Origin of the sequence: Sporosarcina sp. GW1-11 (assembly GCF_033088395.1) — a bacterium.
In the GTDB taxonomy this organism is placed as follows: Bacteria; Bacillota; Bacilli; order Bacillales_A; family Planococcaceae; genus Sporosarcina.
This window is the reverse complement of the sequence record NZ_JAPMIW010000016.1, coordinates 1-57,671: the sequence shown is the minus strand read 5'-3', so window position 1 is coordinate 57,671 and position 57,671 is coordinate 1. Positions and strand designations below refer to the sequence as shown.

Genomic DNA, 57,671 nt, shown 5'->3' with positions numbered 1-57,671 from the left:
TTGACCCGTTGGAAAAATCAGTTTTCCTTTTTACAGACAGGCATCGAATTTATGATGAACTTCGAAATGGAAGGAACTCTGCAAAAAGACTATCCTTTTTGGGCATTGGCCGTCATTACAACAGAAAAAGAAACCCCTCTCTTAATGAAAAAACTGCAAGATAGTCAAAAAGAATTGCAGTTTCCTGTACATATTTTAACGTTAGACGAAGCAACTAGTATTGTGCAGGGGGAACGAAGTTATGTTGACGATTGGATTGCACCAGCGCACTGGACAACCGCGTTGGATAGCAAAGCATTCGGGGAATGGAAAAAAGTAATTCAGAAGAAAGCAGAAGCGTCCTCGGAAAACCGGAAAATATCCAATGCAGAACTGGAACAACGAAAAGGATTATATGAGGCATTCCATCACTTTATTGAACGCTATCCACTTATCTATAAGCAAGAACTACATCGTAAAGTGAATGAATTGCAACGGAAAGAATTCGAGTTGGATCAGTGGATGACTAAAAACCGTAAGCAGATTATTGATTACCAACGAGAAATGGAAAATAACAGAAATCTTATTGAGAAACTAAATAATGAACTGCAAGGTTTTACGATTTATTTAGAAAAAGCTAAAGACTACTTGAAGAAAAAAAGAAAAAAGCTCGAACACGAAAAAACAAAAGTGTATTACGAAGAAGAAATCAGTAGATTCACGGAACGAAAAATTAAAGCTGATCGGTATCTTGAGGAACGTGAAGAAGATTTGAAAGAAATGGAGAACACAATTCGCCAAACAGAAGCACAATTGGTGAAGGAAGTCATCGATCACCCGCTCTTTGCAAAAGTAAAGCATGAACATGCCAGATATTCAGAACAACCAATAAGGATCATAATTGAAGAATATGAAGAATGGGAACGAAAAGTGGCAGGCTTATTGACTGAACGGAATGTAGTTGAACGTGAATTACAAGGTGCAAGAGAACTATTGGAAGGTGTAGTGCTACAAATTGAAAGTATCACGTTAGACTATCCAATGATTTTAAAGGATGTTGAAGATTTTCCTTCAAACGGTAAAGAAAGAATTGGAATACTTATTTCGCAACTACCTGAACTTGAAGTAACAAAAAAAGAAATAGAGAAAACTGAACGGACAAAGCAAAGTGAAGTTGATCGGCAATATGGGGTTTTGCAAGCGAAACAATCAGAAGTAACGAACCCATTAGAATTCCATAGAGCGTTAGCCGTAGAAAACCAGGAATTGCAACTTGCATGGCAAACATGGCGACAGACTCTTGAATCATTAGAACGGGACAGACTACATACCTTACAGCAAGTAGGACACTGGCTGAAGGTGAAGGAAAAGTTGCAGGCCGATGCGGTCATTCATCAGTTTTTACTAGAAGAAATTAACGTAGCAGTGTTGTCTGGAAGGGAAATATTAGACTTTAGTTATAATGCGAATAAAAGGATTACAGAAGTTTTAAATGATTTGAAAGAATCAGGGCGAGTGCATGAAGAGGAACTATCTAGGGTTGATAAAGAACGCATGAATTATATTGCCTTTTGTCGCTCAACGATTACTGATAGTCGTCTCCAACAGACTGCAGTTCAAGGTATTGAATCAAGAAGTTCCTATGAAGAAGTATTGCATTATAAACAACTATTAGAAAAACGATTGCATACAGCCGAACAATACGCAGAACAACATATTCACTCCCATGACAAGGAGCTGGAATTATTTCTTCGTCATATGAGCGCGCATATTCGTGCATTGCGAAATGAATTACTAACGATTCCAAAGAAAACGGCTGTCAAAATAGAAGATAACTGGCGTCAAATCTTTCATCTTACCATTCCCGAATGGCAAGACAATGAAGGTAAGCAACTATTACGTTCGCATATCAATTGGATCTTAGCGCAATTGGAATTAGATGAATATCGTTCAGATGAAGGGGAAATAGATCATGTAAAAGTGAGAAATCGTCTGGAAAAATGGTTGAATTCACGTCAGTTGCTTCAAGTTGTTCTTCAAAGTAAACCGATTCGTATTTCTTGCCATAAAGTGACGAATGATAATAAGATTTCGCGCGCTGCGTATACGTGGGAAGAATCGAATAGTTGGTCGGGGGGAGAAAAATGGAGTAAAAACATGTCACTCTTTTTAGGGCTCCTCAATTATGTAGCTGAGAAAAAACAACATATTCAACCTCATATGAAGCGGCACCGTTCGGTTATTTTAGATAATCCATTCGGTAAAGCATCTAGTAGTCATGTACTAACACCGGTATTTTTTATCGCGGAGCAACTAGGCTTCCAAATCATCACTCTAACAGCACACGCGGAAGGAAAGTTTCTCCGGGACTTCTTTCCGGTTGTCTATAGTTGCCGCTTACGCCAAGCGGTAGGAAGCGATCGCCAAGTCATGACAACAAAAAAGACCATTCAATCTGCCCATTTACGGGATTTGGAACCCGATAGATTGAAGCGACTGAACCAAGTAGAACAAATAGAGTTATTTGAATAAAGGGGTACCTGTGTAAAAAACTATCGTGAATATTTGTTTTTTGCATAGGTACTCCTTTCAATTCGCAGACATATAAAATTTGATTTATATGAAAGAGAAATTCACGTTATATTTAGAATGACCTACAGTTAATTTGCTGAAAATGTTTTGGTTTGACCGCAAAGGTTTTTGAGTCGAGAAGTGGCTTATTATTTGATAGTTTCAAAAAATAAATGATTGACACAGATGAAGTCGTCAGTTACAATTTTCGTATTAGTAAGTAAATTCCGCAAACGAAAAAAGAGGTGAATGTATTGAATTCAAAAGTATTATCTTTAGTTTTATTATTGGCGACAGGTTTGATAGGCGTCATCTACTATCTTTCAACTAACAGTTTAAAAAACTTGTCAAGTTCAAATGCCGGTGAAATGGGTTCAGGTTACTTTCCAAGATTATTGGCAATAATTCTTATTGTTTTAACTATTATAAGTATAATTCAAACACTTTTAGAAAAAGAAAGTGAAAAAATAGATTTAGGAAATTGGAAAATGGTTGTAGCTACGTTGATTCTTACTCCAATTTATATCTTTTTATGGGTATACGTCGGTTACTTCTATATTTTAACATTCATATTTTTATTTGGCTTAATTTATATTTATCAAGTAGATAGGAAGTCAAAAAAAATGTTGATTATTAATGCTATAACTACTTCTGTTGTTCTAGTCGCTATCTATGTGTTTTTTGGTATACTTTTAGAAATAACTTTTTAAGGGGGGGATATTTTGAGTTTCTTAGACTTTGATTTCACAACTTTGTTTACGCTTTCAAATCTAATAGCAATCTTTTTAGGAACTATCGTAGGGTTGATTATTGGTGCGTTACCAGGATTAGGTGCAACGATGGCAGTAATATTTTTACTGCCATTTACTTATACAATGGATCCAGTTTCTGCGGTTTTGTTATTGCTAGCGGCTTACCAAGCGGCTGAATATGGTGGGTCTATATCTGCAATTACTTTGGGCATACCAGGGACTCCTGCAGCTGTGGCTACTGCTCAAGACGGCATACCTTTAGCTAGAAAAGAATCTCCAGGTAAAGCTTTAGGGATCTCCCTAAACGCGAGTGTAATTGGTGGAGTTGTAGGAGCACTGTGTTTAATCTTTTTTACAGAACCATTTGCAAATTTTGCGCTGAGATTATCAGATCCAGAATTTTTCTTGTTAGGTGTAATGGGGTTGATTGCAGTAGCGTCAATCAGTACTAAAGGTGAAATGACTAAAAGTTTAATTTCTGTTGTTCTCGGGTTAATGGTCGGTACGATTGGTATGGATATGTTTACTGGTCAACCACGTTTTATTATGGGGCAATTGGAGTTAATGGAAGGCCTGGGGATTGTAGCTCTGCTAATCGGGATATTTGCAATTCCAGAAATTTTAAGAGTAGTCAAAGATGATTTACATACTCAGTTTGCATCCCAAGCGAGTAATCTTTCTACAAAGTTAACAGGAAAAGATATGAAAAGGATTGCTAAACCTACAGGGGTAGGTTCGATAATCGGTACGATTTCAGGATTGTTACCAGGATTAGGAACTGTAGCGGCTGCATGGTTCTCATATATTGCTGCGAAAAAAATATCCAAAAGCCCAGAAACATTTGGAAAAGGAAACCCAGAAGGCATCGCCGCACCAGAATCAGCAAACAACGCTTCAGTTGGTGGGGCACTTATACCACTATTTGCATTAGGGATTCCAGGTTCAGTAGGAATAGCAGTAGTTATGAGTGCGTTTATCGTCCATGGTATTCAGCCTGGACCACGAATCTTTACAAAAGATCCTACATTAACATATGGCATACTATATGGTTTCTTACTAACTACGGTTGCACTATATATAGTAGGAAGACTTCTTACTCCGCTATTTGCCAGAGTGTTAGTAGTACCTAACTCTTTTCTAATGCCAATCGTGTATGTTATTGCTATAGTTGGAGGGTTCTCAGCAACTAGTAGATATTTTGATATATGGCTATCGCTTATTCTAGGGCTCATTTCGCTTCTATTCGTTCTTTCCCGCTTTTCAATCGCGGCTTTTGTTATGGCATTCGTATTAAGTCCAGTCATTGAAGTGGGTTTAAGAAGATCATTATTAATATCCGGAGGAAGTTATTCTATCTTCCTTACAAGACCATTTTCATTACTATTTTTAATTATCATTATTCTTATGTTAATGACACCAGTGTTTAGAAAACTTGGTGAGCGTAGAAAAAGAAATAAATTAATAAGTAATTAAAGGTAAGATCAAAAACTTACTTTGATTTAAAAAATATATTAAATAATAAGGGAGAGACAGCAATGAAAAAGATTACAGGAGTACTAATGTTAGCAATACTAGTATTAATAATTAGTGCATGCTCAGGTAAAACTGAGAACAATTCAAAAGATACAGGATCCGGAGAGGCAGATTTCCCCAAAAAACCAATAACAGTGCTAGTTCCTTATGCGCCAGGGTCGTTTCCTGATAATAGTGCCCGTTCACTAACACAGCTAGCTGAAAAGAATCTACCGAACAATCAGTCGTTTAAGATTGAAAATGTTGAAGGTGGAGGTGGAATTATCGCTATGACTCAATTAATGAATGCTAAGCCAGATGGTTATACGATAGCTTATGGTTCGGTATCTCATGTGAGTGTGTTACCACATATGGGTGACGCAACATTTACCCATGATAGTTTTCAACCGATCATGAAAGACTTTGCACCAATCCCTTTACTTATGGTTCGGACGGATGCTCCATATAATAATTTCGATGAATGGATAGAATATGTAAAAGCTAATCCGGGTAAATTTTCATATGCAACGACTGGTCCGGGAAGTATTTCCAATTTAAACATGGTTGCAGTTGCAAAAGAACTTGAACTTGACGTTAAAAACATCTCATATGAAGGTGGCTCACAAGGTATTACGGCTTTATTAGGTAAAAATATTGACGGTGCGGTTGTTATGCCAAGCGATGCACTAGAACATATTGAAGCTGGAACATTAAAACCTATCTTTGAATTTGGTCAGGAAACAGAATATGAAGATGCAAAATCACTTGGAGATTTAAGTCTACCTGATGGCGTTCAGGCTTTCAGTATGTTATTTGCACCTAAAGGAATTCCAGAAGCAGAGCTAGGGATTTTGCATGATGCCTTTAAGAAAGCACACGAAAGCGATGAATACAAAAAGTACACTGAAAGTATAAACGCAAAACAATTTTACTTAAATCCTGAAGATGCGCAAAAGAATGTTACTGAAACATATGATTTAGTAGGAGAACTTTTAAAGGATCTAGGGCTCATAGACTAAACAACTTATATGGTTACTATTATTATTCAAGTAGGTATTGGAAGAATTTTATTCTTACTAATATCTACTTGAATTTTATATGTCAGCAAAAATTGTACAAAGAACAGATGCTAAGTATGTAGGTATCGAAGAAAGAGTTTATACATTGCTCTTAAATAAAGATTATTCTCATTAATCAACTAAGGAGGAGTCTAATCATGGCAAAATATATGAAGTTCGATGAAGACGCACGAAAACTTATGTTACAAGGCGTCGAAAAGGCGGCTAGTGTAGTGAAAGTAACGCTTGGTCCCAAAGGTAGAAATGTCGTTCTTCAACAAGAAGAAGGTCCGCCTTTAATTGTAAATGATGGAGCATCGATTGCTAAGGAGCTCAAGTTTGAAAATCCTTTTGAAGATATAGGCGCGCAGTTACTGATCCAAGTAGCCTCAAAGACGAATATGGTTGCAGGTGATGGGACAACCACGGCAACTGTATTGGCCGAAGCGATGATCAAAGAAGGATTGAAAAATGTTACTGCAGGAGCAAACCCCGTATTTATTCGTAAAGGAATTGAAAAAGCCTTAACAGCAGCAACTGCAGAGTTACAAAAACTATCTAAAGAAGTAGTAGGTAAAGCGTCAATAGCGCAGATTGCCACTGTTTCATCTGGCGACAGTAAAATTGGCGATATTATTGCTGAAGCGATGGAGTACGTAGGAAAAGACGGAGTTATTACACTCGAAAACTCACGCGGATTTTCTACTAAACTGAAATTGACCGAAGGAACACAGCTTAATCAAGGTTATAGCTCTACGCGCATGGTAACTGATGAGAGGAAAATGGAAGCGGTCTTAAAAAATCCATATATCCTAATAACTGATTACAGTATTGACAAGATTCAAGATGTGATTTCAGTAATTGAATATGCTATTGAAAAAAATAAGCCGCTCTTAATTATTGCAGGAAGTATTTCAGACGAAGCTATTGGAAGTATTATTTTTAATAGGATCAAAGGTAACTTCGACGTTACCACAATTAAAGCTCCGGGCTTTGGTCAGAGGCAAAAGGCTATGCTAGAAGATTTAGCTGTCTTAACTGGCGGTCTAGTCATTACTAAAGATTTAGGGCTAGATTTAAAGTCAATGACTATGGATAGTCTTGGATATGCAGAGAAAATTATAGTTTCTAAAGACAATACAACAATTATAGGTAGTGGTGGCAAACGAAGTGACATTGAGGCGCATGTGAATTCTATTCAAGAACTGCATAATAATTCATCTATGAATCCTGAAGATCAAAAATACTTAAGAGAGCGTTTAAGTAAATTAGCTAACGGTATAGCAACTATTCAAGTTGGAGCTTATACAGACGCAGCAATACAGGATCAAATGCTTCGTATTAGAGACGCATTAAGTTCTACTCATGCTGCGGTAGAAGAAGGGATTATACCGGGTGGAGGGGTTGCGTATTTACATGTTTATAAAAAGCTAATTAAACTCTTGGATACAACAGACGGTGATGAGCATGTCGGAATAAAGCTATTTTTACATGCGCTCGAAGAACCAGTCCGCCAAATTGCTTTAAATGCAGGGTATCTAAATTCATCAGTAATTGTCGAACGCTTGAAAACAGAAGCTGATGGAGTTGGATTTGATGCACTAAGTGGTGAGTGGGTAGATATGTGGAAACAAGGAATTATTGATCCGACGAAGGTGGCACGTACTGCACTGCAAAATGCTGCATCTGTAGCGGCGATGTTCATAACAACTGAAGCTAGTATTGTAATTAAACCAGGCGATGAAGATATGTATTCTGATGACATGAGTGATATGGTTCATCATCATCATTAAAATTTATGTTTTCTTACTTTCAAGAAGGGAGTTAGTAGTTGTTAAATAGCTACTGATAACTAAAGGTAATGGAAGATAGAGATCGGCTAGTTCGCTATTTGAATCACTTTATCAGACTATTTAGGATTTTTTATTGACTAAATAATAGAGTTAGCTTACAATTAAAATAACGTAAAAGATAATTATTTCCGCATAGGGAATTATCGTGAAAGCGTAAACATTAAGATGACGCCATTGAATTAAGCTGTTTATTAAGAATAACTTCAATATAGAAAGGTAGATAATTATGATTAAAGTTGAAAATGAAGTTAAATTAACAATTGCGGAAGATGAAACAAATCCATTTTTACTGGGTCATTTTGAATCCGTAAGTAAAGAGTATACAGCGACAACTGAAAGCTTAGAAGTTATTGGAGAAATTCCGAAAGACTTAAATGGTGTGTACGTTCGTAACGGACATAACCAAGTCCACGCTCCGATGGGTGTTTATCATCCATTTGATGGTGATGGAATGCTTCACGCGGTTCATTTTGAAGACGGCAAAGCTACTTATCGTAACCGCTTTGTTCGTACAACTGGATTTTTAGCAGAGGAAGCTGCTGGGAAGTCGCTTTGGTCAGGAATTTTAGAACCCCATTTAACTACTCGTCAAGGGTGGGGAAGCATGGGGACAATGAAAGACAACGCGGGTACAGATGTTATTGCGCATGGCGGTAAATTATTAGCATCGATGTCACAGTGTAGTGAAATAAATCGTATGGACCCAGTTACGCTAGAGATGCTTGAGCCAGATTCGTGGAATACTACTCTTGCGCCGCAAGGTATTTGTTCACACTTTAAAGTAGACAATGATACTGGAGAATTAATGTTCTTTAACTTCAGTGAAACATACCCATATATGAATTATGGTGTTGTAGGTCCTGACAGCGAATTGAAACATTATGTTCCAATTGATTTACCAGGTGTACGTTGGCCACATGATTTAGGTGTAACGAAAAACTATTCGATCCTCCATGACTTACCATTTATATTTGACCCGAAGTTATTAGAAAAAGGACAACGTAAAGTAACATTTTTTGATGACATGCCTGCTAGATTTGGTATCATCCCACGTCATGGAACGAATGAGGATGTTAAATGGTTTGAAGCAAAATCTTGTTTCATTTTACATTTATCAAACTGTTATGAAGACGGAGATAACGTGATAATGGAAGGTTGCGTAACGTTTAACCCAGGAAAGCCTGAAGTAGGAAAACAAGCCAGTAATGCAACTGATAAAATTAAGGAAGCAATGAATAAGACAGCAACACAATACAGAATGTACCGTTGGACATTTAACTTAAAGACAGGTAAAACGAAAGAAGAGTTCCTGGATGAAGAGGCAACGGAATTCCCGGTTGTAAGTAATGATTATGTAGGTAAAAAATACCGTTACAGCTATAACTCTACACTGAACTCAGATATAGATAAACCTTGGTACCTTACTGGGCTTATAAAATATGATTTACAAGAGGGTACAAGCCAAAAGTATGAATACGGTGAAGGTCGTTTAGGAAGTGAACCACATATCGCAAGACGTAAAAATGCAGTAGCAGAAGACGACGGCTACTTAATCACACTAGTAACAGATCTGAATGAAAACCGCTCTGAGTGTCTAATTCTTGATGCGAGTGATTTCTCAAAAGGACCAGTTGCGAGAATTATGTTACCACACAGAATTCCGACTGGTGCACACGGAGCTTGGGTTGAAGAGGCACGAATTAAAGGTGAATTAGTTAAATAAAACACGTCATCCCTCACTTTTTTAAAAGTGGGGGATCAATATAAATGAGCATCGTATTATTTGTTTTTCATAGAAAAGGGGAAAATACATGTCTAAATATGCGGAAAACCTAGTTTTAATACCGGGTTTAAATAATACAAAACAAACGTGGGATGGAGTAGTAGAGGCGCTACCGAAATCAATTAATACTTTTCCAGTAGATGTTCCTGCAATCGCTAACATTGATGAAATAGCCAAAGAGTTATTAAAAGATTTACCGGAAAAATTCCACTTAGTTGGTCACTCATTTGGTGGTTTTGTTGCATTAGCCATTCTTGCTAACGCTCCAGAAAGAGTATCTGCGCTTTCCTTAGTAGGTACAAATGCAGAAGCAGATAGTGAAGCTGGAAAAGAGTTTCGCAAAAAAGCGATAGCAAGAGTAGAAGCGGGTGAATATGAAGAAATGGTGAATGCTGCAGCTCATCGTACGTTCCACCCAGACAATCTAGATAATCCTAAGCTACAAGAAATTCGCGAACAAATGCTAAAAGATTACGGTCCAGAACGCTATATAGCACATGCAAAAGCGATCATGGATAAACCAGACCGAAACTCTTTATTAGCTAATACAGATATTCCTTATTTATTCATAGCTAGTACAGATGATTTAGTTATTCCGTTAGAAAGTACAAAGGCAATGTTGGAGTCAGCACCTAAAGCTGAATTTAAAACAATCGAAAAAACAGGTCACTTGGCGCCGCTTGAACAACCAGAAGCACTTGCAGAGCTCTTGTTACCTTGGTTAGAGAAATAAACAGTTCCTATACTCAAAATTAATTATATGCATTTGAGCATTTTTTAAAACATACTTACGGTTGAAAGTAACAATATATTTATTATAGAAGTAGTTAAGGGACTTCGTTATTTCAAAGTAGTACTTTAATTATCGAAGTTTTATAAGTAAATCAATATAATTATTTAGGAGTTGTATATAATGGAGAAATTAATTATTACCGTTGCACCTACAGGAACTGGAACAACTAGAGAGGATACACCTTATCTTCCACTTCAACCAGAAGAAATTGCAGATGAGGTATATTTAGCTTATAAAGCAGGCGCAGCAATTGCACATATGCACGTGCGTGATAAAGATGGTAAACCTTCTATGGATAAGGAGATTTATCGTGATTTAGTGCAACGTGTGAAAGAAAAATGCGGTGATGAACTTATTATTAGTTTAACTTCTGCAGGTAAGCACGGGCTTACTGATGAAGAACGTTTAGCTTTCTGTGAACTATCACCTGACTTTGGATCGTTAGATGCAGGTTCACTTAACTTGAAAAACTTTGTATTTATGAATTCACCTCAATTTTTAGAAAAACTAGCTAAAAAAATGCAGGAAAACAACGTTAAACCAGAAATTGAAGTGTTTCATCCAGGGATGATTTCTAATGCTCAAAAGTTAATCGATGCTGGTTTAATTACTGGATCATTACATTATTCAATCGTTTTAGGTGCTGATGGCGGAATGCCTGCAACACCGAAAAGCTTACTGTACTTTTTAGATTCACTACCTGAAGGTGCAAGCTGGGGCGTTGTAGCTTTTGAAAATCAATTAGCTATGAATACATTAGCGATAAGCCTTGGAGGGCATGTTCGTGTAGGTATGGAAGACTATGCATATATTAGACCTGGCGTTTTAGCGAAAACAAATGCTGAATTTGTTGAGCAAATTAAAAAGATTGCCCATGAATTTGGACGAGAAATTGCTACACCTGCAGAAGCAAGAGAAATGTTACTTGGAGATAATAACTAAAGAGTCGCATTATAAGTAAGTTCTTATTATAAGAAATACAGTAACCGCCAAAATGAGGATTTAATATTTTGTGAAATATTAACTCCTCATTTTAATTACTTCTTATTTAGTTCAATATAACTTTATTATGGTACGTTATTCCTTTTATATTGTTGTAAATAAGAAATAATGATTAGCTTATTATCACTACTGTCGATAAGAGATGTTTATTGAATAAAGGTTCAGAATAAAGATGACGTGTGATACACTAACTAATAAATAATAAGAGTGGAGGACAGCAATTTGAAGACTTTAAAAAAAGAGAGTAAGCCAAGTCAAGTACCCGCACTAGATTCTTCAATAAAAATCCTTGAATTATTGGCGACACAAGGCTATCAGCATGCAAAATTAACGAAGATTTCAGAGGCAACTGATATAAATGTTAGTACATGCCTAAGAATTTTAAGAACTCTCGAAGAAAAGAGTTATGTTACATTTTCAAGTAGTTCAAAAGAATATTCACTAGGTACACCATTAATTGCGTTAGGTAATCGTGCGCGAGAAGTCAATGATTATATCGAAGTAGCTAGTAGCTACTTGAAAGACTTAACTAAAACAGGTTCATCTTTTGTTTTAGTAAAAAGAGTTCGTAACTCACGTCTTATGTACGTAGCAAAGGAGGAGCCTGATCTAAAAGTACGCTTAACAGTGTCGGCAGGCGATTCGTTCCCAATTACTGCTGGGGCACTAGGTAAATGTTTTTATGCGTATTTAGACGAAGAGGATGCCAAAAGTGTATTAGATGAGGTTATGTCAGATGATCTATTAGAAAAGTATACTGAAAAATCAGTTACTACGAAACAAGATTTAGACAAACAAGTGCCGAAAATTCGTGAAGAAGGAATAGCTGAAAGTCATGAAGAATACTCATTGGGTATTTCAGCGTATGCTTGTCCAATATTTGACAGTAAAGGTCAAATCATATTAGGTTTAGGTACGTATATTCCAACTTCATTAATTAATCAAATTAAGACAGAAGATATTAAAGAAATGATGAAAACAGCCGCAGCGGAAATTACAGAAGCGATCAATACGTTAGTTTAGAAGATATTCATATAGAGAATAGTAAAGAACACCCTAGAGTTTACATTCTAGGGTGTATTTGTATTAACGTTTACTACTTTAGTTATCCTAGTCTACTAATGACAGTATACTTCATAATCCGAGGCGCTTGTGTAGTTAGCTTTCTAGCATGATACTTAACTAAACATAACAATTATGAAATTGACTTATGAATCAAGTTATATATTTACTTCATTAGAACTTGAAGATTTATCCAAAGCTTATAAATGTTCTTTAAACCATTCGATTGCTTCGTTACTATAAACCTCAAAATGTTCTAGATAAGGTGTGAAGTGATGTCCATCCATTACTTTCATTTTTTTAGGTTCTTTTGCATCTTTGAAAGCCTCCACTTGTAAATCCGTTGGAGTAACAGTGTCATCTCCTGCAACTAGTAACAAAAGAGGTGTAGGAGCAATCAAAGAAATATAATTACCAGGGTTATAGGAACGGGAAAGTTCTATAGAACGAATAGTTACTTCATTTTTCCAGTTAGGTGAAAGTGCACCACCTGATAAATACCAGTCAACAGCATCTTTATCGGAATATATTCCTTCATCGCCCTCAAATTCGGGAACGATCTTACAACGTATTGGTTCTCCGCCTTGCATACGTGTTTTTCGGTCTTCATAAAAACTATTTAATAATGCGGGTACATCATTAGATGACACCCTTCTAGCAGAGGATTCAGAACCACTTATAGTAGGTACTTGGGATACGACACAACGCACTCGTTTATCCATTGCCCCAACCATTAAAACATGTCCACCACTATAACTAGACCCCCAAACCCCAATTCTTGAACTATCCACTTCTTCTAATGTACTCATGAAAGTAATAGCGTGTTGGTAATCAAGCACTTGCTCATAAGGATTGATTTCTTGACGTGGCTGACCATCGCTATCACCAAAGTTTCGGTGATCATATAAAAGAACAGCAAATCCATTGCTTGCAAACACTTCAGCAAATTTATCTACGTACATTTCCTTTAATGAACCATATCCATGTGTCATTACAATACCCGGAAGACTTGATTCAGTAGTGTCAGGTAAGTAAAGCCAACCTCTTAACGTAATTCCTTCTGCATTAAATTCTACACTTTTTTTATTATATGAATGAACACACTTGCTCAAATTATTTTCCCCCAATACCGAATAATGTAAAGTTCTCTCTACTTATATTTATACACTAAATTTCCGTGTTTGTAAATCGTTTTCGTATGTAAACTAACTGAAGGAGTTCGAATACTTGAGTAATTTAGGTAAAGGATATAATGTTAACTTTTTTGAAGAGTATTATTTTTTATATGATGGTATTTTTGCGGCCGTGTCCAACACTAATAGGTAACATTTTAAGTAAGGTAGTATAGGTTTTTTTAGTTGCTACTATCATCGATATGTTTTCATCATTCACTTTCATTGTCACTTACCGACAAATAGAACGGTTTTTTATTGTCGACTGCGGCCATTGTCTTCAATCTTTTACTCAGTGTACAATTAATTTAGGAAAGCGGTTACATAGTGATGGTTTGTCAATTTACTTACTAACCATAGTTAAACGAAAGATAACATAATGGGTAATTCAAATAAAATACGAAGGAGCAAAACAATGCCACTAGTAAAAGATATATTCATTGGTCTATCAAAAAACCAACTGCTGAATCGAGCAGCTAAGAACTACGGATTGAAATTAGGAGCACAAAATGTCGTGGCGGGTACTACTATTGAAGAGACAATCCAAAGTATTAAAAAACTAAACGCAGAGGGTATTTCTTGCACAGTCGATAATTTAGGTGAGTTTGTTTTTGAAAGAGAGGAAGCGACGAAGGCAAAAGAACAGATTCTATTAATGATAGAAGCTATCCATACAGAAAATGTAGATGCACATATTTCACTAAAGCCAACACAGCTTGGTCTCGATATAGATTACAATTTTTGCTTAGATAATTTAAAAGAAGTTGTGAAGAAGGCAAATGAATACGACATATTTATCAATATGGATATGGAAGACCATATGCATCTACAGCCTTCATTTGATCTCTTGGATGACTTATCCGAAACGTATGAAAACGTAGGAACGGTTATCCAAGCCTATTTTTACCGCGCAGTAGAGGATATTGAAAAGTACAAGAACTACCGTTTGCGAATTGTTAAAGGTGCGTATAAAGAGACAGAACAGTATGCGTATCAAACGAAAGAGGAAATTGATGCGAACTTTATTAAATTGATCGAATGGCATTTGCTAAACGGCAAGTTTACATCGATTGCGACGCATGATCACCACGTCATTAATCATGTAAAACAGTTTGCCAAGGAAAATCAAATTCCAAATGATCAATTTGAATTCCAAATGTTGTACGGTTTCCGAAAAGAACTTCAACTGAAATTAGCGCAAGAAGGATACAACTTTACAACGTATGTGCCTTTTGGCGATGACTGGTACGGCTATTTCATGCGTCGGTTAGCTGAAAGACCACAAAACCTTAATTTGGTCGTGAAACAAACGTTTACGAAGAAAAACAATATACTCATTGGATTAACTGCTGGTGCTTTCTTACTCGGAAGACTAACGAAAAATAAAAATTAAAAAAGGATGAATACACATGATTACATATAAACATGAGCCATTTACAGATTTCTCGAAAGAAGAAAATATACATGCTTTTGAACAAGCGCTTAAGCTTGTGGAGGGTTATCTTGGGAAGGACTATCCGCTGACGATAGATGGAGAACGTATTACAACTGATGAAAAGATTGTCTCTTATAATCCCGCAGATAAGAAGCAAGTGATTGGACGTGTATCAAAGGCAAGCCGAGAGCATGCAGAACAAGCGATGCAAGCAGCTGACGAGGCATTTAAGACATGGCGTAAAGTAAAGCCGGAAGTAAGAGCCGACATATTGTTTAAAGCAGCTGCCATTGTCCGTCGACGCAAGCACGAATTCTCTGCGCTATTGGTTAAAGAAGCGGGTAAACCGTGGAACGAAGCAGATGTAGATACAGCTGAAGGAATCGACTTCTTAGAATATTACGGCCGTCAGATGCTAGCGCTGAAGGAAGGAAGAAAGATGGAAAGCCGTCCAGGGGAATACAACCGCTACGATTACATTCCACTAGGTGTGGGAATCGTCATTTCCCCTTGGAACTTTGCATTTGCAATCATGGCAGGAACTACAGTAGCTGCCCTTGTTAGTGGTAATACCGTGCTTCTTAAACCAGCATCCACTACCCCAGTTATTGCAGCAAAATTTGTAGAAGTACTCGAGGAAGCAGGTCTTCCAAAAGGCGTATTAAACTATGTGCCTGGTAATGGAGGGGAAGTGGGCGATTACTTGGTTGATCATCCGAAGACGCGTTTTGTTTCATTCACCGGTTCACGTGAAATTGGTACACGTATTTATGAACGTGCCGCTAAAGTAAATGAAGGACAGATTTGGTTGAAGCGTGTCATTGCTGAAATGGGTGGGAAAGATACAATTGTTGTCGACAAGGATGCAGACCTTGAGTTGGCTGCTCAGTCCATTGTTAAATCCGCATTCGGTTTTTCCGGTCAGAAATGTTCTGCATGTTCCCGTGCAGTCATTGTAGAAGATGTATATAATGATGTGCTAAATCGTGCAATTGAATTGGCAAACGAGTTGTCAGTCGGCAATCCAGCGGAAAGACCTGATTTCATGGGTCCTGTCATTGACCAGGCATCATTTGATAAGATTATGAGTTATATGAAGATTGGCGAAGAGGAAGGACGCATTGTCGCAGGAGGTACAGGCGATAGTGAAACAGGCTACTTTGTGCAACCTACAATCATTGCGGACGTTGCGCCAGATGCGCGAATTATGCGGGAAGAAATTTTCGGTCCGGTAGTCGGATTTACAAAAGCAAAAGATTTTACACATGCAATCGAAATTGCGAATAATACAGATTATGGTTTGACAGGTGCAGTCATTACGAATAATCGGGAGCATATTGAACAGGCACGTGAAGATTTCCATGTCGGTAACTTGTACTTCAACCGCGGATGCACGGGAGCAATTGTCGGTTACCAACCATTTGGTGGATTCAATATGTCGGGTACGGACTCAAAAGCAGGAGGACCGGATTACTTACAGCTTCATATGCAAGCAAAGACAACATCAGAAATGCTATAAGGATTGTGCAAAGGCTGTCTGCAAGCACCAGGCTGTCACTCGTCTGGTGCTTGTAGGACAGCTTTTATTTAGTAACGAATAGAAAGGAGTTTCGCTATGTCCAATGAAATGTACCAATTAATCGCTATTGTACTCTATATGTCGACAATGATCTTTATAGGTTGGTATGCGTATAAGCGCACTTCAAATTTGACGGATTACATGTTAGGCGGACGTTCACTCGGTCCTATGGTAACGGCATTAAGTGCAGGAGCGGCAGATATGTCTGGCTGGCTACTAATGGGACTTCCGGGCGCTATTTTTATGAATGGGCTTGTCGAGACGTGGATTGCTATTGGTCTGACACTGGGCGCATATTTAAACTATGTGATTGTCGCGCCCCGTCTCCGTGCTTACACACAGGTATCAGGCGATTCGATTACGATACCAAGTTATTTGGAAAGCCGATTAAAAGATTCGTCACGCCTGCTTCGTGTTGTTTCGGGCATTGTCATATTGATTTTCTTTACATTTTACGTCTCTTCTGGAATGGTAGCTGGCGGGAAATTTTTCCTAAGTTCGTTCGGTTTGGACTATCACATAGGATTACTTATTGTCTCGGCTGTCGTAATTTTTTACACACTATTTGGAGGATTTTTGGCGGTCAGCTATACAGATGTTGTGCAAGGTGTGATTATGTTCTTTTCATTATTACTCGTTCCAATCTTTGGCCTATTCCTTACAGGTGGTTTTCAAGAAACGACACAAAGTATTCGGGAAGTTGATCCGCAATTGCTCAACTTTATTTCGGGGGCATCATTCCTTGGTATTGTCTCTGCAGTTGCATGGGGACTCGGTTATTTTGGTCAACCGCACATCATCGTTCGTTTCATGGCAATTAGTTCAGTAAATGAAATAAAAAAAGCCAAGCATATTGGTATAGGTTGGATGATATTGAGCTTGTTTGGCGCGGTAGGAACCGCTCTTGTCGGAATAGCATATTATCAACAAAATAATTCTACGCTTGCGGATGCAGAAACAATTTTTATCGTTCTCGGACAGATCATTTTTCATCCATTTATCGGGGGAGTTGTACTAGCAGCCGTTTTAGCAGCCGTTATGAGTACCATTTCTTCTCAACTAATCGTTACTTCATCAGCTTTGATTGAGGATTTATACAAAGCTGTTATTAAAACAGATGCATCCGATAAACAGTACGTTTTCTATGGTCGGATGGCTGTTTTAATCGTATCTATAGTAGCTATGTTTCTTGCCTGGCCTAACAATGAATCAATTTTAAGCATTGTTTCGTTTGCTTGGGCGGGGTTCGGTGCATCATTCGGTCCGATTATTTTGCTCTCACTTTATTGGAGGAAAATTACTGCAAAAGGAGCACTTGCCGGAATAATTGCGGGAGCGGTTACTGTCTTAATCTGGGGGAATGTTGAGATACTAAAAACTACATTGTATGAAATTGTGCCTGGCTTTATCATCTGCTTCGCTGTAACATACATTGTAAGTATTGTAACGTATCGACCGAATTCAGAAATCGACAAGGAATTCACTGAAGCCTTAAAGTTACTGGAAAAAGAAAAATAATTCATTGTAAAAGCGAAGCGACTAGGTGAAAACCTTTAGCTTCGCCTTTTCCACTTAACTATACACTCACTTCAATTCACAGTATGATGGAGAGCGAATACAGAATATGCAGTAAAGGATGATCCCTATGAGCCAGTTAATGAAAAAGTTATATATGATGACCGACTTAAACGACATCGCCGAACTAATGAGCATATTTCTACAAAAGCCCATCGTGATTGAGAACAAGCAGTTTTCTTTGCTGGCATACAGTTCCCATCAAATCGAGCTGTTTGATGATGCGAACAAGTCGACTATTTTTACAAAACAGTGGCCGTTATCTATAGTTGAGGCGTTTATGAATGCGGGTATTATCCAACAGTTAGAAACGGTCAAGGGTCCTTTCCGTGTACCTCGTATGGAAAGCATCGGTCTCAATCCTCGCACCGTAGTTAGCGCAACTTACAATGGCCATGTATTCGGTTACATCTGGGTTCGAGAAACGGACGGTCCGCTGACAAATGAACAAATATTGTTTTTAGATGAAGTATCAGTCCATGTAGGAAGGTTGTTACATCAAGAAAATCAACTGAAAGTAATGGAAGAGGAGAAGAGCACACGATTTTATAAAAAGGTGATTAATAATTCATTTAAAACACAAGAAGAAATGAATGAGGCAGCCTCTTTTTTGACTAGTGCACCTACTTCATCTCACGCCATAGCTATATTCTCCTTGTCCAATAAGGAAGAAGAAATCTTGGCGGAGTTGCTTGAAACTACTAACCTGTTCATCAGTGCGCTTAACGAACGGGGCATCTTATTTGCTGACGGATTAAATATTGTGGCGGTAATTGGTACTAGTTCTTCGAGCGATGATTTATCTGCGACAATGAAGCAACTTGTATGTACGGTATTAAATCAGTTTCAGTTAGCTACTATTTACGCAGGGATAGGGCAAGTATACGCAGGCTTACCGCAAATTCGAACTAGTTATCTAGAAGCGCAAACCGTAATTCAGACAGCACAGTTTCTAGGTAATCCTTCCCTAGTCCCTTTTGAGTACCGCGAGCTAGGCGTACTTCGTTATTTAAAAACGATTGCAGCGTCCAATCATGATATGAACTATGTCAATAAAGATCTTCAGAAGCTACAGCGTAAAGATCGGGAAAGTCAAACCGAACTGTTGCGAACGTTAGAAGTATATTTGACGACTAATTGCCGCATTAAAGCGGCAGCAGAACAACTATTTATCCATACGAACACACTGAAATATCGCTTAAAACAAATTACAGAAATGACCTCTATCAATTTCGGAGACTTTAGTGCCAATTGTCAGTTGTTTATTGATTTACAATTGTTGAAGAGTAAGGAAGCTGCAAAAGAAGATTTGAGCTGACGTAAGATCTGCTCATGAGCGTTTCGTTCGATTGTTAAAGGTGCGAGAGATAGCTTATACCGCGTGTATGAAAGGTTCCCTATCTAACAAGTAATATCTTCGAAAGTTTGAAATTGCCCCTGATTTACTTGAACCTAAAAAAACATATGTACCAATAGAGTGTATAGACGAATTAATGCAGTGATCTTCTTGAAGTCTGCAATAGCTATACAGATTTTAAAAAGAATTAACAAATTATTTGAAAACTGTTGACAATGCCAAGTGAACATTGTAATATCGTATACAATATATCGCTTCAGACTAAGAATGGAACTAGTAAAAATGCTTAGTGTCTTTGTAGAGAGTCGGTGGTTGGTGAAAATCGGCAGGCACGCATTTTGAACTCATCCGTGAGTCACTCCCTGAAAGTTACTAGTAGGGGATGTCGGTTTCCTCCGTTATCGGGATAGACAGTGATTGCTGTCGACAAGTGGATTTGTTATCATGACAAATCAATTAGAGTGGTACCGCGAGTATAACCTCGTCTCTATATTTCTATATAGAGTCGGGGTTTTTTATATTTTTTTAAAAAAAGGAGTGCAATGAGATGAACAGAAAAATTTGGGTGTTTGATACGACGTTACGTGATGGTGAACAGGTACCAGGGGCTAAACTAAATCTTTATGAAAAAGTAGAAATCGCACAGCAACTCAAGAAGTTGGGCGTCGATATTATCGAAGCTGGATTTCCTGCTTCATCTCAAGGTGATTTTGATGCGGTGAAAGCGGTTGCTCAAAAAGTGGGTAACACAAACGATATTATGATCACTGCACTAGCTCGTGCTGTAAAAGCTGATATCGATTCCGTCTACAATGCGGTGAAATATGCTGAAAATCCAATGATCCATATGGTGCTTGGAACATCCGATATTCACGTAGAGAAGAAGTTCAATAAATCTAAAGATCAAATTCTACAAATAGGCGTAGATGCTGTAAAATATGCTAAAACATTACTTCCACAAGTTCAATATTCAACGGAAGATGCCTCGCGTTCAGAATTTGAATATCTATGGCATACGATTGAATCTGTCATGAAGGCAGGGGCTACGATGATCAACGTGCCTGACACAGTAGGCTTTGCGGAACCTGAAGAATTCGGAGCAATGATTTACAAATTAAATGATCGAATGAAAAACTTGAATCCAGACGTATTATTAAGCGTTCATTGCCACAATGATTTAGGTATGGCCACAGCGAATACACTAGCCGCGGTGAAGAACGGTGCAGATAAAGTAGAGTGTACAATTAACGGTATCGGTGAACGTGCAGGAAATGCAGCGCTTGAAGAAGTCGTCATGGCATTGAAAACAAGAAGTTCCATCTATAACGTCAATACACAAATTAATACGAAAGAAATTATGAATACTTCACGTTTAGTATCGAGTTTCATGGGACTAGACGTGCAAGTGAACAAAGCGATTACGGGAGATAATGCTTTCGCCCATTCTTCCGGAATCCATCAAGACGGCTTGTTGAAATCAAGAGATGCCTATGAAATCGTTCATCCAGAAGATGTAGGTTTAGATGATATGGAACTTATCTTGACTGCACGTTCTGGACGTCACGCGGTGAAAAATGCGCTTGAAAAACTAGGATTTGCTCAATTAGATTCAAGTGATTTTGAAGGGATTTTTGAAGGGTTCTTAGCATTAGCAGACGTTAAAAAAGAAGTGTATGATCATGATTTATATGTAATTGTAGAAAGCTATTATGAAAAACATGACAAAGATCACGTCACCAACTATAGTGACCATTTCTTTGAATTTGAAGATTTGCAAGTCGTTAGTAACTCTAGCTTCCCTTCAGCGAGCGTAAAAATTCGTAGAGGTGAAGAAACCTTTAAAGCAAGTGCCGTTGGATCAGGTCCAATTGATGCGCTGTATTCGGCAATTGCTGATATTACAAAAATCCCAGTGAAGCTAGTGGAGTATGATATTAGCAGTGTTTCGCGTGGTAAAGATGCGCTAGGTAAAGTGAAAATTACAATTGAGCATGAAGGTGAAAAATACGTTGCCAAAGCTGCTGATACAGATATTTTGAAGGCGAGTGGATTGGCTTATATGAATGCAATCAATAGTGTAATCGTAGAACAGATTAAGGAAACAGCTAAGCAACTCCATGAAGTAACTAGTTAATTTGAAGTGAAAAAGGCAGAAGCCCAAATGGACTTCTGTCTTTTCTTATGTGTAAATATAAAAATAAATGTCTATTGTCTGTTGTTTTCAAAGTATATGAGATACTTACGACGGAGGAATCTATTTAATTTGTATTTATATTCCATGAATATTACCCTCGGATACTTTAATGATGTATAGTACTAAAATGTCGCCCGTAAAGAAACGAGCACTGAGGGATTCTTTATATAACACTCAATCTTTTATTAGTTTATCATTTTACTAGTATAACGTGTGGTGGCTGGGTGTGAATAAACCGTTATTCATTTATGGACTATTGAACCATATAAAATATTATTTTTAAAAGTGAATGATAGTGTAATTTTATCGTTATGATTTGGTGGTTTTTTTCTAAAGTTCATCGATATATTCAATGAATAATAGGATATTCATTTTACAGGTATTGATTAGGTAAGGAATATTCAGAAATTTTTGTTGACTTTATAGAGTCGTTGTATTAATGTATTCCTATACATAACACATACACCTTTAACCGTTAAGTATATGTTATACTTCAAAATGTCAAATGACTAATATTAAAGGGAGGATTTACCATGTACAATCCGGAAATTGAAAGCGCATCCAATCAGGAAATGAAGGTATTGCAGTTAAACGGTTTGAAAAAGACAGTAACAAACGTATACGGGAATGTTGAATTCTATAGACAGAAATTCGACGAACTTCAAATTAAGCCTGAAGATATCTGCTCCTTGGAGGACATTAAAAAACTACCGTTCACGAAGAAAAAAGACTTTCGTGATCAATATCCATATGGCTTATTTGCAATACCAATTGAGGAAGTAACTCGAATTCATGGATCTTCGGGAACTAGTGGAAAACCAACAATTGTAGGTTATTCTGAAACAGATCTGAAAAATTGGGGAGTGCTCGTTGCGCGCGCTATTGTAGCAGCAGGTGGGAAGAAATCAGATGTTTTCCATAACGCGTATGGCTATGGATTATTTACAGGTGGACTAGGATTACATCAAGGTGCTGATGAGTTAGGTGTTGCCACGATTCCTATCTCTGGAGGTAATACAGAGCGTCAAATCACGATAATCAATGATTTACAACCACGTGGAATTTGCGGAACACCATCCTATGTTTTAAGTATAGTTGAAAAGATGGAAGAGTTGGGTATGGATCCACGAAAAACAAATCTGGAATATGGTATTTTTGGAGCGGAAGCTTGGTCAGAAGGGATGCGCCAGAAGCTGGAAAGTAAATTAGATATTAAAGCAGTAGATATTTATGGACTAAGTGAAATCATGGGTCCAGGAGTGGCAATTGAATGTCATGAAGTGCAAGACGGACTTCATATTGCAGATGATCATTTTTTTGTAGAGGTAATAGATCCAGATACGCTAGAACCTGTTGCTGATGGTGAAACCGGTGAATTAGTATTTACTAGCTTGCAAAAGGAAGCGCTTCCAATCATCCGCTACCGGACAGGAGATATAGCATCAATTACGCGGGAAAAGTGTAAGTGTGGCAGAACGACGACTCGGATGTCTCGTGTTAAAGGAAGAACAGACGATATGATTATCGTTCGAGGTGTAAACGTGTTTCCATCTGAAATCGAGCGAGAGCTACTTCAAATAGATGGCCTTGCACCTGTTTATCAAATCCAGCTAATTCGTAAAGGTGTCATGGATGCTATTGAGTTACACATTGAAGTGGATTGTACGATTTACGATCAAGTGGGTGGTGACTTAAGTCATGAATCCATTGTGCTTATGAAACGCAAAATTCAGCATCAACTGAAAAATGCATGTCTAATATCGGTAGACGTCGTACTCAATGCTCCGAAGACGCTTCCAAGGTCTGAAGGAAAAGCGACGCGTATCGTGGATCGACGAGAACCCACAGCTGTGAGTATGTAAAAATAACAATGGATAAGGGGGTGAGTGAATGGGGGACTTTTTACAGTTTACATTAACAGGGATCACAATTGGTAGCATTTATGCGATTGTAGCTTTAGGCTTTGTCACCATTTACAGTGTGACGAAAGTAATTAATTTAGCACAAGGTGAATTTGTAATGCTTGGTGGATTGACGATGTTTTCACTAGTATCCGCAGGAGTTCCATACTGGCTTTCGTTTATTGCTACCATTTTCTTTGTGACAATGATCGGATGGTTGATGGAATTTATCCTCGTCCGCAGAGCAAAAGGCGCTGACGCCATTAGCTTGATCATCTTGACAATTGGAACTTCGATATTCATCCGTGGTGTGAGCAGTATGGTGTGGGGGAAAGATCAGCATCGAGTGGATTCTTTCACGGATAATACACCAATCACTTTTGGAGGGGCTTCTGTTACACCACAAGCAATTTGGGTCGTATTAATCATGCTGTTAGTCGTTGCCCTTATGTATATGTTCATAGATAAAACAATGATTGGAAAAGCATTTCAAGCATCGTCTGTCAATCCAATTGCCGCTCGCTTGATGGGAATCAGCCCTACGCGAATGTCTTCGTTTTCGTTTGTCTTGAGCGCTGCACTAGGTGCAATAGCGGGTCTTGCAATCGCTCCGATTATTTTTCCGGCATACGACATGGGAGCTATGTTGGGGATTAAAGGATTTTCAGCAGCGATCTTAGGAGGGCTTGGCAGTGCACCGGGAGCAGTTATAGGTGGTCTTTTGATAGGGTTGTTTGAATCTATGGGTGCTGGATACGTCAGTTCTGGAATGAAGGATGCTATTACATTTTCAATCTTCTTAGTAATACTACTGATAAGGCCGAACGGTATCTTAGGTGAAAAAACCATTGGAAAGGGAGGGTTGTAATGAAATTACGTGGCGTTCAACAGACGAAATGGTGGGGCGTAGTAATATTCTCTTTGGCAATCCTCGCATTTCCATTAGTAGTTACACAATCATTCTTCATTACACAAGCAACTTTCGCAGGTATATACGCAATTATAGCAATTGGCTTAGGTTTATTAATGGGGTATGCCGGACAAATCTCTTTGGGACAGGCAGCGTTTTATGGGATAGGAGCATATACTACATCCGTTCTAACTACAACGCTTGGTTGGAGCCCTTGGCTAAGTTTACCGGTAGCCTTGTTAGTATCCGGTCTTCTAGCATTCGTTATGGGATATACGATGTCCAGGTTAAGTGGCTATTACTTAGCCATGGCAACGCTAGCTTTTGGGATTATCGTTCATACTTTGCTCGTTGAATGGAAAGGAATCACAATGGGCGCGTCAGGTTTGTATGGAATTCCTCAGTTATCACTATTCGGTATGACAATTAATCAGGGAGTTCCATATTATTTCTTAGTGTGGTTCTTTGTCTTGATTGTATTAATTCTTTCATTAAATATTGTTCATTCCCGAGCAGGACGGGCGCTTCGTTCCATTCATGACAGCGAAATTGCGTCAAGTTCAATGGGGGTCAATACGGGTCAATACAAGATGCAAGTCTTTGTTTTGAGTGCTATGTTTGCAGGACTTGCTGGATGGCTGTTTGCTCATATGAGTTATAGTATTTCACCTTCTGCGTTTACGTTTGACGCATCAATCCTTTTCCTGGCGATGGTTGTATTGGGTGGGAGTGGAAGTGTTTGGGGTGCATTGATTGGGACACTGCTGATCCGCTTGGTCGGAATTACTGTTCATGCACTCGGCGAACAGTTTCCATTCATCACTAGTGACTTTGAACATGTGATTTATGGATTGATCCTGATTTTAGTTGTCATCTTCTTACCACGTGGGTTGTTCCCTACAATTACAAGCTGGTTTGATACCGCTTCAATTAAACGGACAAAGAAAAAAGAAGCATTGGCGGTTGTACCAGTGAAAAGGAGTATTTCATAATAAGGAGGCGATGAACATTGTTACAAGTAAATTCAGTTACAAAAAGGTTTGGCGGGGTTATCGCAAATAGTGATGTTAGCTTCACCGTGGATGAAGGGCAGATTGTCGGGTTAATCGGACCTAATGGGGCTGGGAAAAGCACAATGTTCAACATGATATCTTCAATTTTTCCTCCGACAGAAGGCAGTATTTTATTTTGCGGAGCGAAGATCGATAAGCTTCCTTCGTATAAAGTGGCTCCGCTAGGTGTTTCACGTACCTTTCAAAACCTACAAGTTTTTAAAAGTATGACAGTCATTGAGAATGTAATGGTAGGCCAGCATATGAGAACAAAACAAAACGTAGCAGGATTTGCATCAATGCTTCTAGGTATTACAAAAAATGAACGTAAAGTTTATGAAGAGGCTATGGAAGTTTTACAGTTTTTCCATTTAGAATCGGTTTTTGACCAAAAAGCATCCAGTTTATCGCTCGGTAAATTACGTCTTTTGGAATTTGCCCGCGCCTATGCGACAAGACCCAAACTTCTTTTGCTGGATGAAATTGCAGCCGGATTGAACCATAGTGAGACATCTGAAATGAGTGCATTGATCAAAAAAGTACGCGATACAGGGGTCACAGTTTTGGTTGTCGAGCATGACATGGATCTTGTCATGAGTATTTGCGATAAACTCATTGTCTTAGATCAGGGGATAAAAATTGCGGAAGGTACTCCAAGGGAGATTCAAGCGGATGAGGCAGTCATTACTGCTTATTTAGGCGCAGAAGTCGAGGAGGAGGCAATATGAGTCAACAGAAGTTACTTGAAATCATCAATTGTTCTGTCAGCTATGGACCGATTCAAGCATTAAACAACGTATCGTTATCTGTTGAACGTGGAGAAGTTGTCGCATTACTCGGCGCAAATGGAGCAGGAAAAACAACACTTTTACAAACAGTTTCAGGGTTACTCCGTCCAACAACTGGGCAAATTATCTACCAAGGTACAGATATTACCGGAATGAACGCGGAGAAGATTGTCGAAAAGCATCTAATTCATGTACCTGAGCATAGACAAATATTTTCTACAATGACAGTACTAGATAATCTATATTTAGGTGCTTACCATCATCGTAGATCGACTAACAAACAAACGATAGAAGCAAATATGAATAAAGTGTTTGAATTGTTCCCTATTTTAAGTGATCGTAAGGAACAACTTGGTGGAACGATGTCTGGTGGGCAACAACAAATGCTAGCTATTGCAAGAGGAATGATGGCAGAGCCTGATTTATTACTATTAGATGAACCAACATTGGGACTTGCCCCACTTATCGCCAAAGACGTATTAGAACTTGTACGTGATTTACGGGCTCAATTTGGAACGACTATTTTATTGATTGAACAAAACTTGAATGCTTCACTTAGGATTGCTGATCGAGGGTATGTTATCTCCCATGGCGAAATCATTAAAAGTGGAAGTTCAAATGAATTACTAAATGATCCAGAAGTGAAGGAAGCCTATTTGGGCCATACAGTACATTGATAATGGAGGATGAGAATATGTTCAAAAAGTTACCGATGATTTTCTTATCAATTATTACCGCGATTATTTTAGCTGCATGCAACGATGCAGATGCCGAAAAGGCTGATGGAGGGGAATTAACTGAATACAAAATTGGAGCAATATACTCCAAAACAGGTCCAAATAGTCCATTAGGTGAACCAGAGTGGAATGCGACTAAACTATTGGAAGAAAAGATTAACAAAGAAGGCGGAATAGATGGTATTCCAGTGAAGATAATTTTAGCTGATGATGAATCAAGTCAAGAAAAGGCAACCCAAGAAGCTAACCGCTTAGTGAACGATGAAAACGTCTTAGTACTGCTTGGATCTTCAGGAAGTGGTGAAAGTTTGGCGATGAAAGGGATTGCAACGCAACAGCAAGTTCCCATGATTTCAGCCGCAGCAAGCACACATATTGTTGAGCCGGTTGACCAGGCCAAGTGGGTGTTTAAGACACCACAATCAGATAGACAAGCAGTAGAACGTATCTATATGCACTTGAATGAGCAGGGAATTGGCAAAATAGGAATAATCAGTGATTCCAATGCATTTGGTTCGAGTGGAGCAGAACAGTTGGAAGGGCTTGCCGAAAAATATGGTATTAAAATTGTAGCAAAAGAAAACTACAATACACAAGATCCAGATATGAGTGCCCAAGTAACAAAAATAAACAGTGCAAAAGCCGAAGCAATTGTTGTATGGGGAACTAATCCTGGCCCTGCTGTTGTAGCGAAAAATACGCATGATCTGGGCGTAAAGTTGCCGATTTTAGGAAGTCACGGCATTGCCAACCAAAACTTCATCTCTTTGGCGGGAGAGGCAGCAGAAGGAGTAGTAATTCCGACAGGTAAACTACTATTCCCTAATCAAATTCCTAAAGATGATGTCCAATATGATGTTGTATCAAAATTCTATGATGAATATACAGCCAAATACGACAGCGAACCGACCAATTTTGGATCTTATGGTTATGATAACGTTATGTTAGCTGTGGAAGCCTTGAAGAACGGTGCCATTGACCGTGAGTCTATTCGTGATTATTTGGAAAACAACATTCAAGAATGGACGGGCGCGACAGGCGTCTTTAATTATACATCCGAAGATCACAACGGACTTGGACCAGAAAGTTTCGTCCTGGCTACTGTTAAGGATGGAAAGTGGACATATCTAGAATGATATCTAAGACACTGCTGTAGTGCAGTGTCTTTTCTATTGAGGCTACCTTAGAAGAGGATGAATCCTTTGATGATTTCGTTTAAGTGCTCCTCTTAATGTCTACCAATCTAGTTATATTACGAAGGAATATGGAGTAGTAAAAGAAACATAAATTATTCTGAATACGCAGTTGACAACGCTTACAAATTCGTTTAAGATACTAAATATAACACAAATTAAATAGACGTTTAGCAATTGTTATACTTAAAAGATGTTAACATTCTTCCGAAAGAGAGGGAATTAGAATATGACCAATGAACAGAAAGTTTATGATGTTACTATAATCGGTGGCGGTCCCGTTGGTTTATTCACTGCTTTCTATGCAGGGATGCGTCAAATGTCTGTAAATCTAATTGAAAGCCTTCCACAGTTGGGCGGTCAACTTTCAGCTTTATATCCTGAAAAGTATATTTATGATATTGCAGGATTCCCAAAAATAACAGGGCAAGATCTAATTAATAATTTGGTCGAACAAATGTCCCAATTCGAACCTACTGTCACATTAGGTCAGGATGTTCGCGAAGTTGAAAAACAAGATGATGGGAACTTCAGAATTACAACGAATAAGGAAATATATTTTTCTAAAGCGATCATCATTACGGCAGGAAATGGAGCATTCCAACCTCGAAAATTGGATGTTGAAAATGCAGATCGATTTGAAGATAAGAATTTGCATTACTTCATTAAAGACCTACAATACTTTGCAGATAAAAATGTGCAAATTTTTGGTGGTGGTGATTCTGCTGTGGATTGGTCACTTATGCTAGAGCCTATTGCTAGTAAGGTAACACTCATTCATCGTCGTGATAAATTCCGTGCACATGAGGCAAGTGTAGAAAACTTAATGAACTCCAAAGTAGAAATCAAAACACCGTACACACCAGTATCTTTTGTTGGAGAAGAGAAGATTGAGCGAGTCATACTTAATAAAGTTAAAACGGAAACAACAGAAGAAATCGCAGTCGATGAAGTCATAGTCAACTACGGATTCGTCTCTTCCCTAGGTCCGATTAAAGATTGGGGATTGCAAATTGAAAAAAACAGTATCGTTGTTAACTCTAAAATGGAAACAAACATCGAAGGTATTTATGCTGTGGGTGATATTTGCACGTATGAAGGAAAGGTTAAGCTTATCGCTAGCGGTTTTGGTGAAGCCCCTACAGCTGTTAGCAATGCTAAGGTCTATATTGATCCAACAGCTAAAGTCCAGGCAACTCATAGTACAACACTAATGGAACAAAAGGAAAATAATAAACGACAACAGGTCCCAGTCAGTTCTTGAACATTTGACTAGATTAAAGGAGGACGCCTCTTATGGCTACACATACTATTGTTGACCAATCAACTTGCATAGCTTGCGGCGCATGTGGTGCGAGTGCACCCGATATTTTTGAATATAATGATGAAGGATTTGCATTCGTTCATCTGGATAACAATGAAGGTACAGCGGAAGTAGATGAAGATTTAATCGATGACTTAGAAGACGCTATAGAAGGTTGTCCAACGGATTCTATTAAAGTGTCGGACCAACCAATCGTCCTAGAAACAGTCTAATATTTTTTTACCCCTACGTATAACGAGTTTTCGATAAATTTAATTAAATTGTTATATATAATTGTTTGAATATAGAATGCGATATAAATCGTTTATGCGGGGGCGTGCTTTATTAACCTATTCAGAAATTAAAGGAGGAATTGGATAAATGGTTACGATGAAAGTACTTACAGAAAATGAGAAAATGGAACACTTTATGGAGCGTATAGAGAACGGAGATAAAATCCAAGCAGATGATTGGATGCCGGAGGAATATCGCCAAACATTGATCAAACTTATTTCCATGCATGGCATTAGTGAAATCATGGGAGCACTTCCTGAGAAGGAATGGGTACCGAAAGCACCGTCACTTTACCGTAAACTCGGTATTATGGCAAAAGTGCAAGATGAGATGGGACACGGTCAGTTGTTACTTCGAGTAGCTGAAGACCTTATGAAGCCCTATGGCAGAACTCGTGGCGATTTAATGCAAGATTTGTTTGATGAAGACTTGAAGTTTCACAATGTTTTTCATATGGAGACAAAAACATGGGCAGATGCAGGTTTGATAGGCTGGTTAGTAGATGGAGCAGCAATCATTACACAAACAAATATGCTAGATGCTTCTTATGGCCCTTACGCTAAAGCATTACAACGTATTTGTGCAGAAGAAGTTTTCCATGCGCAACATGGGGAAGCAATCATTATGGCGCTTGCTGAAGGAACAGATGAACAAAAGGCAATGGTCCAAGACGCACTCAACCGCTGGTGGCCTGCGCTTCTTATGTTCTTTGGACCGCCAAGCAAGGAAACTACAGGCACATCCAAGCAAGAGGCAACGATTAAATATCGTATTCGTAAAAACACAAACGAAGAGTTGCGTCAAAGTTTCTTGGATAAATATATACCAAGGATCCTATCACTTAGTTTAACGATTCCAGATTCCACATTGCATTACGATGATGAAAAACAGCTGTGGAGCTATCAGCAGCCAGACTGGGCAGAGTTCAAAAAGATCATTACAAATAATGGACCAAAATCACAAGCGCGCCTCAATCTTCGCCGTTCATCCTATCAGAACAACGCGTGGGTACGTGAAGCGTTAAGTGCAGTTATTCAATAAAGGAGCGATGGAGAATGTCAGAGAATACATTTTATCAGGAATTTGAAGTATTCAGTAAGCGTACACCTACTGCATCATACCAGCACCAATTCGATTTGCTGGCACCAAACGAAGATATGGCACTTATCATGGCACAAGAAAACTTTATGCGCCGTGAACCGGTTGTCGATATTTGGGTTGTGAATAAAAAGCATATCCGCAGTATGAATCAAGAAGAACGTCTTTCACTGAAGCGTCTGGATAACAAAGATTACCGTACTACAAAGGGCTACGGCTATCTGCGTAAAAAGTGGCGTGAATATGAACAAGGCATGCTGGATGAAAAGGAAATCCTATCTTGGGCGGGGGGGAGAAAGAAATGAGTAACGTAGAGAAGATGATGAGTGCAGAAGAAAAAGAAGCATTAGAGGCGCTATTATTTCAATTGGCGGATGATGATTTTCTATTTTCATTTCGGGCTTCGGAGTGGTTAGGCCTTGCCCCACACATTGAGGAAGATGTTGCATCCTCCTCAATCACACAAGATACGATGGGTCATGCAGCGATGTACTATAAGTTGCTAGAAGATCTTGGTCTAGAGAAAGCAGATGATCTTGCTCATCTGCGTTCTGCAGAAGAGCGTAAAAATAGTATCATTACTGAACGAGTAAATGGTGACGGCTACTACATGGACACACCACAATATGACTGGGCTTACACAGTTGTCAGAAGTTACTTCTATACACAAGCGAAAAAAGTGAAAATCGATTCTCTTCGCGAAAATTGCTCTTATGAACCGCTTGTTGATCTTGCTATAAAAATAAATATGGAACTCTACTACCATGCGATGCATTGGAAAGTATGGTTTGAGCAACTGTTGAGCTCGACGGAAGAAGCGAAAAGCCGAATGGTTAACGCAATTGAGTTAGTCGTTCAGGATATGGGTGACTTATTCTCTTATGGAGATCAGAAAGAAGCGATAGAGCGTTTTGGTTTGATTGGAACTGAAGAAGAACTACAAGAAAAGTGGATGGAAGCAATGCGTCCAACCTTTGAAAAAGTGGGAATTAATTTGCCGGAAATACCAAGCCCAAAACTGAATGGTCGTAATGGACAACATACGGAAGAATTACAGACAGCAATCGATACACTTTCTGAAGTGTACAGACTTGATACAGCTACTAGCTGGTAATAGAAAGAAAGAGGTGTTTGGAAATGGTAGCTCCAGTAACAAACGTACTAAGTTCAGCAGTATGGAAGGTGCTTGAAAGCGTTAAGGACCCTGAAATTGATACGGTCAGTATAGTAGATCTTGGCATGGTGGAAAAGGTTGAGGTTGAACCTGATCAGATCAAGGTAACGTTGTTGCCTACATTTTTAGGATGTCCGGCACTTGAGATTATTAGAAATAATACAAAGAATGCTGTGATGGAGCTGCCGGATGTCAAACACGTTGAAGTTGAATTTATTTACAGTCCACCCTGGACATCTGACCGCGTGACAGAAAACGGAAAAAAGGGTTTGAAAGAGTTTGGAATCGCAGCGCCTCCTCGCCATCTGAAGGAAGATGGGTCGTGGCATGTAGATTGTCCATATTGCGAATCAACCTACGTAACGATGGAGAATATATTCGGACCGACCGCTTGCAGAAGTATTTTATATTGCAAAAGCTGCAAAACGCCGTTCGAAGCAATGAAACCTGTTTCAACAATAATGTAACTGGAGGAATTTAAATGGCAAAATTAGTAGCACTATATAAACACCCTGAAAATAAAGAGGAATTTGACGAGCATTACTTCAATGTTCATTCGCCGATTACAGCAAAGATTCCTGGTTTGCGTGAAATGAAGGTAACGAAATTCACGGGCAATCCGATGGGTGGAGAATCCCCGTATTATCTAATGTGTGAAATGACCTACGATGATATGGATGCATTAAAAGCGGGCCTTAGTTCCGATGAAGGAAGAGCTTCTGGAAAAGACTTGATGGGCTTTGCAGGGAAACTAGTTACTTTGATGATTGGCGAAGACAGCCAATGACAGTCTACAAATTCATAGAAACATCGGTTGATCAGCGAATTGGCTTGATTGAATTGAACAGACCTAAACAATTAAATTCATTGAATCGTGAAATGGTCCGTGAAATTTTGGAAGCGATGCAGTCGTTTGATCGGAATGACGAAGTACGCGTAATTTTGCTTGCTGGCAGAGGAAAGGCTTTTTCATCTGGTGCTGATATAGATGAGATGGCAGGAGCGGATTCGATGAGTCTTGAACTGTTGAATCAGTTTGCCGACTGGGATCAAATTCCTCTGATCAAAAAACCCGTCATCGGTGCAGTTCATGGATTTGTCTTTGGCGGAGGTTTTGAGCTTGCTCTTTGTTGCGATATTCTACTAGCCGCAAATGGAACAGAGTTTTCATTTCCGGAAGTGAGTCTTGGCGTCATGCCAGGAGCTGGTGGGACACAGCGTTTGACTAAGCTTGTTGGTCGTACGAAAGCAATAGAGTGGCTATGGACCGGTGAACGAATCAAGGCTGAAGAATTACTGAAGCATAGAGTGATCAACCGAATCGTCTCTGCTGAAGTATTACATGAGGAAGCTCTGCGGTTTGCAGAAAAATTAGCTGGAATGCCACCACTTGCTCTTCGGATGATTAAAGACTCAGTGAATAAGGCGGTTGATTATTCATTGTATGAAGGCATGCAGTATGAACGAAAGAATTTCTATCTGTTATTTTCATCTGAAGACCAAAAAGAGGGAATGCAAGCTTTTGTCGAAAAGAGAAAACCGATATATCAAGGGAAATAAGGAGACGATCTTAATGTTTGAAACGATTCAATACGAACTAGAGGATGGTATTGCTTGGATAACATTGAATCGTCCTGATAAATTAAACGCTTTCGTAGCACAAATGAACCGTGAAGTTAAAGAAGCGTTACGTAAGGCATCAAAGGATGACAATGCAAGATGTATCGTCATAAAAGGTGCGGGCAGAGCATTCTGTTCCGGTCAAGATCTATCTGAAGTTGACGAGAATATGGATCATGGACAAGTACTTAGAGACCATTACGGTCCAATGGTTTTGGAAATAAAGAAATCAGAAAAGCCAATTATAGCAGCAGTAAATGGAGTGGCAGCGGGTGCAGGATTTAGTCTTGCTCTCGCGTGTGATTTCCGTTTGATGTCTGAGAAGGCCAGTTATATAAACGCATTTATTCATGTAGGGCTCATTCCTGACAGTGGAAATTTGTATTATTTATCGCAATTGGTGGGAACGGCAAAGGCGGCAGAAATTTCAATCTTGGGTGAAAAAGTTACTGCGATGCAGGCACTGGATTTGGGATTGGCAACGAAAGTTATCCCACAAGAAGATTTTGACGCAGAAATAGCAGCATTTGCAAAGCGAATTGCTATGTTACCAACAAAGGCAATCGGCTTGATTAAAAGAGGATTAAATGAAGCTCAGACATTGCCATTCGAAACATTTCTTCAGCGTGAAGCGGAAGGTCAGCGAATTGCTGGGTTGACTGCAGATCACCGTGAAGGTGTAGAAGCATTTAAAAGTAAAAGAACACCTGAATTCATTGGTAAATAAAAGGAGGAAGTATAATGACAAAAGTTCAAGAACAAGAAAAAGCACAAGCTATGAAGCGTGATTTTTATAAACTATTTATCAATGGTGAACAGGTGGAAAGTAGTAACGGCGCTCGTACAAAAGTTTATAATCCAGCAACAGGTGAAGTTCTTGCGGAGGTTGCAAAAGCGACTAAGGAAGATGCACAACGTGCGGTTGAAGCTGCACGCAACGCATTTGACAATGGGAAGTGGAAGATTACACCTACTGGGCGTCGCGCACGCGTTCTTAATAAAATCGCCGCTATTATGAGAAGTCGCTTTAACGAATTAGTAGAATTAGAAGTGCTAAACACAGGAAAGTCAATTGGGGCAGCACAAGCACAAATTAACCAGGCAGTAGAAGACTTTGAGTTTTATGCAGGTGCAATAGTTGCGCATCGTGGCTCTGTTAACAATGTGCCAGGTCAATTTCAAAACTATACTGAAAAAGAGCCAGTTGGTGTATGTGCACAAATTATCCCGTGGAATTACCCACTAATGATGGCGGCTTGGAAAGTTGCGCCGGCACTAGCGGCAGGCTGTTCAGTAATCATCAAACCAGCATCTTTGACGCCACTTACAGCAATTGTGTTAGGTGAAATTTGTCATGAAGCAGGCGTTCCAGAAGGCGTAGTGAACATCTTACCGGGATCTGGATCAGAGATCGGTAACTTCCTTGTTGAACATGAATTAGTGAACAAAGTAGCGTTCACAGGATCTACCCCAATCGGAAAAGATATCATGTCTCGCGCTTCTGGAACATTGAAACGTGTAACATTAGAGCTTGGCGGAAAATCACCGAGCCTAATCTTTGAAGATGCAGACATCGATCAAGCAGTAGACTGCTCTATTTACGGTATTTACAACAATACAGGTCAATCCTGCGATGCACGTTCCCGCATTTATATTCACGAAGATGTCTACGATGAGTTCGTAGAAAAGTTTGTTGAAAAGACAAACCGTATTGTACTTGGCGATCCATTCAGCAAAGAAACTCATGTTGGAGCGGTAATTGACCAAGGACAATTAGATACAGTTAAAGAATACGTGCAATCAGCAATTGATGAAGGGGCAGAAGTTTTGGCTGGCGGCAAACAGCTACATCCTGAAGGTTTTGAAAACGGCTTTTGGTATGCACCGACAGTAATTGGAAATGTTACACAAGAGATGCGCGTAGTGCAAGAAGAAATCTTTGGACCTGTAGTTGTATTATCTAAATTCTCAAATGAAAAAGAAGCGGTAAAACTAGCGAATGACTCTGATTTCGGTCTTGCATCATCTGTTTGGTCTAAAGACGGTGCACGTGCAACGCGTGTGGCTAAACAAATCCAAGCAGGTATCGTGATGATCAACTCACCTTTCTCCGCGTTCCCTGGAACACCTTTCGGAGGATACAAACAATCAGGATTTGGTCGTGAACTTTCCATTGAAACATTGGATCTTTACTCAGAGACGAAAAGTATCATGTCTTACTTTGGCTCTCGTCCATTGAATCCATTTGGTTTGTAAAAAACAATGTACCATAAAGGAACAGGGGCTAGTTATTGGGCCTCTGTTCCTTCTTACTATCAAATTAGAATTCTAATATAAAAGGGGGAAGCAACATGATTAAAAACATCGTGGTCGTTGGTTCTGGCGTTATGGGAAGAGGAATTGCGTATGTCGGTGCGTTAGGTGGCTATGCTGTCACTATTGTGGACATAAACCAGCATGCTCTGGCAAACGCAGAAGGTGAGATTGATTCTATTATTACCAAAGGTTTGGATCGTAAGAAAATTACTCAGAAGGTAGCAGAAGAAGTCCGTAATCATCTGTATTACGAAACAGATTTGAAGAAAGCTGCAAAAACAGCTGACCTTGTTATTGAAGCTGTCCCAGAGGTGGCAGATATCAAAAAGGAAGTATTTAAAACGATCGATGAAAATGCGCCTTCTACCTGCTACTTTGCCACAAATACATCTACAATGAGCCCGACTGAAATCGCTTCATATTGCCAACGTCCTGAACGTACTATCGCGATGCACTTTTTTAACCCCGTACATAAAATGCCTCTTGTAGAAATTATACGTGGACTAGAAACAAGTGATGAAACAGCAGAAGTGATTAAAAATGTAGCGATACAAATGGGGAAAGAGACTGTTGTGATCAATGAGTTCCCAGGGTTTGTTACGAGTCGTATTAGTGCACTAGTTGGAAATGAAGCATTTTATATGTTGCAAGAAGGCTTGGGCACTCCGGAAGAAATTGATAAAGCTATCAAATTGGGCTTGAACTATCCTATGGGGCCATTTGAATTAGTTGACTTGGTCGGACTTGATGCACGATTAAATAACTTAAAGTATTTGCATGAAAAACTAGGCGAGAAATATCGACCTGCTCCACTACTGGAACAATACGTCAAAGCAGGTCGACTTGGAAGAAAGAGCGGAAAAGGTATTTATGACTATACAGACAAAAAGGAGCAGGTGAAATCATGAATGAAGTCGTAATCATTGACGCGGTACGTACCCCGTTTGGCAGATATAAAGGAGCTCTGAAATCCATTCGACCCGATGATCTTGGCGCAACGGTGATCAAAGCACTACTTGACAGAAATCCAAGTCTTCCTGCCGGTGAAATCGAAGAGGTAGTGTTTGGAAACGCAAACCAAGCCGGTGAAGACAATCGTAATGTTGCTCGCATGTCGGCATTACTTGCTGGCTTACCAGTAGAAGTTGGAGGGACGACAATCAATCGCCTATGCGGTTCAGGTCTTGACGCTGTTATGTATGCGGCAAGAGCTATTATGGCTGGAGAAGGAGACATCTTCATCGCAGGTGGTACAGAAAGCATGACGCGTGCACCATTTGTTATGGGAAAACCAGAAACTGAGTTCCCGCGCGGCGATATGAAAATGCACGATACAACCATCGGCTGGCGGTTTACGAATAAAAAATTAGAAGAAATGTATGGTTCTGATACGATGCCGAAGACAGCTGAAAATGTGGCAGAACGCTACAGTGTTTCCCGTGCGGAGCAAGATGCATTTGCCTACGAAAGTCAGCTTCGGGCAAGACAAGCAATTGAGGAAGGTGTATTCAATCAAGAAATTGTGCCAGTTGTATATAAAGATCGAAAAGGTAATGAAGTTATTGTAGATAAAGATGAACACCCACGTCCCGAAACAACATTGGAAGCACTGGGGAAATTACGGCCAATTTTTGAAGGTGGCACAGTGACGGCGGGAAATGCATCCGGGGTAAATGATGGAGCAGCAGCACTTCTTGTTATGAGTGCAAAAAGAGCGAAAGAACTAGGCTTGAAGCCACTCGCAAGATATGTAGTAGGTGCAGTGGCAGGACTTGAGCCGGCGGTTATGGGCCTTGGACCAATATACGCGTCTCGTAAGGCGATACAACGAGCAGGTTTGACAGTGGATGATATAGGATTAGTTGAATTAAATGAAGCGTTTGCTTCTCAGTCACTTGAGTGTATTCGTCAGTTGGAATTAGATCAAAGTAAAGTCAATGTAAACGGTGGTGCAATCGCGTTTGGACATCCGCTCGGAGCTAGCGGTGCCCGTATTTTAATGTCATTAATCTACGAGATGAATAAACGAGATACGCAATATGGCTTGGCAACGATGTGCATAGGTGTTGGACAAGGAATTGCAATGATTGTAGAAAGAGCTGAAAGTTAAGAGGAATTACTAAAAAGCGAGTGAACTTTTATTTTTCATTTCTAGGAGTGTGAATGATGAAGTCAATCTTATTGGAAAAAAAGAATCAAATTGCTTATGTAACAATTAATCGCGCTGAGGCCTTAAACTGCTTTAATTATTCAGCGCTGGTAGAGTTACAGGAAGTAGTAAATGCTCTTCATATTGATCCCGAAGTGAGAGTGGTAATATTCACGGGAGCTGGGAAGAAGGCCTTCAGTGCAGGCGCAGATTTGAAAGAGCGTAAAACTCTAAATGAATCGGAAGTCCGACGTAATGTTAAAGCGATACGAGATGTGTTCAATAGTATAGCTGAGCTACCACAGCCGACAATTGCTGCTGTGAATGGTCATGCGCTCGGTGGTGGTTTCGAGTTGATGCTTGCCTGTGATTTTGCTATTGCGACCACGAATGCAACATTAGGTTTGACGGAGACAAGTTGGGCTATCATTCCGGGAGCAGGTGGCACGCAAAGATTGCCACGATTAGTAGGAGAAATGAAGGCGAAAGAATTAATCTTTACAGCCAAACGCTTAAAAGCTTCTGAAGCGTTGGAGCTCGGTATAGTTTTGAAGGTTGTGGCATGGGATGAATTGATTGCATCATGTGAAGAGTTGGCGGATGCGATCATGAAAAATGGTCCCGTTGCAATCAAGCAAGCTAAATATGCGATCAATGAAGGTCTAAATACCGATTTGCGCACAGGTCTTGCAATTGAAACAAAAGCGTATGAACTAGTCATCCCCACTATAGATCGTATCGAGGCTTTACAAGCATTCAACGAGAAGCGGGATCCTGTATTTCAAGGGAGATAAGCTTGTCATCATTATTGGCGAATGGTTATAATAGAAAGAAGGAACCCAATAATTTAACGAAAGAGTGGTTTTTTCTATCTCTAATACACAATCTATGATTTTTACTATTTTTGGTGACTACGTTCGTCATTACGGAAACAAAATTTGGATTGGTAGTTTAATCCAATTGATGAAAGAGTTTGGCCATAATGAGCAAGCTGTGCGTGTTGTACTTTCTCGTATGATGAAGCAAGGATGGTTTGAGACTGAGCGAGATGGTAGAAAAAGTTATTATTATTTAACGAAGCGGGGCGTTTCCCGTATCACGGAAGCAGCATCGCGGATTTTTAAATTGGAGCCTCATAATTGGGACGGTAAGTGGCGTATGTTAATGTACACGATCCCTGAAGATAAACGCCAAATTAGGGATGAATTGCGAAAAGAACTTTTATGGAGTGGTTTTGGTAACTTTGCCAACGGTTGTTGGATTACGCCAAATGACTTGGCGAAAGAAGTGCAACTTTTAATCGAAAAGTATGAGATTGAGGACTATGTTGATTTATTCATTTCCGAACATCAGGGACCAAAGTCGAATCATGAGTTAGTCGCAAAGAGTTGGCCACTTGAGGAAATAGAGGAAAAGTATGAGCAATTCATTACAACGTATAGCAAGCAGTTTATTATTGCCACAAGTGCTATGGAAAGCGGACAGATGTCGGATGCTCAGTGCTTTGTAGAGCGCACAAATTTGGTACATGAATACAGAAAGTTTTTGTTCATAGATCCAGGCCTTCCAAAAGAATTGCTTCCCGATATGTGGAGTGGAAGTCATTCTGCCCATTTATTTGCCCAGTACTATAAATTGCTTGCTGAACCGGCTAGCCGTTTCTTTGAACATGTCTTTGAAAAAGATAATGATTTGAGTCGCAAAGATGAAGCGTATAATGCAGAAGACTATCCAATGATTATTAGAGAGTAAAAAACCGTGAGCACTTTTTAGTGACTCCCGGTTTTTCATTAAGAAAAAGATTTTCAAAATAGCATTAGATATTTAATTCGTCACGTAAAATGGCATTGAAATCTTTTCCTTTTTGGACATATGTGTCAATAGATAATTGAATAAGTTCAATGTCTTTATCATTCAATTCCCGTATGACTTTTCCAGGTGACCCAATCACTAGCGAACGTGGTGGAATAACTTTTCCTGAAGGAATCAGTGTATTGGCACCAATAATGCATTCTTCACCGATATCAGCATGATCAAGAATCGTGGATCCCATCCCGATAATAGAGCGCTTTTGAATTCGACAACCATGCAAGACGACATTGTGCCCAACTGTAACTTCGTCTTCCACTACGACAGGTGCATCTTCATATAAATGGATGGTGGAATTATCTTGAATACTGCAACGTTTGCCGATCGTAATAGTACCCTCGTCCCCGCGAAGTACAGAATTGAACCAGATAGTAGATTCTGCTCCGATGGTTACGTCACCGATAATATATGTGCCAGGTGCAATGAAGGCTGAAGAATCGACTGTCGGGTGTTTTTCGTTATAAGGTATAAGCATGAACATTCTCCTCCAATCTAATGAAATTATATGATAAATTATAACATAAAAAGAGGTGTCTAACATGAATGTGTTATGTAATGTGTTATCTATCCAACTTCCAATTATTCAAGGAGGCATGGGGAATATTAGTAGTCCCAAATTAGCGGCTGCAGTTTCAAATGCGGGCGGCCTTGGAACAATTGGTTGTGGAACATTAAGTGTGGAGGCGGTTGAACGTAAAATTTTAGAGCTGAAAGCACTGACTTCATGTCCGTTTGCAATAAATATTGCGATAAATGTAACGCCCCATACGGAGCAATTAATTGAATTAGTTATCAAACATCAGGTGCCTGTTGTGTCCTTATCAGCGGGAAATCCAACACCATATATTTCGCTTTTACACGATCGAGGAATCAAGGTTATCACTATAGTTGCTTCCGTTAAGCACGCAATTAAAGCGGAAGAGGCGGGAGCAGATATTTTAGTAGCAGAAGGGTTTGAAGCTGCAGGAATCAATTCTCCTTTGGAATTGACTACTATGACGCTAATACCACAAATTACAGCAAATGTGAGTATTCCTGTTGCAGCAGCTGGAGGAATAGGGGACGGAAAAGGACTTGCGGCAGCTATTGTTTTAGGGGCGAAAGGCGTACAAATGGGTACTCGCTTGATTGCTACAAAAGAAATGCAAGTACACGAATTGTACAAGCAACGATTAGTAGATGCAACCGATGTAGAGACTGTAATTATTGGACGTAACGTGGGACGGGTGAGAAGGGTTTTGAAAAACGATTATGTAACAGCACTTAAGAAGCGTGAAAAAGAAGGATTGACACTAGCGGAGTTTGACGAGGCGACAACTGAGGCTCAACATGTATTAGGAGCTATCGAAGGAAATATGGAGCAAGGATTTATAAATAGCGGACAGGTCGCCGGAATGATTAACGACGTCCCATCCGTCCAAGAGCTACTGGAGCAGATGATGCTAGAAGCAAAACAAGCGTGCACTAGAGCATTAGAGCTGATATGAAGCCAAATCGTATAACTTTGGCAAAGAGTAAGGAAATGACTATGTAACAACTAGCTGTAATTAGTTGGTGTGGAACGTAAAGTGAAAAAGGCAGAAGCCCAAGTGGATTTCTGCCTTTTCTCATGCGTAAATATAAAAAAGATATTCCTGTCCGTTCTTTACAGGATCTTGTGCAAACGTGTAGCCGTGCGCCAGTGCTTCTTCCGGTACGTTACGGAAAGAGCCCGGGCAATCGGTAATGACTTGTAGCAACTCGCCTTTATTCATCCCTTCAAGCGCCTCTAACGTATAAATAACGGGATAGGGACAGGATTCCCCTCGGAGATCGAGCGTGAAATCTGCTTCTAACTCAGCTTGCATGAACGTTCATTCCCTTCTTTGCAATCAATTTTCGGTGATAGCGTTTTTCTCCATAGACTGTTAGCGCATAGAGTCCTGCTAGCATAGCGAGCGTTACGCTAATAGCGCCAACCGGACCGATAGAGTCAATCAAATTAACTTTCGTACCACTTTTAACTAATACAGTATATACCCTAAGATGATCCCATGCATAGGCTAGGAACGTAGCACCAATAATATTGCCCACAAAAACAGGCAAGAACAGCAACTGTCCTTCCATTAAACGATACATCATTCCTGTTTCACAGCCGGAAGCCATGACGATCCCAAGTCCGAATAACACACCACCAACAAACGTACTCAGTGCTGCGATTTGTGTAATGGGCGTCAAATCGAATAGGGAAATAACACTAATCGTCAGAATGGAGCTGACAGCCATACCGATAATAATCGCTTTCGCCATGACGCTGCGTCCGACAAGAAATAAATCACGGAAAGCAGATGTGAAGCAGATTTGCCCACGTTCAATCAGAATACCGAAAGCGAGTCCAAATAATGCGCCTAAACCTAGAAACTTTTGCCCTGTTGCAAAGAAGTAGACGATTAATCCGATATAGAGTACCGCGATGGCTCCCCCAATATAAGGTTGAATGATTCGCTTCTTAACTGGAGATGGGTTACCGCCACCACGAGTCAAAGAGGGTTTACCCTTCCACCACCGTGTTTTTGTTAGCTTCGCTCCAAAAAATGTCCCGATTCCCGTCGCAACAATGAAAATCCACGAGTGAAAAGAGAACTGTGGTACGCCTGTGAAGAATGCGGCTAAGTTACAGCCAAGTGCTAAACGCGCGCCAAAACCTGCAATGATTCCACCGAAAAGTCCTTGTACGTAGCGTCGTTTCTGCTTTGGCAGGCGAATTTTAAAACTATTGCTTAGTAATACCATAATGAGAGCACCAGCAAACATTCCCCAAACAATCCAACCGTCTGGGCGATTCCAGGTCGTCCCTTGCAGGTGTACCATATCAAAATATTGCCAGCCCGAGATATCCACTCCGAATAATAATAGTAGATCTCCTCCAAGGCGAGTGAATTCACCAGTTACGGCCCAAACAGTCGAAGTTAGTGTGAAATATAACGCACTTAATATTCCAGCAATTAGTAAGACGACATAGGGGTTCCAATAACGTGTGAAGATAGGTTGAAGAATAGATTTCATAATTAGTTGCCCCTTATCAAAAGTTCTTTTTTTAGTGTAATCCTAAATTTGAGGAAATCAAGTGACTATATGCTGGAATTATGTAAAAAACGATTACCCTTCCTACTAGAAAGTGGTAATCCTCTGGTTCATTCATCAATAATCATCAATATCAATTATTATAGTGACATGAAAACCCCGTAAGAGCAATGAATGCTCTTACGGGGAAATTAGTAGTTACTTGATGTAGAAAATTGGAGAACCAGGTCCTAAATCTATTCCCAGTAACATCCAGACAATAAGTGTCAAACTCCAGAATACTAAGAAGAACATGGAATAAGGGAACATGACGGCAACGAGTGTACCAATCCCCATTTTCTTATCGTACTTCTGTGCAAATGCGATGATAATTGCAAAGTACGTCATGAGCGGAGAGATAATATTTGTTGATGAATCTGCTACACGGTACGCCATTTGCGTCAATTCCGGAGAATAACCGAGTTGCATCATGATTGGCACGAATACCGGTGCCATCATAGCCCATTTGGCAGACGCACTACCGATGAACAGATTGATAAACGCAGCAATTAAGATGAACATCAACAATAACGGAATCCCTTTTAAGTTAATGCTATCAAGGAAATTTGCACCGTATACACCTAACACTAAGCCCATATTCGACTCGGAGAAGAATGCAACGAACTGACTCGCTGTGAATGATAGGACAATAAACATTCCCATAGCAGCCATCGTCGTTGACATCATCGCTGCTACATCTTTATCATCACGAATCAATTTCGTCACTTTACCATAAACCAATCCAGGCACGAAGAACATGAACGCAATGATTGGCACAAGTGATTTCATAAATGGTGATTTGATAATCGGCATATCGGCTTCATCCCCACGTAATGGAGCGCCAGGGAAGGCAACGAGTAATGCAACGAGAATACCTGCAACAATTACAGACACACCAGCCCAGATTAAGCCTTTCTTTTCTAAAGAAGATAATTTCTCAACCTTTTCACGATACTGTCCGTTGTATTCCCCAAGACGTGGTTCGACGACTTTTTCAGTCACCCACGCACCGACGAATGTCAGGACGATAACTGAAAAGGCAATGAAGTAGTAGTTCATCGCAATATTCATACCATCTGCGTACTCAGGATTGATGATCGCTGCGGACATAATTGTTAATTCACCGAGCAAAGCATCTGTTCCTGACAGTAGTAAGTTCGCACTGAAACCACCTGAAACCCCAGCAAATGCTGCAGCAAGACCTGCTAATGGATGTCTACCAAGCGCTGCGAATAAAACTGCACCAAGCGGAGGGAGAACTACATAACCCGCATCGGAAGCGACACTCGACATAACCCCAGCAAATACTAAACCGAGTGTAATTAAGCGTTTTGGAACAGACATTACAAAGCCACGTAATAACGCACTAATGAGTCCAGAACCTTCCGCAACCCCGATTCCGAGCATCGTAATCAAGACGACGCCAAGTGGAGCGAAACCGATGAAGTTACTGGTCATATTCGTAATGATATAGTGAATACCTTCACTACTGAGAAGGTTTTGTACTTCGATCATTTCGCCTTCTTTACCCGGATGCTCAGCGCTAATGCCAAAATACGACACAACTGCTGATATAACGATAACTAAAAGAGCGAGAAGGGCGAACAGTGTCACCGGATGTGGCAGTCTGTTACCGGTTTTCTCGATCATATCCAAAAACTTTTGGAAGAAACCTCTTTTTTGTGTTTCCATAAAAATCTCCTTCATCTAAAAAATACTATTCAATTAGCATGAAAAATTATAAATTTTTCACACTCTGCTCAGTATATAGAAGAAAGAGCATTAGTTAAATGCTTTCTTAAAATAATTAAATTGGAAAAATGTTGCGATTCTTGCAAGGAGGGTGAATAGTTTTATTACGTTCAAGATTCAGAATGGAATTTACCCCCAAAAGAGATTATTTCTCTCATATTATGGATTGTAGATTCAAAAGTAATTAGGCAATAATTAAAGACCATCGAGTGAGCGAATCGATGGTCTTTTTTATGCGATAAGGTAGTGAGAATTATTTAGTATGGACAAGCGTTTGGTCTGGCTGTTTTAGTGCCCTCACTAACAAAATTAGTGCTACGAACATACTAATAACTGTAATAACTAGTCCAATTATGGAGAACGTTATAGCGAATACGTACAGACCAAGTATTTGAGCGACCGCCACTATTACACCATAGATAAATCCTTGGGATCGCTGTTTCTGGATGGCTACAACCAGCTGGATAGTCGTAATATTGGTGATCAGTACGATAGCGACTGCAATCAAGTAATCGATAGAGCTGGGGCTAGCTCCTTCGGCTGTGCCAAAGAGTGAAAAAGATATGAATAAATAGACAAGAATACTATTAGGAATCAATACGAGAAACCAAATAATCCACTGGGCGATTTTGTTCATCGGTATCTTCTCCTTTTCTTTTATCATTCCCACTTTACGCCCTAATGAAAACTAAAATGATTTAAAAGTCCATCATTCCAAGTCGATAAAAATCCCTTTGATTACCGGTACGCCATCCGCATTCTTCCCATTATAACTACCATATACCGTAACGGCTGTCCCTTTATCAATATTTGTTCGTTCGCCTAGTCGAATATCGTCTACCATTACGATTTCATCAGCTGTATTGTCCACACCGCTTATTAATTCAAAGCCACCATCTTTCGTTGCGTAAACAATGCCTACAAATTTCACTTTTGCGTTTACGGATACTTCATCTGCTAGTAAAGTTGCATAATCATATTCTGTTGTACCTGCTTTTAAGCCTTCCTCTACTTCAAGATTGTTTTGTTCAATGGGTGCTACCTTTTCTGTTGTTTTCTGTTTCTCTTCGTTACTGCAGGCCACGAGCATAGCGGCAGTTATCATTAATAAATAGATCTTTTTCAATTAAAATCGCCTCCATATGTAATAATAAGTAATATTGGTATAAAAGAAAACCGTTAAGCGGTCTCGAAAGTCATTTCTAGAATATACTACAAAAGGTCTATCGAAGAAGAGGTGAGCGGATTGAATAAAAAAACAACAGCGGCTTTATTACTGCTTGTGTCCATATGGGGTATTAGTTGGCCGATTTATAAAGTATCTGCTGCCTACGCACCGCCTTTATTGTTTGGAGGAATGCGTGCTTTATTTGGTGGCTGTTTGGTTGTGTTAGTGATGCTTCGTTTTCGCAGTGAGCTGAAGTGGCGACAACATTGGAGGAAGTACTGTATTTCGGCATTGTTCAATACCGTTCTGTTTTTTGGATTGCATACTTTAGGTTTTAATTATTTGCCTGGAGGACTCTTATCTGTATTAGTCTATTTCCAACCCGTTTTGTTAGGGGTATTTGCTTGGATTTGGCTAGGTGAACGCATGACGGTGCTTAACGTATTCGGCCTTTTTCTCGGATTTATCGGAATCAGCATCGTAAGTGTGGACGGATTGACTAGTCACTTATCCGGAATTGGGGTGCTATTAGGATTGCTGACAGCTTTCTTCTGGGCGATCGGTGTGATTTATGTCAAGAAAGTAAGTGAAGAGGTGAATGCTTTTTGGATGGTGGCCATGCAGTTTACGATTGGTGGCGCTGTGTTGCTCCTGTTGGGTTCATTGACAGAAAGTTGGTCTGCCATCGAGTGGAATGGCATGTTTCTTTTTGGAGTTGGATTCGGCAGTACGGTAGGGATTCCAGTAGCGTATATCATTTACTACAAACTACTTCAAGCTGGAGTAGCAAGTAAAGTGGGTGTTTTTACCTTTCTAGTACCCATTATTTCCGTCTTCGTCAGTACGATAGTTGTTGGGGAAACTATTACATTTAAGTTGATTGCGGGATTGGTGTTGGTAGTCCTCAGTATTTACTTTGTTAACTATCGAAAGAAGCAACCTGCTATACTGACCGTTACATACTGACAGTGGCAATTAATATGAAAGAGCCGCAGTTGGTCTTGACGGAAGAGAAGTTAATTTGAACAATTCGAAGCTGTCCGCATTTATGGGGGCAGTTTTTTGAAGTTTATGGGCATAACCAGTCATTGTTACCACATTCAATTGTAGGAATGCATGATTTGTTATATGATTAGCAGTATGGAATACCTAAAGTTCGGTTTTTACTAAGGAGGAAATGAAGTAATGAGCAATCAGCAAAATGATTTTACGAAATGGTACATCGACACAATCCAGAAGGCGGATTTGATGGATTATACACCAGTACGCGGATGTATCGCGTTTAAACCGGATGGCTATGAAATCTGGGAGCACATTAAAAATGAAATGGATCGTCGTTTTAAAGAAACGGGTCACCGTAATGCATATTTCCCGATGCTTATCCCTGAATCATTTTTCCAAAAAGAAAAAGATCATATTGAAGGATTCTCCCCAGAATTACCGTGGGTGACGGAAGCCGCTGGAGAAAAGTTGGAAGAACGTTTGGCACTTCGTCCGACTTCCGAAACAATGATTGGTCATTTGTATTCTGACTGGATTAAAAGCTATCGTGATCTTCCTGTACTGATTAATCAGTGGGCAAACGTATTCCGTTGGGAGAAGAAGACGCTACCGTTTATCCGTACGTCTGAGTTCCTATGGCAAGAAGGGCATACAGCGCATGTTGATGAAGAAGAAGCACGCAAAGAAACGATGCAGATGCTTGAGATTTATAAGGAAGTCGTAGAAGAACTACTTGCAATTCCAGTATACGACGGTCAAAAAACACCGTCAGAGCGTTTTGCTGGAGCTGTAGATACGTTTTCTATCGAGGCGATGATGAAGGACGGAAAAGCCGTACAAGCTGGTACTTCACATTACTTAGGAACAAAGTTTGCGGAAGCATTTGATATCAAATACTTAACAAAAGAAAATAAGCATCAATTCGTACACACAACATCATGGGGAACGTCCACTCGTTTGATTGGTTCGGTTATTATGGTTCATGGTGACGAGCAAGGGTTAGTATTACCTCCACGTATCGCACCAACACAAGTGGTGTTGATTCCGGTAGGTCCATGGAAAAAGAATCCAGCCATTATGGAAAAGCTGGATGAAATTTATGCTGAATTGAAGTCTAAAGGAATTCGTGTGCGTTTAGACGATTCCGATCAATCACCTGGCTTCAAGTTCAATGAATGGGAACTAAAAGGTGTTCCTGTCCGCTTAGAGCTCGGACCACGTGATCTTGAGAATGGACAAGCGTTGATGAAAGCGCGTGACGGTGAAGAAAAAGTGGCGGTTAATTTGGCTGAAGCGGTTGCGAGCATTGAACAAGAGTTGACAACAATGCAAACTCGCCTGCTTGAAAAAGCGCGTGCGTTCCGTGAAGAGCATTCTCATACGCATATCGCAACACTAGAAGAGTTGAAAAAGCATATCGAAGACAGCGCTGCGAATGAAGAAATTCCAGGCTGGATTCTTGCAGGTTGGTGTGGCGATGATGCATGTGAAGAGCATGTGAAAGACGAGACGAAATTTACTACGCGTAATATTCCGTTCACTCCACCAGCAAAGAAAGATACTTGTATTAATTGTGGTAAAGAGTCCAAGCATACGGTTTGGTTTGCGCGAGCTTACTAAGTTAAAAAGGTGTCCTACACGTATTTTTGCGTGTGGGACACCTTTTTTGTTTGGAATGGAAGGAGAAACGTTGACTGGCGACAGCGCGAACCGGCTGTTGGACCGCGCCAAAGTGTCCCGAAGCCGCGCCAAACCAAATCAATCGTCCAATTTCAAACCTTTTAACGCATCTGCAAATGGGTTGTTGATAGGTTCGTCGTTGTTTTTCTTTAGGTATTTCTGTACATCGCGCTTATTAACTTTACCCTTTGAATTCTTCTCGCGACGGGCTTTGAACGCTGAAAGCTTTTCACGGTATCCACATTTACATGTAAAGATCTGCCCTTCGCCTTCGCCGCGCAACTCCATCTTCTTTTTACACTGCGGGCAGCGAGCATTTGTTACGCGTGAGACGTTTTTACGGTGGCCGCATTCACGATCTTGGCAAACGAGCATTTTGCCGTGTTTCCCGTTTACTTCAAGCATTGGCTTGCCGCAGTCTGGACAAGTCTTTGTCGAAATATTATCATGCTTGAATTTTGCGTCACTTGCTTTGATTTCTGAAACGATTTCTTTCGTATAGCCTTTCATTTCAGTAATAAATGCTTCTTTTTTCAGTTGACCTTTAGCAATTTTCTCTAGTTTTAATTCCCATTCTGCCGTTAGGGTAGGTGATTTTAGCTCGTCGGGTACTAATTCGAGTAGCTGTTTTCCTTTGTTCGTGACGTGGATATCTTTTCCGCGCTTTTCGATAAGGAAGGAATTAAACAGTTTGTCGATAATATCCGCACGTGTTGCGACGGTTCCAAGTCCGCCTGTAGATTTCAATGTTTCTGCAAGTTTCTTATCCTGAGTACCCATATACTTCGTTGGGTTTTCCATGGCGGATAAAAGAGTTGCTTCATTGAAACGAGCAGGAGGCTTTGTTTGGCCGGATGTTTCTTTAACGAATTCGATGTTCAGTGCATCACCTTTTGCCAGTTTCGGCAAAAGCTGTTCTTTTGTGTCTTGCTCTGCATCTTCATCGTCAAATTGGTTGTTGTAGACTTCTTTCCAACCAGCCGATAAAATTGTTTTGCCACGCGCGGTAAAGCGTTCGTCTGCGATTTTTGCATGGACTGTTAGTTGCTCATATTCATGCGCAGGGAACAGAACTGCTAGGAAGCGTTTGACGACTAGGTCATAGATTTTACGTTCTCTATCGGACAGTTTATCACGTAGTACGATTTCTTCTGTCGGAATGATTGCGTGGTGATCAGATACTTTATTATCGTCGACGAAAGATTTATTCGCTTTGATTGGATGTTTCAATATTTTATTCGCAAGTGTACGATACTCTCCGATACCGCAAGTTTTCAAGCGTTCCGGTAGGGTGGCGACTAGGTCACTTGATAGGAAACGTGAGTCTGTCCGTGGATACGTTAGCAATTTATGCTGCTCATATAGTTTTTGCATGATGTTCAGCGTATCTTTTGCAGAGTAGCCGAATAGTTTGTTAGCGTCACGTTGGAGTTCTGTCAGATCATAGAGTCCTGGCGAGAACGTCTTTTTTGCTTTCTTATCTACGTTTTCGATAATCGCTTGCTTGCCATCAACCTTTTTAACGATAGAAGAAATTTTTTCACGATCAAATGAACGCGTATCATTCGTTTTTGCATCTTGCCATGTTAGTTTCAATTTAGAATCCGTTTGTGCTTCGATACCATAGAATGTTTTCGGACGGAATGTGTTAATCTCATCTTCACGCTGCGCGATGATTGCAACGACAGGGGTCTGGACGCGTCCGCAGTTCAGCTGAGCATTGAATTTCGTCGTTAGTGCACGAGTTGCGTTTAAGCCGATATACCAATCTGCTTCCGAACGAGCAACTGCTGCTTCGTATAAGTTTTCGTAGGCCTTACCTGGTTTTAATTGTGCAAAACCGTCTTTGATTGCTTTGTCTGTAACGGATGAAATCCACAGGCGTTTGATCGGTTTTTTTACTTTTGCTTTTTCAATGATCCAGCGTGCAACGAGCTCACCTTCACGTCCGGCATCTGTTCCAATAATGATATCTCCTACGTCCGGGCGCAGTAGCTGCGATTTCACGGCATTATATTGTTTGCTCGTTTGTTTAATGACTGTCAGTTTCAAATCAGCAGGCATCATCGGTAAATCATCTAATTTCCAGGTCTTATATTTCGTATCATAGTTTTCTGGGTCTGCGAGTGTCACAAGGTGGCCGAGCGCCCAAGTCACGATGTACTTATCACCTTCTAAATAGCCATTTCCTTTTTTATTACAGTTAAGTACACGAGCAATATCGCGTGCAACGGATGGTTTTTCAGCCAATACAACACTTTTTTTCATATGATGAACTCCTTTGTTTTTATACATGTCGAAAAACTCCTTGGGTAGATAAGGGGTCCGTGACCTTATGCTATCGTAAGGAGTTACTTAGTAAAAAGTGTAAACCAGTCCAATCGTTTCGTCAATTAAGAGGAAGATTGCTCGCGACCACTTATTGACCATTAGATTAATTCATTCCGAGTTTCACAAGAAGTGAGAAAACGCGACTGATGGCATGTCTTTTTTGTATACTAGTAATAACACTTTAGAAATGAGGGATCTCGATGTCAGAGTTAAAAAAACGTTTGATGGCAGATATCAAAACCGCAATGAAGGAAAAAGACACAATGAAGAAAGGTGTCATTAATTTATTGCGTGCCGGGCTACAAAATGAAGAGCTTGAATTGAAACGTGAGTTGACGCCAGAAGAAGAGATCAAAATCGTCCAGCGTGAACTGAAGCAGACGAAACAGTCACTCGAAGAAGGTCAAAAGGCCAATCGTGAAGATATCGTAGAAGCTGAAAAAGCGAAAATCGTCATCGTTGAATCGTATTTGCCAAAGCAGATGAATGTGGCCGAAGTGAAGGAATTGATTGCGTCACTAGGCGTTGCAAAAGATACGCCAATGGGCCAGGCAATCGGTACTGTGATGAAAGAAGTAGCTGGACGTGCGGAAGGAAAGACGGTTTCGCAAGCAGTGAAGGAATATTTGCAGGACTAATGAGTTGGAAAAGTTCGGACAACAAGTACACTTGTTGTCCGGGCTTTTTTATTTTTCAAATGATGCTCTTAATAAATACACTACATCGTATTCTTTTAATTCATCCAAATACCCTTCGTTTTGCTCATAGAAGTCAAGAGATAACCCGCTTGTAGGTTCTCCTGAAGTAGTTTCGGTATAGAGTAAATACAAAACAGTCCCCCGCAGAATAAAATCTGTGGGGGACTGTTTTTAATAGTTGCGTGAAAGTAAATCGAGGGTAATGGCTAGAGAGTTAGAGGAAACATCATACTCACAACGGAACACACAGACTCTTCAGGAGACGTCCATTCTTATATTCTATTGCCATTACTTTTGCTCTAATAAGTTCTGCTCCCGTAAAAATGCTTCTGCTACTTCACCCGCATTTTTACCTTCTGCATTCACTAGGTAATTCATTTCACGCATCTCGTCATCCGTAACGAGTCCCGCAAGTGTATTGAGCGTATCTTCGAGCTCAGGATACTTCTCTAATGTTTCTTTTCGTATTAGGGGTGCGCCTTGGTATGGAGGGAATAGTTCCTGATCATCCTCGAGCACCGTCATATCGTATTCACGAAGTTCACTGTCTGTTGAATAGGCGTCCATCAGATTGATTTCACCTGATTCAATCGCTTGGTAGCGCAACTTCGGTTCCATCGTCTTTACGGAAGGGAACGTGATGTCGTATAGTTTTTGGATGCCGAGATAGCCATCTTCGCGATCATTGAATTCCAATGTAAAACCTGCATTTACGGCTTGCACCACCGAACCTAGATCGGATATCGTCTTCAGTCTATATTTCTCTTGGAATGCCTTTGAGACAGCGAGTGTATACGTATTGTTAAAGGACATGGGGGTCAATAAAGCTAAATCGAATGTTTCCTCTAAGCCTTTTCGGGCCTGCTCGTATACTTCGTCACGATCGTTACTAACGGCTTCTTCCTTAAGAAACTCTGATATCGCTGTGCCTGTGAATTCAGGGTACAGGTCAATGCTTCCAGACTGTAAGGCATTGAAAACGAATGAAGTTTTACCAAGTCCCGGTTTTAATTCGACAGTCAAATCGGTTTGATCTTCTATTAGCAGTTTGTACATATTAATAAGAATTTCAGGCTCTGCACCTAGTTTCGCGCCAATTACTAAATGATCTTTTGACTTCCCGCCAAGTAAAGGAGCGACAATCATTAGCACAGCTACGATGACGAAAACGGTGAAAGCAGTAATAGCCTTTCTGAATGAAAGTCCTTCGAATATTTTTAATAGGAAGTCAAAGAATAATGCAAGCAATGCAGCTGGAACTGCACCAAGTATAATGAGTGAAGGATTATTGCGATCAATCCCTAGTAATATCAAATCTCCTAGACCACCCGCGCCGATCAATGCAGCGAGTGTGGCGGTTCCGATGATGAGTACCATAGACGTTCGAATACCAGCCATCATGACAGGCATTGCAAGCGGAAGTTCTACCTTTACTAATCGTTTCCACGCATTCATTCCCATTGCGGTAGCCGCTTCCTTCAATGAAGGGTCCACTTCTTTAATGCCTGTATATGTGTTACGTAAAATAGGTAGCAACGCATACGCGACCAACGCAATAATCGCTGGCACTTTACCAATTCCAAACAGAGGAATTAAAAGACCTAGCAAAGCGAGTGAAGGAATCGTCTGCAAAACTGCACTAGCACCGATGACAGATTCCGCTATTTTTCGCCGATTTGTCAAATAAATCCCTAATGGAATAGCAATTAGTACCGCAAACAATAAGGCAATTAATGAAATTTGAATATGTTCTATAAGTGCACTAAGCAACTGGCCGCGTCGATCTTGAAAAACCTCTAAGAAATTATTCATTCGGCATCGTTCCTTCCAATGATTGCTCTGCTAAAAAACGAAGAACGCCTTCACGCGTAATCAATCCGACCACTTCACCATTTTTCTCGACTGCGATCTTTTCAGAAGAAGCCAGTAATTGAACAAGGGGCCCCCAGCCGCTGTGGATTGAAATTGCGAAAGAAGGTAAATAACCATCTGGTATCGGCTCCAAGTGATCTTCAATAGAAAACGAATACGCCGCTGCGGTAGCTGTAAACTCCTTTACAAAAGGTGAAGCAGGATTAGTCATGATTTCCTGAGGAGTTGCGACTTGCTCAATTTTCCCTTCATTCATGATACAGACGCGGTCACCTAATTTAAATGCCTCTTGCAAATCGTGCGTAACAAATACGATTGTCTTTTTGATTCTACGTTGTAGCTCCAATAAATCATCTTGTAATTTCACACGACTAATTGGATCGAGCGCGCTAAATGGCTCGTCCATCAATAAAATTTCTGGATCCGCGGCCAATGCACGTACGACACCTACCCGTTGTTGCTGCCCACCAGATAATTCATTGGGCTTACGGTGGCGATAAACAGCTGGATCGAGCCCGACCATCTCAAGTAATTCCGTTACACGCTCGCGAATCTGTTTCTTCTTCCAGCCAACAAGTTCTGGAACGACGGCAATATTCTCTTCAATCGTCATATGCGGAAACAGTGCAATTTGCTGCAAGACATAGCCGATTTGCCACCGAAGCTCATCAATCTGATAATCGCTAATTCGCTTCCCATCCAGCCAGATTGTTCCTTTAGTCAACGGAATTAATCGATTAATCATCTTCAGTGTCGTTGTTTTTCCACAACCGCTCGGCCCGACCAACACAAGAAACTCTCCACTTTTGATTTCCAAATCGACTGACTCTACCACTAAATGTGCCATATCATAACTTTTCGAAACTCCCTCAAATCGAATCATTCCATCACCCCTTCGTATATCCAATTCTAATTCATTGCTAGCCCGATAGAAAATCAACATCTTACCTATTGTAATACCCAGTTCATCCTCCGTTAATCTTCACAAGTTAAACTACACATATCAAGAAAAAACATGGAGGCGGAAGGCATGAAAATCGCATGGAAAGAAATGAAGAAAAGCAAAGCGAAATTTCTAATACTCGGCTCGATTATATTCCTCGTCAGTTTCCTAACGTTCATTATTTCTGGATTGGCAAACGGACTATCCCAAGACAACGCAGCCCTTATCAAAGATTTACCTACAGGTGAGTTTTACTTGAATAAGGATGCAAACGAAACGTATAACTTGTCAAAAATAGATGAAGGTATGCAGAAGCAAATACTTATAGACAACCCTGATGCAACTGCGTTCTCCGTTCAGATGGGATTCGTCAATGACTCGGAAGATAAACAGCATAGTATCGCGTTTGGGACATCAACGGATTCGCAACTGTTCCCGGCCATCAAAGAAGGCGAGATCGTCTTGGATAGCTCGCTTAAAGAAGAAGGTATTCAAGTTGGTGATGTTCTGACAAACAATCAATTCAGCGGTGAATTCGTAGTTACAGGGTTTGTCGATCAACAGAAATTCAGTCATGCACCTGTTGCATTCATTAACATGACGAATTATCAGGAAATCTATCGTGTCATGGAAATGCAAACGATTTTTATCCCAGGTAAAGAGACACCAATCCTAAGCGCACTGGATTCATTTTCAAATAAAGAGTTCTTAAACGCTATACCAAGCTATAGTGCGGAGCAAATGTCACTGAATATGATTGTCTGGTTCCTCGTCATCATTAGCGGTATGTTGTTTGCGATTTTCTTTTATATGATGAACGTCCAGAAAATTGGTTTGTATGGAATATTGAAAGCGATCGGAATGAAGACGATATCACTGTTCAAGATGATTTGGTATCAGATGATGGTCATTACGATTATCTCACTGACGCTATCCATTGTACTGAGCCAAGTCTTCAGTTTCATCGCACCTGAAGGCATGCCTTTCCACTTAACAATGGATACGGTACTCCCGTTATCGGCAGTGTTTTTAGTCGTTGGTTTTATCGGTGCTACCATTTCAGGTTTCCAAATTAAAAAAATTGAACCGCTTCAAGCGATTCAGCAAGGAGAGATGTAATATGTCTACCTTTACTATTGATGAAGTGAAAAAAACGTTTTCTAATGGAGAAATCGAAGAGGAAATCTTGAAAGGCGTCAATTTAACGTTGAAAGAAGGCGAGATCACAGCGCTTGTCGGTCCATCAGGTTCCGGTAAGTCGACAATCTTAACGATTGCTGCGGGATTGCAAAGAGCATCTGGCGGCGAGATTTTATTCGAAGGGAAAGACATGACGAAAATGAGTCAGGAAGAAATTCGGCAAATACGTGCAACCGATTTCGGTTTCGTTTTTCAGTCTTCTCATCTAGTGCCTTTCTTGACAGTAGAAGAGCAATTACAGTTGATGCTTGATGTGTCGGAAACGAAATTCAACAAAAAAGAACAGTCAAAGGCCATAAAAGAGATCTTGGAGCTAGTCGATATGAATCATCGTAAAGATGCCTATCCTTCTTCTTTATCAGGAGGGGAGCGTCAACGTGTGGCGATTGCCCGCGCAATTATTCATCGCCCGAAAATCCTCTTTGCGGATGAACCGACAGCGAGTCTTGATACAAAGCGTTCAAAAGGCGTGATGGAGTTGCTTCAGGAACTGACAAGAACTTTGAATCTAACAACTTTGATGGTTACGCATGACGAAGAGATGTTGCCGTATGCAGATCGTATTATTACGATGCGAGACGGCTATATAGTGGAGTGAAAAAGGGTAGCTTCTTGCTACCCCTTTTTGTATGGTAAACTATAGAAACATAGATGAGAAAAGGGGAGAAGGGTTATGCAATCACCATTTACGTTTAAGCACACTGCACCAACAACAGGTACGGGGAAGCAACCAGCATTATTTTTACTTCATGGTATGGGGAGTCATGAAGGAGACTTGCCAAATCTAGTTCAAGACTTTACAGCTACACATCATATATTTAGTCTACGTGGCCCAATCGTACAGCCACCTGGATATGCCTTTTTTACAATTGAAGAAGAAGGTAAACCCGAACGTGAAGTGTTTGATAAAGTTCTTGTCTATATCCAATCATTCATTCGTGAAGCGGTTCATGTATATGATTTGGATTCTACGCGTCTAACTGTAGTTGGATTCAGTCAAGGAGCTGTGCTAGCACAAACACTCGGCTTAACGCTGATTCCATCACTTCACGGCGTCGTAGCGTTAAGTGGTTATATACCTGACTTCGTCAAAAGCCAGTATGTGAAGCAATCGGTTGAAAAGCAACATGTATTCATTTCACATGGAGACTATGACTACGTGATACCATCTCAGTCAGGTGTAGAAAGCAAAGAATATTTTGAGTCATTAGGTGCGAATGTAACGTTTAAGACTTATCCTGATGGGCATGGCGTAACACCTGAGAATCAACGAGATTTAACAGCGTTTTTACACACATTGTAAGAAGCTGATCGGATGAAGGTTAAGACGTTTTGGTGTGTATTGGTGCATGATAAAGCCAATTTGTGTTGGGGCGTTGCTCGACTTTTTTCCGGTACTGAAGTTAGTAAAGGTCAGCTTTCTATCACCGCTTCGGCACGTGGGGGATTGCCTCCCGCCATGAGCCAACTAGCGAAAGTTCACGCTAGCTGTCTCTTTGTTTCGGCTGACCCCGCAGTTGTGCCTACGCTGGTGAGTACAAGTTAGTTTTGGTGTGCATTGGCGCATAGTAAAACCAATTTGTGTTGTGTCGTAGCTCGACTCTTTATCGATACTGAAGTTAGTAAAGGTCGGTTTTCTATCATCGCTTCGGCACGTGGGGGATTGCCTCCCGCCATGAGCCAACAAGCAAAATGCGCTAGTTGTCTCATGGCTTCGGCCGACCCCGCAGTTGTGCCTACGCTAATGAGTGCAGTGTAGTTTTTGTAGGCTTTGGAACGTTATAAAATTCACTTTTAAACTTCAACGTACTATGCCACTTACTTCCCCTCACCAAACGAAGG

At 40.0% G+C, this 57,671-nt stretch carries 53 protein-coding genes and 1 other annotated feature (1 of these 54 running past the window's edge); of the genes, 41 read left to right on the top strand and 12 right to left on the bottom strand.

Translation table 11 applies throughout. The features are described 5' to 3' along the window. From ORD22_RS10955 to ORD22_RS10915, 9 genes are all read left to right on the top strand, one after another. On the top strand, positions 1 to 2,511 hold the 3' portion of the coding sequence (locus ORD22_RS10955; RefSeq protein ID WP_317646018.1) for a hypothetical protein. 735 nt of this gene lie to the left of the window's left edge; only the last 2,511 of its 3,246 coding nucleotides appear in the window; the start codon falls outside the window, past its left edge; it ends in the stop codon at positions 2,509 to 2,511. Positions 2,512 to 2,804: 293 nt separating this feature from the next. Next, entirely contained in the window at positions 2,805 to 3,260 is a 456-nt protein-coding gene (locus ORD22_RS10950; protein WP_317646017.1) for a tripartite tricarboxylate transporter TctB family protein, read from the top strand. 12 nt (positions 3,261 to 3,272) lie between these two features. Beyond that, positions 3,273 to 4,775: a tripartite tricarboxylate transporter permease gene (locus ORD22_RS10945; protein ID WP_317646016.1), complete on the top strand. Its 1,503-nt coding sequence runs from the start codon at positions 3,273 to 3,275 to the stop codon at positions 4,773 to 4,775. Positions 4,776 to 4,837: 62 nt separating this feature from the next. Then, the gene (locus ORD22_RS10940; protein WP_317646015.1) at positions 4,838 to 5,833 is read left to right on the top strand and encodes a Bug family tripartite tricarboxylate transporter substrate binding protein; all 996 of its coding nucleotides are present in this window, start codon (positions 4,838 to 4,840) and stop codon (positions 5,831 to 5,833) included. A gap of 197 nt (positions 5,834 to 6,030) precedes the next feature. Next, positions 6,031 to 7,665, top strand: coding sequence for a chaperonin GroEL (gene groL / locus ORD22_RS10935; RefSeq protein WP_317646014.1), 1,635 nt, complete (start codon positions 6,031 to 6,033; stop codon positions 7,663 to 7,665). Between the two features lie 286 nt (positions 7,666 to 7,951). After that, positions 7,952 to 9,448 carry a carotenoid oxygenase family protein gene (locus ORD22_RS10930; protein WP_317646013.1) on the top strand — a complete coding sequence of 499 codons (1,497 nt, stop codon included), beginning with the start codon at positions 7,952 to 7,954 and terminating at the stop codon, positions 9,446 to 9,448. Between the two features lie 88 nt (positions 9,449 to 9,536). After that, positions 9,537 to 10,241, top strand: a complete 705-nt coding sequence (locus tag ORD22_RS10925; protein ID WP_317646012.1) for an alpha/beta fold hydrolase — start codon at positions 9,537 to 9,539, stop codon at positions 10,239 to 10,241. A gap of 180 nt (positions 10,242 to 10,421) precedes the next feature. Then, the gene (locus ORD22_RS10920; protein WP_099690059.1) at positions 10,422 to 11,243 is read left to right on the top strand and encodes a beta-keto acid cleavage family enzyme; all 822 of its coding nucleotides are present in this window, start codon (positions 10,422 to 10,424) and stop codon (positions 11,241 to 11,243) included. Between the two features lie 282 nt (positions 11,244 to 11,525). After that, the gene (locus ORD22_RS10915; protein WP_317646010.1) at positions 11,526 to 12,326 is read left to right on the top strand and encodes an IclR family transcriptional regulator; all 801 of its coding nucleotides are present in this window, start codon (positions 11,526 to 11,528) and stop codon (positions 12,324 to 12,326) included. 239 nt (positions 12,327 to 12,565) lie between these two features. Here the strand turns inward: ORD22_RS10915 and ORD22_RS10910 are convergent, their stop codons facing one another. Beyond that, positions 12,566 to 13,477, bottom strand: coding sequence for an alpha/beta hydrolase (locus ORD22_RS10910; protein ID WP_317646009.1), 912 nt, complete (start codon positions 13,475 to 13,477; stop codon positions 12,566 to 12,568). 475 nt (positions 13,478 to 13,952) lie between these two features. Here ORD22_RS10910 and ORD22_RS10905 point away from each other — a divergent pair, with 475 nt between their 5' ends. The 25 genes from ORD22_RS10905 (at position 13,953) to paaX (ending at position 39,964) form a co-directional block, all read left to right on the top strand. Continuing rightward, entirely contained in the window at positions 13,953 to 14,930 is a 978-nt protein-coding gene (locus tag ORD22_RS10905) for a proline dehydrogenase family protein (RefSeq protein ID WP_317646008.1), read from the top strand. Between the two features lie 16 nt (positions 14,931 to 14,946). Further along, the gene (pruA, locus tag ORD22_RS10900) at positions 14,947 to 16,491 is read left to right on the top strand and encodes an L-glutamate gamma-semialdehyde dehydrogenase (protein ID WP_317646007.1); all 1,545 of its coding nucleotides are present in this window, start codon (positions 14,947 to 14,949) and stop codon (positions 16,489 to 16,491) included. Positions 16,492 to 16,587: 96 nt separating this feature from the next. Beyond that, the gene (gene putP, locus ORD22_RS10895) at positions 16,588 to 18,069 is read left to right on the top strand and encodes a sodium/proline symporter PutP (RefSeq protein ID WP_317646006.1); all 1,482 of its coding nucleotides are present in this window, start codon (positions 16,588 to 16,590) and stop codon (positions 18,067 to 18,069) included. Positions 18,070 to 18,196: 127 nt separating this feature from the next. Next, the gene (locus tag ORD22_RS10890) at positions 18,197 to 19,444 is read left to right on the top strand and encodes a PucR family transcriptional regulator (protein WP_317646005.1); all 1,248 of its coding nucleotides are present in this window, start codon (positions 18,197 to 18,199) and stop codon (positions 19,442 to 19,444) included. Between the two features lie 293 nt (positions 19,445 to 19,737). Further along, positions 19,738 to 19,975 (top strand) — a binding site (T-box leader). Between the two features lie 55 nt (positions 19,976 to 20,030). After that, positions 20,031 to 21,617 carry a 2-isopropylmalate synthase gene (locus tag ORD22_RS10885; protein WP_317646004.1) on the top strand — a complete coding sequence of 529 codons (1,587 nt, stop codon included), beginning with the start codon at positions 20,031 to 20,033 and terminating at the stop codon, positions 21,615 to 21,617. 593 nt (positions 21,618 to 22,210) lie between these two features. Continuing rightward, positions 22,211 to 23,539 carry a phenylacetate--CoA ligase family protein gene (locus ORD22_RS10880; RefSeq protein WP_317646003.1) on the top strand — a complete coding sequence of 443 codons (1,329 nt, stop codon included), beginning with the start codon at positions 22,211 to 22,213 and terminating at the stop codon, positions 23,537 to 23,539. Between the two features lie 28 nt (positions 23,540 to 23,567). Continuing rightward, positions 23,568 to 24,446 carry a branched-chain amino acid ABC transporter permease gene (locus ORD22_RS10875; protein WP_317646002.1) on the top strand — a complete coding sequence of 293 codons (879 nt, stop codon included), beginning with the start codon at positions 23,568 to 23,570 and terminating at the stop codon, positions 24,444 to 24,446. Next, a complete protein-coding gene (locus ORD22_RS10870) occupies positions 24,446 to 25,480 on the top strand; it encodes a branched-chain amino acid ABC transporter permease (protein ID WP_317646001.1) in 1,035 nt (344 codons plus the stop codon). The genes ORD22_RS10875 and ORD22_RS10870 overlap by 1 nt, the downstream gene beginning before the upstream one ends. Positions 25,481 to 25,497: 17 nt before the next feature. After that, positions 25,498 to 26,268 (top strand): ABC transporter ATP-binding protein, encoded by a 771-nt coding sequence (locus tag ORD22_RS10865; RefSeq protein ID WP_317645999.1) that lies wholly within the window; start codon positions 25,498 to 25,500, stop codon positions 26,266 to 26,268. After that, complete coding sequence (locus tag ORD22_RS10860; protein ID WP_317645998.1) at positions 26,265 to 27,005, top strand: ABC transporter ATP-binding protein; 741 nt, start codon at positions 26,265 to 26,267, stop codon at positions 27,003 to 27,005. Before ORD22_RS10865 ends, ORD22_RS10860 begins: the two co-directional genes overlap by 4 nt. 17 nt (positions 27,006 to 27,022) lie before the next feature. After that, the gene (locus ORD22_RS10855; protein ID WP_317645997.1) at positions 27,023 to 28,201 is read left to right on the top strand and encodes an ABC transporter substrate-binding protein; all 1,179 of its coding nucleotides are present in this window, start codon (positions 27,023 to 27,025) and stop codon (positions 28,199 to 28,201) included. A 286-nt stretch (positions 28,202 to 28,487) separates the two neighbouring features. Continuing rightward, positions 28,488 to 29,522: an NAD(P)/FAD-dependent oxidoreductase gene (locus ORD22_RS10850; RefSeq protein ID WP_317645996.1), complete on the top strand. Its 1,035-nt coding sequence runs from the start codon at positions 28,488 to 28,490 to the stop codon at positions 29,520 to 29,522. A gap of 32 nt (positions 29,523 to 29,554) precedes the next feature. Continuing rightward, positions 29,555 to 29,794: a ferredoxin gene (locus ORD22_RS10845; protein ID WP_317645995.1), complete on the top strand. Its 240-nt coding sequence runs from the start codon at positions 29,555 to 29,557 to the stop codon at positions 29,792 to 29,794. Between the two features lie 148 nt (positions 29,795 to 29,942). Beyond that, complete coding sequence (gene paaA / locus ORD22_RS10840; protein ID WP_317645994.1) at positions 29,943 to 30,896, top strand: 1,2-phenylacetyl-CoA epoxidase subunit PaaA; 954 nt, start codon at positions 29,943 to 29,945, stop codon at positions 30,894 to 30,896. Positions 30,897 to 30,910: 14 nt separating this feature from the next. Beyond that, a complete protein-coding gene (gene paaB / locus ORD22_RS10835) occupies positions 30,911 to 31,258 on the top strand; it encodes a 1,2-phenylacetyl-CoA epoxidase subunit PaaB (RefSeq protein WP_317645993.1) in 348 nt (115 codons plus the stop codon). After that, complete coding sequence (gene paaC / locus ORD22_RS10830; protein ID WP_317645992.1) at positions 31,255 to 32,067, top strand: 1,2-phenylacetyl-CoA epoxidase subunit PaaC; 813 nt, start codon at positions 31,255 to 31,257, stop codon at positions 32,065 to 32,067. Before paaB ends, paaC begins: the two co-directional genes overlap by 4 nt. Positions 32,068 to 32,090: 23 nt before the next feature. Then, positions 32,091 to 32,594, top strand: coding sequence for a 1,2-phenylacetyl-CoA epoxidase subunit PaaD (gene paaD / locus ORD22_RS10825; protein ID WP_317645991.1), 504 nt, complete (start codon positions 32,091 to 32,093; stop codon positions 32,592 to 32,594). A 14-nt stretch (positions 32,595 to 32,608) separates the two neighbouring features. After that, positions 32,609 to 32,914, top strand: a complete 306-nt coding sequence (locus tag ORD22_RS10820; protein WP_317645990.1) for an EthD family reductase — start codon at positions 32,609 to 32,611, stop codon at positions 32,912 to 32,914. Next, a complete protein-coding gene (locus tag ORD22_RS10815; RefSeq protein WP_317645989.1) occupies positions 32,911 to 33,687 on the top strand; it encodes an enoyl-CoA hydratase/isomerase family protein in 777 nt (258 codons plus the stop codon). Before ORD22_RS10820 ends, ORD22_RS10815 begins: the two co-directional genes overlap by 4 nt. Positions 33,688 to 33,700: 13 nt before the next feature. Beyond that, positions 33,701 to 34,474, top strand: coding sequence for an enoyl-CoA hydratase-related protein (locus tag ORD22_RS10810; protein ID WP_317645988.1), 774 nt, complete (start codon positions 33,701 to 33,703; stop codon positions 34,472 to 34,474). Between the two features lie 14 nt (positions 34,475 to 34,488). Further along, positions 34,489 to 36,003, top strand: a complete 1,515-nt coding sequence (locus tag ORD22_RS10805) for an aldehyde dehydrogenase family protein (RefSeq protein WP_317645987.1) — start codon at positions 34,489 to 34,491, stop codon at positions 36,001 to 36,003. A gap of 95 nt (positions 36,004 to 36,098) precedes the next feature. Continuing rightward, entirely contained in the window at positions 36,099 to 36,971 is an 873-nt protein-coding gene (locus ORD22_RS10800; protein WP_317645986.1) for a 3-hydroxyacyl-CoA dehydrogenase, read from the top strand. Continuing rightward, the gene (locus ORD22_RS10795) at positions 36,968 to 38,173 is read left to right on the top strand and encodes an acetyl-CoA C-acyltransferase (RefSeq protein WP_317645985.1); all 1,206 of its coding nucleotides are present in this window, start codon (positions 36,968 to 36,970) and stop codon (positions 38,171 to 38,173) included. Before ORD22_RS10800 ends, ORD22_RS10795 begins: the two co-directional genes overlap by 4 nt. A gap of 56 nt (positions 38,174 to 38,229) precedes the next feature. Continuing rightward, entirely contained in the window at positions 38,230 to 39,006 is a 777-nt protein-coding gene (locus ORD22_RS10790; RefSeq protein ID WP_317645984.1) for an enoyl-CoA hydratase-related protein, read from the top strand. Positions 39,007 to 39,100: 94 nt separating this feature from the next. After that, entirely contained in the window at positions 39,101 to 39,964 is an 864-nt protein-coding gene (paaX, locus tag ORD22_RS10785) for a phenylacetic acid degradation operon negative regulatory protein PaaX (RefSeq protein ID WP_317645983.1), read from the top strand. Between the two features lie 64 nt (positions 39,965 to 40,028). On the opposite strand, the gene ORD22_RS10780 is transcribed toward paaX, so the two are convergent. Next, positions 40,029 to 40,556 carry a gamma carbonic anhydrase family protein gene (locus ORD22_RS10780; protein ID WP_317645982.1) on the bottom strand — a complete coding sequence of 176 codons (528 nt, stop codon included), beginning with the start codon at positions 40,554 to 40,556 and terminating at the stop codon, positions 40,029 to 40,031. Positions 40,557 to 40,620: 64 nt separating this feature from the next. On the opposite strand from ORD22_RS10780, the gene ORD22_RS10775 reads away from it, so the two are divergent. Further along, on the top strand, positions 40,621 to 41,568 hold the full coding sequence (locus ORD22_RS10775) for an NAD(P)H-dependent flavin oxidoreductase (protein ID WP_317645981.1): 948 nt from the start codon (positions 40,621 to 40,623) through the stop codon (positions 41,566 to 41,568). Between the two features lie 120 nt (positions 41,569 to 41,688). On the opposite strand, the gene yedF is transcribed toward ORD22_RS10775, so the two are convergent. From yedF to ORD22_RS10750, 5 genes are all read right to left on the bottom strand, one after another. Further along, entirely contained in the window at positions 41,689 to 41,928 is a 240-nt protein-coding gene (gene yedF, locus ORD22_RS10770; protein WP_099688529.1) for a sulfurtransferase-like selenium metabolism protein YedF, read from the bottom strand. Next, positions 41,918 to 43,126: a selenium metabolism membrane protein YedE/FdhT gene (yedE, locus tag ORD22_RS10765; protein WP_317645980.1), complete on the bottom strand. Its 1,209-nt coding sequence runs from the start codon at positions 43,124 to 43,126 to the stop codon at positions 41,918 to 41,920. The genes yedF and yedE overlap by 11 nt, the downstream gene beginning before the upstream one ends. Positions 43,127 to 43,342: 216 nt before the next feature. Beyond that, the gene (locus ORD22_RS10760; RefSeq protein ID WP_317645979.1) at positions 43,343 to 44,875 is read right to left on the bottom strand and encodes an AbgT family transporter; all 1,533 of its coding nucleotides are present in this window, start codon (positions 44,873 to 44,875) and stop codon (positions 43,343 to 43,345) included. Between the two features lie 313 nt (positions 44,876 to 45,188). Beyond that, positions 45,189 to 45,572, bottom strand: coding sequence for a hypothetical protein (locus tag ORD22_RS10755; protein WP_317645978.1), 384 nt, complete (start codon positions 45,570 to 45,572; stop codon positions 45,189 to 45,191). A 72-nt stretch (positions 45,573 to 45,644) separates the two neighbouring features. Next, positions 45,645 to 46,061 carry a hypothetical protein gene (locus ORD22_RS10750; RefSeq protein WP_317645977.1) on the bottom strand — a complete coding sequence of 139 codons (417 nt, stop codon included), beginning with the start codon at positions 46,059 to 46,061 and terminating at the stop codon, positions 45,645 to 45,647. Between the two features lie 111 nt (positions 46,062 to 46,172). Here ORD22_RS10750 and ORD22_RS10745 point away from each other — a divergent pair, with 111 nt between their 5' ends. Both ORD22_RS10745 and proS read left to right on the top strand, forming a co-directional pair. Then, complete coding sequence (locus tag ORD22_RS10745) at positions 46,173 to 47,069, top strand: DMT family transporter (RefSeq protein WP_317645976.1); 897 nt, start codon at positions 46,173 to 46,175, stop codon at positions 47,067 to 47,069. 219 nt (positions 47,070 to 47,288) lie between these two features. Then, positions 47,289 to 48,725, top strand: coding sequence for a proline--tRNA ligase (gene proS / locus ORD22_RS10740; RefSeq protein WP_317645975.1), 1,437 nt, complete (start codon positions 47,289 to 47,291; stop codon positions 48,723 to 48,725). A 138-nt stretch (positions 48,726 to 48,863) separates the two neighbouring features. Here proS and ORD22_RS10735 read toward each other — a convergent pair whose 3' ends face one another. Beyond that, positions 48,864 to 51,053 carry a DNA topoisomerase III gene (locus tag ORD22_RS10735; protein WP_317645973.1) on the bottom strand — a complete coding sequence of 730 codons (2,190 nt, stop codon included), beginning with the start codon at positions 51,051 to 51,053 and terminating at the stop codon, positions 48,864 to 48,866. A 263-nt stretch (positions 51,054 to 51,316) separates the two neighbouring features. On the opposite strand from ORD22_RS10735, the gene ORD22_RS10730 reads away from it, so the two are divergent. Next, entirely contained in the window at positions 51,317 to 51,754 is a 438-nt protein-coding gene (locus ORD22_RS10730; protein WP_317645972.1) for a GatB/YqeY domain-containing protein, read from the top strand. A 48-nt stretch (positions 51,755 to 51,802) separates the two neighbouring features. On the opposite strand, the gene ORD22_RS10725 is transcribed toward ORD22_RS10730, so the two are convergent. From ORD22_RS10725 to ORD22_RS10715, 3 genes are all read right to left on the bottom strand, one after another. Continuing rightward, a complete protein-coding gene (locus tag ORD22_RS10725; protein ID WP_317645971.1) occupies positions 51,803 to 51,946 on the bottom strand; it encodes a hypothetical protein in 144 nt (47 codons plus the stop codon). Positions 51,947 to 52,102: 156 nt separating this feature from the next. Further along, entirely contained in the window at positions 52,103 to 53,626 is a 1,524-nt protein-coding gene (locus ORD22_RS10720) for an ABC transporter permease/substrate-binding protein (RefSeq protein ID WP_317645970.1), read from the bottom strand. Then, positions 53,619 to 54,569, bottom strand: a complete 951-nt coding sequence (locus tag ORD22_RS10715) for an ABC transporter ATP-binding protein (RefSeq protein ID WP_317645969.1) — start codon at positions 54,567 to 54,569, stop codon at positions 53,619 to 53,621. The genes ORD22_RS10720 and ORD22_RS10715 overlap by 8 nt, the downstream gene beginning before the upstream one ends. Before the next feature lie 147 nt (positions 54,570 to 54,716). On the opposite strand from ORD22_RS10715, the gene ORD22_RS10710 reads away from it, so the two are divergent. The 3 genes from ORD22_RS10710 (at position 54,717) to ORD22_RS10700 (ending at position 57,132) form a co-directional block, all read left to right on the top strand. Continuing rightward, complete coding sequence (locus tag ORD22_RS10710; protein ID WP_317645968.1) at positions 54,717 to 55,748, top strand: ABC transporter permease; 1,032 nt, start codon at positions 54,717 to 54,719, stop codon at positions 55,746 to 55,748. Position 55,749: 1 nt separating this feature from the next. Next, positions 55,750 to 56,427 carry an ABC transporter ATP-binding protein gene (locus ORD22_RS10705; RefSeq protein WP_317645967.1) on the top strand — a complete coding sequence of 226 codons (678 nt, stop codon included), beginning with the start codon at positions 55,750 to 55,752 and terminating at the stop codon, positions 56,425 to 56,427. A gap of 75 nt (positions 56,428 to 56,502) precedes the next feature. Next, entirely contained in the window at positions 56,503 to 57,132 is a 630-nt protein-coding gene (locus ORD22_RS10700) for an alpha/beta hydrolase (protein WP_317645966.1), read from the top strand. Between the two features lie 239 nt (positions 57,133 to 57,371). Here ORD22_RS10700 and ORD22_RS10695 read toward each other — a convergent pair whose 3' ends face one another. Beyond that, positions 57,372 to 57,539: a hypothetical protein gene (locus tag ORD22_RS10695; protein WP_317645965.1), complete on the bottom strand. Its 168-nt coding sequence runs from the start codon at positions 57,537 to 57,539 to the stop codon at positions 57,372 to 57,374. Positions 57,540 to 57,671 lie beyond the last annotated feature (132 nt).

What these genes read in the sequence shown, in the direction of transcription:
- ORD22_RS10890 (WP_317646005.1), top strand. Translation starts at nt 18,197, where the DNA reads ATGAGCCAGTTAATGAAAAAGTTATATATGATGACCGACTTAAACGAC.
- ORD22_RS10920 (WP_099690059.1), top strand. Translation starts at nt 10,422, where the DNA reads ATGGAGAAATTAATTATTACCGTTGCACCTACAGGAACTGGAACAACT.
- ORD22_RS10775 (WP_317645981.1), top strand. Translation starts at nt 40,621, where the DNA reads ATGAATGTGTTATGTAATGTGTTATCTATCCAACTTCCAATTATTCAA.
- ORD22_RS10860 (WP_317645998.1), top strand. Translation starts at nt 26,265, where the DNA reads ATGAGTCAACAGAAGTTACTTGAAATCATCAATTGTTCTGTCAGCTAT.
- ORD22_RS10930 (WP_317646013.1), top strand. Translation starts at nt 7,952, where the DNA reads ATGATTAAAGTTGAAAATGAAGTTAAATTAACAATTGCGGAAGATGAA.
- ORD22_RS10800 (WP_317645986.1), top strand. Translation starts at nt 36,099, where the DNA reads ATGATTAAAAACATCGTGGTCGTTGGTTCTGGCGTTATGGGAAGAGGA.
- ORD22_RS10790 (WP_317645984.1), top strand. Translation starts at nt 38,230, where the DNA reads ATGAAGTCAATCTTATTGGAAAAAAAGAATCAAATTGCTTATGTAACA.
- proS (WP_317645975.1), top strand. Translation starts at nt 47,289, where the DNA reads ATGAGCAATCAGCAAAATGATTTTACGAAATGGTACATCGACACAATC.
- ORD22_RS10795 (WP_317645985.1), top strand. Translation starts at nt 36,968, where the DNA reads ATGAATGAAGTCGTAATCATTGACGCGGTACGTACCCCGTTTGGCAGA.
- ORD22_RS10880 (WP_317646003.1), top strand. Translation starts at nt 22,211, where the DNA reads ATGTACAATCCGGAAATTGAAAGCGCATCCAATCAGGAAATGAAGGTA.
- paaX (WP_317645983.1), top strand. Translation starts at nt 39,101, where the DNA reads ATGATTTTTACTATTTTTGGTGACTACGTTCGTCATTACGGAAACAAA.
- ORD22_RS10730 (WP_317645972.1), top strand. Translation starts at nt 51,317, where the DNA reads ATGTCAGAGTTAAAAAAACGTTTGATGGCAGATATCAAAACCGCAATG.
- ORD22_RS10805 (WP_317645987.1), top strand. Translation starts at nt 34,489, where the DNA reads ATGACAAAAGTTCAAGAACAAGAAAAAGCACAAGCTATGAAGCGTGAT.
- paaC (WP_317645992.1), top strand. Translation starts at nt 31,255, where the DNA reads ATGAGTAACGTAGAGAAGATGATGAGTGCAGAAGAAAAAGAAGCATTA.
- putP (WP_317646006.1), top strand. Translation starts at nt 16,588, where the DNA reads ATGTCCAATGAAATGTACCAATTAATCGCTATTGTACTCTATATGTCG.
- ORD22_RS10905 (WP_317646008.1), top strand. Translation starts at nt 13,953, where the DNA reads ATGCCACTAGTAAAAGATATATTCATTGGTCTATCAAAAAACCAACTG.
- ORD22_RS10850 (WP_317645996.1), top strand. Translation starts at nt 28,488, where the DNA reads ATGACCAATGAACAGAAAGTTTATGATGTTACTATAATCGGTGGCGGT.
- ORD22_RS10720 (WP_317645970.1), bottom strand. Translation starts at nt 53,626, where the DNA reads ATGAATAATTTCTTAGAGGTTTTTCAAGATCGACGCGGCCAGTTGCTT.
- ORD22_RS10710 (WP_317645968.1), top strand. Translation starts at nt 54,717, where the DNA reads ATGAAAATCGCATGGAAAGAAATGAAGAAAAGCAAAGCGAAATTTCTA.
- ORD22_RS10715 (WP_317645969.1), bottom strand. Translation starts at nt 54,569, where the DNA reads ATGATTCGATTTGAGGGAGTTTCGAAAAGTTATGATATGGCACATTTA.
- paaD (WP_317645991.1), top strand. Translation starts at nt 32,091, where the DNA reads ATGGTAGCTCCAGTAACAAACGTACTAAGTTCAGCAGTATGGAAGGTG.
- ORD22_RS10925 (WP_317646012.1), top strand. Translation starts at nt 9,537, where the DNA reads ATGTCTAAATATGCGGAAAACCTAGTTTTAATACCGGGTTTAAATAAT.
- ORD22_RS10760 (WP_317645979.1), bottom strand. Translation starts at nt 44,875, where the DNA reads ATGGAAACACAAAAAAGAGGTTTCTTCCAAAAGTTTTTGGATATGATC.
- ORD22_RS10820 (WP_317645990.1), top strand. Translation starts at nt 32,609, where the DNA reads ATGGCAAAATTAGTAGCACTATATAAACACCCTGAAAATAAAGAGGAA.
- ORD22_RS10815 (WP_317645989.1), top strand. Translation starts at nt 32,911, where the DNA reads ATGACAGTCTACAAATTCATAGAAACATCGGTTGATCAGCGAATTGGC.
- ORD22_RS10810 (WP_317645988.1), top strand. Translation starts at nt 33,701, where the DNA reads ATGTTTGAAACGATTCAATACGAACTAGAGGATGGTATTGCTTGGATA.
- ORD22_RS10870 (WP_317646001.1), top strand. Translation starts at nt 24,446, where the DNA reads ATGAAATTACGTGGCGTTCAACAGACGAAATGGTGGGGCGTAGTAATA.
- groL (WP_317646014.1), top strand. Translation starts at nt 6,031, where the DNA reads ATGGCAAAATATATGAAGTTCGATGAAGACGCACGAAAACTTATGTTA.
- paaB (WP_317645993.1), top strand. Translation starts at nt 30,911, where the DNA reads ATGTCAGAGAATACATTTTATCAGGAATTTGAAGTATTCAGTAAGCGT.
- ORD22_RS10780 (WP_317645982.1), bottom strand. Translation starts at nt 40,556, where the DNA reads ATGCTTATACCTTATAACGAAAAACACCCGACAGTCGATTCTTCAGCC.
- ORD22_RS10845 (WP_317645995.1), top strand. Translation starts at nt 29,555, where the DNA reads ATGGCTACACATACTATTGTTGACCAATCAACTTGCATAGCTTGCGGC.
- paaA (WP_317645994.1), top strand. Translation starts at nt 29,943, where the DNA reads ATGGTTACGATGAAAGTACTTACAGAAAATGAGAAAATGGAACACTTT.
- ORD22_RS10940 (WP_317646015.1), top strand. Translation starts at nt 4,838, where the DNA reads ATGAAAAAGATTACAGGAGTACTAATGTTAGCAATACTAGTATTAATA.
- ORD22_RS10885 (WP_317646004.1), top strand. Translation starts at nt 20,031, where the DNA reads ATGAACAGAAAAATTTGGGTGTTTGATACGACGTTACGTGATGGTGAA.
- ORD22_RS10695 (WP_317645965.1), bottom strand. Translation starts at nt 57,539, where the DNA reads ATGAGACAACTAGCGCATTTTGCTTGTTGGCTCATGGCGGGAGGCAAT.
- ORD22_RS10755 (WP_317645978.1), bottom strand. Translation starts at nt 45,572, where the DNA reads ATGAACAAAATCGCCCAGTGGATTATTTGGTTTCTCGTATTGATTCCT.
- ORD22_RS10705 (WP_317645967.1), top strand. Translation starts at nt 55,750, where the DNA reads ATGTCTACCTTTACTATTGATGAAGTGAAAAAAACGTTTTCTAATGGA.
- ORD22_RS10875 (WP_317646002.1), top strand. Translation starts at nt 23,568, where the DNA reads ATGGGGGACTTTTTACAGTTTACATTAACAGGGATCACAATTGGTAGC.
- yedE (WP_317645980.1), bottom strand. Translation starts at nt 43,126, where the DNA reads ATGAAATCTATTCTTCAACCTATCTTCACACGTTATTGGAACCCCTAT.
- pruA (WP_317646007.1), top strand. Translation starts at nt 14,947, where the DNA reads ATGATTACATATAAACATGAGCCATTTACAGATTTCTCGAAAGAAGAA.
- ORD22_RS10735 (WP_317645973.1), bottom strand. Translation starts at nt 51,053, where the DNA reads ATGAAAAAAAGTGTTGTATTGGCTGAAAAACCATCCGTTGCACGCGAT.
- yedF (WP_099688529.1), bottom strand. Translation starts at nt 41,928, where the DNA reads ATGCAAGCTGAGTTAGAAGCAGATTTCACGCTCGATCTCCGAGGGGAA.
- ORD22_RS10700 (WP_317645966.1), top strand. Translation starts at nt 56,503, where the DNA reads ATGCAATCACCATTTACGTTTAAGCACACTGCACCAACAACAGGTACG.
- ORD22_RS10855 (WP_317645997.1), top strand. Translation starts at nt 27,023, where the DNA reads ATGTTCAAAAAGTTACCGATGATTTTCTTATCAATTATTACCGCGATT.